General features: G+C 70.2%; 41 protein-coding genes and 2 pseudogenes. 23 read left to right on the top strand and 20 right to left on the bottom strand.

The features are described 5' to 3' along the window. The 4 genes from ON41_RS05100 to ON41_RS05085 all read left to right on the top strand — a co-directional run. A partial coding sequence (locus tag ON41_RS05100) for an enoyl-CoA hydratase-related protein (protein WP_040745606.1) occupies positions 1-997 on the top strand: 997 nt, incomplete at its 5' end. Between the two features lie 110 nt (positions 998-1107). Then, on the top strand, positions 1108-2028 hold the full coding sequence (locus ON41_RS05095) for an MHYT domain-containing protein (protein WP_306307772.1): 921 nt from the start codon (positions 1108-1110) through the stop codon (positions 2026-2028). 197 nt (positions 2029-2225) lie between these two features. Beyond that, on the top strand, positions 2226-2456 hold the full coding sequence (locus ON41_RS05090; protein ID WP_040745591.1) for a hypothetical protein: 231 nt from the start codon (positions 2226-2228) through the stop codon (positions 2454-2456). A 12-nt stretch (positions 2457-2468) separates the two neighbouring features. Then, on the top strand, positions 2469-3695 hold the full coding sequence (locus ON41_RS05085) for an epoxide hydrolase family protein (protein ID WP_040745590.1): 1227 nt from the start codon (positions 2469-2471) through the stop codon (positions 3693-3695). A gap of 6 nt (positions 3696-3701) precedes the next feature. Here the strand turns inward: ON41_RS05085 and ON41_RS05080 are convergent, their stop codons facing one another. The 3 genes from ON41_RS05080 to ON41_RS05070 all read right to left on the bottom strand — a co-directional run bounded on the left by ON41_RS05080 (position 3702) and on the right by ON41_RS05070 (position 6261). After that, positions 3702-4472: a C40 family peptidase gene (locus ON41_RS05080; RefSeq protein ID WP_306307771.1), complete on the bottom strand. Its 771-nt coding sequence runs from the start codon at positions 4470-4472 to the stop codon at positions 3702-3704. A gap of 215 nt (positions 4473-4687) precedes the next feature. Further along, positions 4688-5536, bottom strand: coding sequence for a hypothetical protein (locus ON41_RS38785; protein ID WP_051160984.1), 849 nt, complete (start codon positions 5534-5536; stop codon positions 4688-4690). Further along, a complete protein-coding gene (locus tag ON41_RS05070) occupies positions 5536-6261 on the bottom strand; it encodes a ParA family protein (RefSeq protein ID WP_157185361.1) in 726 nt (241 codons plus the stop codon). Before ON41_RS05070 ends, ON41_RS38785 begins: the two co-directional genes overlap by 1 nt. Positions 6262-6590: 329 nt before the next feature. On the opposite strand from ON41_RS05070, the gene ON41_RS05065 reads away from it, so the two are divergent. Continuing rightward, positions 6591-7484 carry a DMT family transporter gene (locus ON41_RS05065; protein ID WP_040745587.1) on the top strand — a complete coding sequence of 298 codons (894 nt, stop codon included), beginning with the start codon at positions 6591-6593 and terminating at the stop codon, positions 7482-7484. Here ON41_RS05065 and ON41_RS05060 read toward each other — a convergent pair. Then, positions 7468-8901 (bottom strand): amino acid permease, encoded by a 1434-nt coding sequence (locus ON41_RS05060; RefSeq protein WP_040745585.1) that lies wholly within the window; start codon positions 8899-8901, stop codon positions 7468-7470. The two genes, ON41_RS05065 and ON41_RS05060, sit on opposite strands and share 17 nt — an antisense overlap. A 164-nt stretch (positions 8902-9065) precedes the next feature. Here ON41_RS05060 and ON41_RS05055 point away from each other — a divergent pair, with 164 nt between their 5' ends. Next, on the top strand, positions 9066-9698 hold the full coding sequence (locus ON41_RS05055) for a DJ-1/PfpI family protein (protein WP_040745583.1): 633 nt from the start codon (positions 9066-9068) through the stop codon (positions 9696-9698). Between the two features lie 6 nt (positions 9699-9704). Here ON41_RS05055 and ON41_RS05050 read toward each other — a convergent pair whose 3' ends face one another. The 5 genes from ON41_RS05050 to ON41_RS05030 all read right to left on the bottom strand — a co-directional run bounded on the left by ON41_RS05050 (position 9705) and on the right by ON41_RS05030 (position 15055). After that, positions 9705-10103 carry an FHA domain-containing protein gene (locus ON41_RS05050; RefSeq protein WP_246829451.1) on the bottom strand — a complete coding sequence of 133 codons (399 nt, stop codon included), beginning with the start codon at positions 10101-10103 and terminating at the stop codon, positions 9705-9707. A gap of 143 nt (positions 10104-10246) precedes the next feature. Continuing rightward, on the bottom strand, positions 10247-11191 hold the full coding sequence (locus ON41_RS05045; RefSeq protein ID WP_051160983.1) for a PP2C family protein-serine/threonine phosphatase: 945 nt from the start codon (positions 11189-11191) through the stop codon (positions 10247-10249). 430 nt (positions 11192-11621) lie between these two features. Then, a complete protein-coding gene (locus ON41_RS05040) occupies positions 11622-12818 on the bottom strand; it encodes a hypothetical protein (protein WP_040745600.1) in 1197 nt (398 codons plus the stop codon). A gap of 6 nt (positions 12819-12824) precedes the next feature. After that, a complete protein-coding gene (locus ON41_RS05035; RefSeq protein ID WP_083905138.1) occupies positions 12825-13787 on the bottom strand; it encodes a glutamate ABC transporter substrate-binding protein in 963 nt (320 codons plus the stop codon). After that, positions 13784-15055 (bottom strand): GlnX family signal transduction membrane protein, encoded by a 1272-nt coding sequence (locus ON41_RS05030; protein ID WP_246829450.1) that lies wholly within the window; start codon positions 15053-15055, stop codon positions 13784-13786. The genes ON41_RS05035 and ON41_RS05030 overlap by 4 nt, the downstream gene beginning before the upstream one ends. A gap of 265 nt (positions 15056-15320) precedes the next feature. Here ON41_RS05030 and ON41_RS05025 point away from each other — a divergent pair, with 265 nt between their 5' ends. The 5 genes from ON41_RS05025 to ON41_RS05005 all read left to right on the top strand — a co-directional run bounded on the left by ON41_RS05025 (position 15321) and on the right by ON41_RS05005 (position 21199). Continuing rightward, the gene (locus ON41_RS05025; RefSeq protein WP_051160981.1) at positions 15321-15998 is read left to right on the top strand and encodes a phosphoribosyltransferase; all 678 of its coding nucleotides are present in this window, start codon (positions 15321-15323) and stop codon (positions 15996-15998) included. A gap of 44 nt (positions 15999-16042) precedes the next feature. After that, positions 16043-17263: a cytochrome P450 gene (locus tag ON41_RS05020; protein WP_040745580.1), complete on the top strand. Its 1221-nt coding sequence runs from the start codon at positions 16043-16045 to the stop codon at positions 17261-17263. Next, the gene (locus tag ON41_RS05015; RefSeq protein WP_040745578.1) at positions 17260-17823 is read left to right on the top strand and encodes a TetR/AcrR family transcriptional regulator; all 564 of its coding nucleotides are present in this window, start codon (positions 17260-17262) and stop codon (positions 17821-17823) included. The genes ON41_RS05020 and ON41_RS05015 overlap by 4 nt, the downstream gene beginning before the upstream one ends. Before the next feature lie 130 nt (positions 17824-17953). Then, positions 17954-19753 carry an acyl-CoA dehydrogenase gene (locus ON41_RS05010; RefSeq protein ID WP_040745577.1) on the top strand — a complete coding sequence of 600 codons (1800 nt, stop codon included), beginning with the start codon at positions 17954-17956 and terminating at the stop codon, positions 19751-19753. A 93-nt stretch (positions 19754-19846) separates the two neighbouring features. Further along, on the top strand, positions 19847-21199 hold the full coding sequence (locus tag ON41_RS05005) for a WS/DGAT/MGAT family O-acyltransferase (protein ID WP_040745575.1): 1353 nt from the start codon (positions 19847-19849) through the stop codon (positions 21197-21199). Here ON41_RS05005 and ON41_RS05000 read toward each other — a convergent pair whose 3' ends face one another. After that, the gene (locus tag ON41_RS05000) at positions 21200-22849 is read right to left on the bottom strand and encodes an amino acid permease (RefSeq protein WP_083905137.1); all 1650 of its coding nucleotides are present in this window, start codon (positions 22847-22849) and stop codon (positions 21200-21202) included. A 148-nt stretch (positions 22850-22997) separates the two neighbouring features. Here ON41_RS05000 and ON41_RS04995 point away from each other — a divergent pair, with 148 nt between their 5' ends. Together ON41_RS04995 and ON41_RS04990 are read left to right on the top strand one after the other, a co-directional pair. Continuing rightward, positions 22998-23747 carry an RluA family pseudouridine synthase gene (locus ON41_RS04995; protein WP_040745573.1) on the top strand — a complete coding sequence of 250 codons (750 nt, stop codon included), beginning with the start codon at positions 22998-23000 and terminating at the stop codon, positions 23745-23747. A 145-nt stretch (positions 23748-23892) separates the two neighbouring features. Continuing rightward, entirely contained in the window at positions 23893-24672 is a 780-nt protein-coding gene (locus ON41_RS04990; protein WP_040745572.1) for a metallophosphoesterase, read from the top strand. 7 nt (positions 24673-24679) lie between these two features. On the opposite strand, the gene ON41_RS04985 is transcribed toward ON41_RS04990, so the two are convergent. Beyond that, complete coding sequence (locus ON41_RS04985; RefSeq protein ID WP_040745596.1) at positions 24680-25765, bottom strand: AraC family transcriptional regulator; 1086 nt, start codon at positions 25763-25765, stop codon at positions 24680-24682. A gap of 85 nt (positions 25766-25850) precedes the next feature. On the opposite strand from ON41_RS04985, the gene ON41_RS04980 reads away from it, so the two are divergent. The 4 genes from ON41_RS04980 (at position 25851) to ON41_RS04965 (ending at position 31082) form a co-directional block, all read left to right on the top strand. Then, a complete protein-coding gene (locus ON41_RS04980) occupies positions 25851-27314 on the top strand; it encodes a flavin-containing monooxygenase (RefSeq protein ID WP_085995613.1) in 1464 nt (487 codons plus the stop codon). Between the two features lie 56 nt (positions 27315-27370). Further along, entirely contained in the window at positions 27371-29503 is a 2133-nt protein-coding gene (locus ON41_RS04975; RefSeq protein ID WP_040745567.1) for an ABC transporter ATP-binding protein, read from the top strand. Then, entirely contained in the window at positions 29500-30237 is a 738-nt protein-coding gene (locus tag ON41_RS04970) for a CbiQ family ECF transporter T component (protein WP_040745564.1), read from the top strand. Before ON41_RS04975 ends, ON41_RS04970 begins: the two co-directional genes overlap by 4 nt. Positions 30238-30437: 200 nt before the next feature. After that, positions 30438-31082, top strand: coding sequence for a DUF8020 domain-containing protein (locus ON41_RS04965; RefSeq protein ID WP_040745563.1), 645 nt, complete (start codon positions 30438-30440; stop codon positions 31080-31082). Positions 31083-31097: 15 nt separating this feature from the next. On the opposite strand, the gene ON41_RS04960 is transcribed toward ON41_RS04965, so the two are convergent. After that, positions 31098-32318: a lipase family protein gene (locus ON41_RS04960; RefSeq protein ID WP_063709834.1), complete on the bottom strand. Its 1221-nt coding sequence runs from the start codon at positions 32316-32318 to the stop codon at positions 31098-31100. A 252-nt stretch (positions 32319-32570) separates the two neighbouring features. On the opposite strand from ON41_RS04960, the gene ON41_RS04955 reads away from it, so the two are divergent. Continuing rightward, entirely contained in the window at positions 32571-34220 is a 1650-nt protein-coding gene (locus tag ON41_RS04955) for an acetyl-coenzyme A carboxylase carboxyl transferase subunits beta/alpha (RefSeq protein WP_040745561.1), read from the top strand. An 89-nt stretch (positions 34221-34309) separates the two neighbouring features. Continuing rightward, positions 34310-35167 (top strand): aldo/keto reductase, encoded by an 858-nt coding sequence (locus ON41_RS04950; RefSeq protein WP_040745559.1) that lies wholly within the window; start codon positions 34310-34312, stop codon positions 35165-35167. A gap of 6 nt (positions 35168-35173) precedes the next feature. Here the strand turns inward: ON41_RS04950 and ON41_RS04945 are convergent, their stop codons facing one another. Continuing rightward, the gene (locus ON41_RS04945; RefSeq protein WP_246829449.1) at positions 35174-36328 is read right to left on the bottom strand and encodes a flavin-containing monooxygenase; all 1155 of its coding nucleotides are present in this window, start codon (positions 36326-36328) and stop codon (positions 35174-35176) included. A gap of 85 nt (positions 36329-36413) precedes the next feature. On the opposite strand from ON41_RS04945, the gene ON41_RS04940 reads away from it, so the two are divergent. From ON41_RS04940 to ON41_RS04925, 4 genes are all read left to right on the top strand, one after another. Beyond that, positions 36414-37139 carry an enoyl-CoA hydratase gene (locus tag ON41_RS04940; protein ID WP_040745555.1) on the top strand — a complete coding sequence of 242 codons (726 nt, stop codon included), beginning with the start codon at positions 36414-36416 and terminating at the stop codon, positions 37137-37139. Continuing rightward, entirely contained in the window at positions 37139-38296 is a 1158-nt protein-coding gene (locus ON41_RS04935) for an MBL fold metallo-hydrolase (RefSeq protein ID WP_051160979.1), read from the top strand. Before ON41_RS04940 ends, ON41_RS04935 begins: the two co-directional genes overlap by 1 nt. A gap of 15 nt (positions 38297-38311) precedes the next feature. Further along, positions 38312-38575 (top strand): antitoxin, encoded by a 264-nt coding sequence (locus tag ON41_RS04930; protein WP_040745553.1) that lies wholly within the window; start codon positions 38312-38314, stop codon positions 38573-38575. 107 nt (positions 38576-38682) lie between these two features. Beyond that, positions 38683-40941, top strand: a complete 2259-nt coding sequence (locus ON41_RS04925; RefSeq protein WP_040745551.1) for an ATP-dependent DNA ligase — start codon at positions 38683-38685, stop codon at positions 40939-40941. A gap of 142 nt (positions 40942-41083) precedes the next feature. On the opposite strand, the gene ON41_RS04920 is transcribed toward ON41_RS04925, so the two are convergent. From ON41_RS04920 to ON41_RS42465, 7 genes and pseudogenes are all read right to left on the bottom strand, one after another. Next, a complete protein-coding gene (locus ON41_RS04920) occupies positions 41084-41728 on the bottom strand; it encodes a cysteine hydrolase family protein (protein WP_040745549.1) in 645 nt (214 codons plus the stop codon). Positions 41729-41773: 45 nt separating this feature from the next. Further along, positions 41774-41968 (bottom strand): annotated as a pseudogene (locus tag ON41_RS42880) (DoxX family protein); the annotation flags it as partial. Positions 41969-42206: 238 nt separating this feature from the next. Further along, positions 42207-42809 carry a GTP-binding protein gene (locus tag ON41_RS04910; RefSeq protein ID WP_174411295.1) on the bottom strand — a complete coding sequence of 201 codons (603 nt, stop codon included), beginning with the start codon at positions 42807-42809 and terminating at the stop codon, positions 42207-42209. Further along, entirely contained in the window at positions 42790-43164 is a 375-nt protein-coding gene (locus ON41_RS04905; RefSeq protein WP_024800684.1) for a DUF742 domain-containing protein, read from the bottom strand. Before ON41_RS04905 ends, ON41_RS04910 begins: the two co-directional genes overlap by 20 nt. 7 nt (positions 43165-43171) lie before the next feature. Further along, positions 43172-43585: a roadblock/LC7 domain-containing protein gene (locus ON41_RS04900; protein ID WP_040745542.1), complete on the bottom strand. Its 414-nt coding sequence runs from the start codon at positions 43583-43585 to the stop codon at positions 43172-43174. Further along, complete coding sequence (locus tag ON41_RS04895; protein WP_157185359.1) at positions 43582-44583, bottom strand: hypothetical protein; 1002 nt, start codon at positions 44581-44583, stop codon at positions 43582-43584. The genes ON41_RS04900 and ON41_RS04895 overlap by 4 nt, the downstream gene beginning before the upstream one ends. 13 nt (positions 44584-44596) lie before the next feature. After that, positions 44597-45050: pseudogene (locus ON41_RS42465) on the bottom strand (sensor histidine kinase); the annotation flags it as partial.

Raw genomic sequence — 45050 nt, 5'->3', positions numbered from 1 at the left:
CACCCGCGACGGCGCGGTCTGCCGGGCCACGGTGGACGGCGCGGTGTGGCTGCCGCAACTGCGGCCGCGCCGCAAACCCGGCGGCCCGGCGACGTTCAAGCGGCCCGCCGCGGACGTCCTCGGTCCCGATCTGCTCGCCGGCGTCCCGGAGGTTCCGGTCACGCCCTTCGAGGCCAGTGGCCGCGACACCTGGTCGGAACTGCGCTACTACGAGCAGGGCGAGGTCGGCTATCTGGAATTCGCCTTCTCGGGCGGCGCGATGAGCACCGACCAGTGCCAGCGCCTGCTCGCGGCCTACCGGCAGGCGTGCGAGCGGCCGGTGAACGTGCTCGTGCTGGGCGCGGCGCGGGACTTCTTCTCCAACGGCATCCACCTCAATGTCATCGAGGCGGCGGCCGATCCGGCCGAGGAGTCCTGGCGGAACATCAACGCGATGAACGACCTGGTCGAGGCGATCCTGACCACCACGGACAAGCTGGTGATCTCCGCGCTGGCCGGCAACGCGGCCGCCGGCGGGGTGATGCTGGCGCTGGCCGCCGACGAGGTCTGGTGCCGCGAGTCGGCCGTGCTGAACCCGCACTACCGGCTGATGGGCCTGCACGGCTCGGAGTACTGGACCTACACGCTGCCGCGCCGGGTCGGCGGCGATCTGGCCGATCGGCTGACCAGGGAGACGCTGCCGGTCGGCGCTCGTGCGGCCGGCGAGATCGGGCTCGTGGACCGGGTGGCCCCGGGCAGCGCGGCAGAGTTCCGGGACTGGGTATGCCAGGAGGCCGCTGAACTCGCGTCCGGGTCGGAACTGGCGGACCGGCTGGTGGCCAAGAAGCAGCGCCGTGCGGCCGACGAGGCGGCCAAGCCGCTGGCTGCCTACCGGGATTACGAACTGACGCAAATGCGCCAGAACTTCTACGGGGCGAACGAGCCGTACCACCAGCTACGACGAAACTTCGTGCACAAGGTGCGTCCGCAGGTGACACCGACGCACTTGCTCGTGTGAGCCGCCGCGCCCGCCTCCGCGAAGGTTTCACAATGCAATCCCCAACGACTACTCGGTTGAACTATCGTCCGGTAACGGATTGATTACTGCTATTGCATTTGGAGTGCGTAGTGCTGGAGCTCGACCATTTCAACCATGGGCTGCTGACGCCCATACTGGCCTACCTCATGTCGTTCATCGGCTCGGTGCTGGGCCTGCGCTGCGCCGTCCACGCCCGATCGTCGCGCTGGCCCGGCGGCTGGCTGATCGCCGCCGCCGTGGCCCTGGGCGGCTGCGGTATCTGGGTCATGCATTTCACCGCGATGCTCGGCTTCTCCATCCAGGGCACGACCATCCGCTACGACGTGCCGATGACGCTGCTCAGCGCGGCCATCGCGATCGTGGTGGTGTGGGCCGGGCTGTCCATCGTGGTGCGGGTGCGGCGGGAGATCCTGGCGCTGCCGCTCGGCGGGGCCGTCACGGGTATCGGTGTGGCGGCCATGCACTACCTGGGCATGTCCGCGATGCACGCGGGCGCGCACGTCGAATACGGCGTGGGGCTGGTGGCGCTGTCGCTGGTGATCGCGGTGGTCGCGGCGACCGCGGCGCTGTGGTTCATGCTGCACGTCCACGGCTTCGGCGCCACGCTCGGCGCGGCGGTGATCATGGGCCTGGCGGTGTGCGGCATGCACTACACCGGTATGGCGGCCATGAGCGCCCACCACGGCGACCACAGTGTGGTCACCCAGGGCGTCGAGCCGGTCGAACTGCTCACGCCGCTGATCATGACGGTCACGCTGGTCACCATGATGCTGATCGTGCTGGTCGGGCTCGCCGAGGTCGATACGCCGTCGCGCAGTGAGGCCGCCGAACTCGAGGAGCACGCGAAGGACAGCGGCCACAGCTGGCCGCGCATGGACCCGTTCGCCGACGCCCCCGCGCCGACCCAGTCGGCACGGGCCCCGATGCAGGCGCCGCAGCAGCCGGTGCCGACGTCGGTCAGCCTGCGCGCCTCGAGTAGCCGGGCGGCGGACCACCGGCCACACCACTAACCCACCCCACTCTTTCTCCGGCATGCTTGTGGCCGGAGTCCACCTTCGGCTGTGGATTCCGGCCACAAGCATGCCGGAAAATGTAATGGCGGCCAGGATGTCGCTCGCGGATCGCCTCCCGGTTGCGCGCGGGCCGGGCGGGCTGTGCTGGAATCAGGGGGACCAGGTGCGGGCAGCGACAACGAAAGTCACTCGAGATGGGCAAGGTGTGGCGGCGTAGGCAGCCGGACGACGATTTCGGCCTGCTGGTGACCGTGGCTACGGTCTTCGACGAGACCACGGCCGGTGATGTGCGCCGACTACTGGCCGAGCACGGCATCCGGTCCACCCGGGGCCCCGACGGCCGCGCCCGCAACCGGATGCGCATCCTGGTCTTTCCCGAGGATGCCCGCCGGGCGTACGACGTGCTGTTCCTGCACACCAGCTGAGCGGAAGCGACGATGACCGACACTCGATTCCCGTTGTCGCCCAGCCCCATTCACCTCTCCGACCAGGTCCTGAACGATCTGCGGCAGCGGCTGGAACTCACCCGGTGGCCGGTGGACGCGGGCAACGAGGACTGGTTCTACGGGGTGAACCGCGACTACCTCCAGGGCCTCGTCGAGTACTGGCGCACGGATTTCAACTGGCGCGCGGCCGAGGCGCGGATCAACCGCTACGAGCACTACCGCGTCGACATCGATGATGTGCCCGTCCATTTCATGCGCCGGCCGGGTGCCGGCCCGAACCCCACGCCCCTGATCCTGACGCACGGCTGGCCGTGGACGTTCTGGCACTGGTCCAGGGTGGTCGACCCGCTGGCGGATCCCGGCGCCTTCGGCGGCGATCCGGACGAGGCGTTCGACGTGATCGTCCCGTCGTTCCCCGGATTCGGATTCTCCGTCCCGCTGCCCGATCGTCCGGATATGAACTTCTGGAAGGTCGCCGATGTGTGGCACCGGCTGATGACCGAGACACTCGGCCATTCCCGCTATGCCGCCGCGGGCTGTGATGTCGGCGCATTGGTCACCGGTCAGCTGGGGCACAAGTACGCCGACGAGCTGTACGGCATCCACATCGGGTCGGGCCTGAAATTGGATCTCTTCACCGGCGATCGAGCCTGGGATTTCAGTGGCGGGCAACCGATTCCGCCCGGCCTACCCGCCGACGTGCACGCCCGCGTCCTCGAGTTCGACCGCCGCTTCGCCGTCCATCTCGCCGCGCACATGCTCGACTCCAGCACCCTGGCGATCGGGCTGTCGGACTCCCCCGCGGGCATGCTCGCGTGGATCCTGCGGCGGTGGAAGAGCTGGAGCGACAACGGCGGCGATCTGGAGAGCGTGTTCAGCGCGGACGACTTGCTCACGCACGCGACGATCTTCTGGGCCGAGAATTCGATCGGCACCTCGATGCGCACCTACGCCAACAACAATCGCTATCCCTGGACCCCGTCCCACGGTCGGCGGCCGCCGATCGAGGCGCCCACCGGCATCACCTTCGTCGCCCACGAGAATCCTCCGGGCGTCACCACCGAGGGCCGCGTCGAGCACTTCCGCGGCACCGATCGCGCCGGCTGGTACAACCTGGTGAACGTGACGGCCCATGATCGAGGTGGTCATTTCATCCCCTGGGAGATTCCGGACGAGTGGGTCGCGGATCTGCGGCGCACCTTCCGCGGACGGCGGTAGCGCGGGTCAGAATCGCCGGGCGCCGCTGGCGGGCATCATCGACAGATCCGACATCACCACGCCCGTGCTGTTGGTGCCCGCGTGGATGACCTTGCCGTCGCCGGCGTAGAGGGCGGAGTGGCCGCCGCCGTAGAACGAGACCATATCGCCGGGTTCGAGTTCGTCGAGGCCGACGGGCGTCCCGGCGGAGAGCTGGTCGTAGCTGGTGCGGGGCACGTCGACACCCGCCTGCCCGTAGGACCACTGCACCAGGCCCGAGCAGTCGAAGGCGTCGGGACCGGCCGACCCGTAACCGTAGGCCGCGCCGAGCTTCGATTCCGCCGCCTCGACGGCGCGCTCGCCCCGAGTCTTCTCGGGTGTCGCGGCCGGAGCGGACGGGGCGGGCATTCCGGGGAGGCTTTCCGCCTCGGGGACGCTCGGTACCGCGGGTGCGGAGAACAGGGACCGGATATCGACTCCGGGGAGGGCGGACTGAAGATTGTTCACAATTCCGTCGACAGGCGATTCCACCGGTGGCGCACTCTCGGGAGCCGACGCCTCGACGGCATCCTCGCCGGGGACGGTGACCATGGTGCCGGGTATTTCCGCGGGGGCCTGGAATTCGATCGGCACCTCTATCGTCCCGATTCCCGGAACGGACAGCGGCTGTGCCGATGCCTGCCCGGTCGTCAAGAGTAGAGCGCCGACGGCACCGAGAACGACCGCGCCGGCCGCCAGTGCCCACCAGAGCATCCGCCGCAGAAAGCGGGAATATCGGGGTTCGTCTGTTCCTGCCATGATTCGGTCCTCCGATCCTTTCGGACAGTCTTGAAAACCTCACGGTGTTCATATCCAGCGGATCCGAGGGGCAATGATTCGCCCGCGTCAATACGAATGCAAGGAAATAAGCGGACATTACCGATAACAAGACGATAAACAATAGAAAACCGTACGATCTCGAAAGAATGCCCCGCATCGGATTGTTTCCGATGCGGGGCATTATTCATTCGTACTCAGGCGGTGATTCGCTCCTCGATCTCCGCCGCCATGGTGCGCAATTTCGCCGCGAATTCCCGCGCCGCGGCGGGGTCGCCGGTGGAACTCTTGACCACCCGCCGGGTGAGCGCGGCCAGCCGGGTCTCCACGGAACCGAACAGATCCACCGGGCGCTCGGCCGGCTGTTCGCTCACCTCGCCGCGCAGCCAGGCCTGCAACCGCCGCACCGCCTGATCCTTCTCGAAGCGCTCCGGCAGCACCGCCACCGCCTCCCGCAGCTTGCCCGCGGTGATCTTCACGTCACCGGCCGCGAGCGTGGCGTAGAGGGTCACGGCCGCGTCCTCGCCGTGTTCGGCGGCCACCGGCAGCAGCTCCCGGATCTGGCCCTCGTTGATGCCGGGCGCCATCGGATGCAGTTTGGCGGCCAGCGGCCAGGCCCGGATCAGCTTGTGCGCGTAGGAGCGCTGCATATCCCATCGCTGCTCGACGTAGTCGTCGAACGTGGCGTGGTCGCTGCGGTAGAGCCGCCCGTCGCGCACGATCTGCAATGCGCGCCCGGCCGCCCAGAACGCCAGGCGCAGCGTGCCGATGGAGGATTCGCACGCCGACAGCTGCGCCTGTTCGCGCTCGCTGAGCGGGCCGTCGCCCGCCGCGGGCAGGGGCATGGTCAGCACGGTCGCCGCCGGATCCGGCGCGGCGGCCGAGTCGGCCGTCACCACGCTCAGGTTCCGCTCCGCGCGCCGCCATTCGGCATCGCGCAGCGGGGAGACGGGCGGGGTGTGCTCGGCCGCGTCGTCCAGCGGATTGACAGCGGCAGCGGCGGCGGATTTCCCGCCCAGGACGGATTTCCTGCGTTGTGGAGGCATCAGGCGGGCACCCCCAGCGCGATGCGGTAGGGCGCGACCAGCTCGTCGCCCACCTGCCGGTATTCGCCCAGATCGTGCAGTGGATTCTCGGCACCCTCGCCGACTTCCCCATCGGCGGCTTCCCGATACCACTTCCAGGCGCTCGAATAGGATTCGAACACCTCGTATCCGGCGCCCTCCAGCTGAGACCGCTGCATGCGGTATTCGGTGGAGATGTTGACGCCCTTCTTCATCGTCACCGGAACCTTCGTCATCAGGACCCGGACCCGGATTTCGCGCGCCGCGTCCACGGCCGCCTCCTCGGCGGCCCGATAGGTACTGGGCACTCGCTTCACCTCCGAGGGACTCACGCTCGTCAACAACACGAGCTCGTCGGTCGAGGGAACCGCGGCCTTGAAGATATCCGCCGATTCTCCTCCGGCATCCACGATGATCACGTCGTAGTCCGCGGCATTGTCGGTGATGCAGTCGTGGACGTGCCGCGAGGGAAACGCGATCAGCGTGAAGGGAACATCTATTCCTCCCTTCTGCAACCGCCGATACCAGGAATATCCGGTCTGACTCAGCGGATCGGCATCGATCACCAGTACTCGCAGATCGTGTTCCCGTGCGAAGTAACCGGCGAGAAAAAAGGCGGAGGTAGTTTTCCCCACGCCGCCCTTCAGATTCCCCAGTGTGACCACCAAGGGTTTCGGCAGATCCAGTGGTGCAGCAGAATTCGTCACAACGATCCTCCTTGAATGAGGAGAGCAACACTCTGTGCCGTCGACAGTCTTACACGGATGTAAGTTCGATTCCGAGATTTGCGGAGATCTCGCTCGGTGTGTCCAATTGTACCCAAAGTAGACAACCGAGTTGACTACTATGGCAATCCGCCCGCCACCGCTACAGTGGCCTCCGTGCACCGAATCTTCACCGTCACTCCGCCCCCCGCCTTCTGAGCGGGGTAGTTCGCGAGCCGAGCGGCGGTGCCGCCCGGCCGGTTCGTAGCACCTGAGCGTCAACTCCCCCGCGTCGTCGTCCCCTTCTTCTTCGACGCAGGAGCAACACACCCATGTCGGTCGACCTGGTCGCCACGCGCGACCGCTCCGCCGCGGCCCTCATCGCCGCCGGAATCCTCTGGGGCACAGGCGGTCTCGCCGGTTCCCTACTCGCATCCCACGCGCAGCTGCATCCCCTGTCCGTCGCGACCTACCGTCTGCTGCTGGGCGGCGGCCTCGCCGTGGCGCTGCTCGCCGTCTCGGGCGGGCTGCGGGCACTCCCGCGCACCCGTGCCGCGGGCGCGCGGATCCTGCTCACCGGCGGCCTGCTCGGCTGCTATCAGGCGAGCTATTTCATTGCCGTCCATTACATTTCGGTCAGCTTGGCCACGATGGTGACGATCGGGGCGCTGCCGGTGTTCGTCGCCGCCGGTGCGGCCGTGCGCGACCGGGCCCGGCCGGAGCGGACGACGCTGCTCGCCATCGGCATCGCGCTGCTCGGCCTGGCCCTGCTCACCTGGTCGCCCGGCGGGCGGATCGGCGGCTGGGAGCTGGCCGCGGGCGTGGCCTGCTCCCTGTTCGCGGCAGCGGGCTTCGCGGCCATGACCTTGGTGACGGCCACGCCCGTAGCGGGGCTGGATCCCTTGCGCACCACGGCCTTCGGCATGCTCACCGGCGGCCTGCTGCTCACCCCGGCGGCGCTGGCCTTCGGCATGGCCCTGCCCCTGCGGCCGGGCGTCCTGCTCACCGCGGCCTACCTGGGCAGCGCGCCGACCGCGGTGGCCTATACCGCCTACTTCCGCGGCCTGCGCACGGCCGCACCGGTTTTCGCGGCCCTCGCCGCGCTGCTGGAGCCGCTCACCGCGGCCCTGCTGGCGGCGGTGGTCCTCGGTGACCGGCTCGGCGCGCAAGGGTGGTGCGGCGCCGCCTTGCTGATCGCTGCCCTGGCGATCAGCTCTCGGCGGTAGATTTCGGCACGCCGCCGCCGGTCGCCAGCAGGGAGTGGCGGCGGCTGTAGCCGACGTAGACGATCAGCCCGATCACGAACCAGATGGCGAAGCGGGCCCAGGTCTCCGGCTTCAGATAGGTGATCAGCCAGATCGAGAAGCCGATGCCGACCAGCGGGACGAACGGCATGAGCGGGGTGCGGAAGCCGCGCGGCAGATCGGGCTGCCGGTAGCGCAGCACGATCACCGCCACGCACACCACCACGAAGGCCAGCAGAATGCCGATGTTGGTCAGCTCGGCCGCCTCCCCGATGGGCAGGAAGCCGGCGATCACCGCCGAGACGATGCCCGCGATCCAGGTGATCCGGGTCGGCACGTGCCGCGTCGGGTGGGTCTTGGCGAACCACCGGGGCAGCAGGCCGTCCCGGCTCATCGAGTACCAGATCCGGGTGACGCCGAGCATGAACGTGAACAGCACCGTCATGATGCCCACGATCGCGCCGGCCGCGATCAGGCTGCCCAGCCCGGACAGGCCGACCGATTCGAACGCCGACGACAGGCCGCTCTTCGGGTTGATGTCGGTGTAGCGCTGCATACCCGTCAGGACCAGGCAGACCAGCACGTACAGCACCATCGAGATGGCCAGCGACAGCAGGATCGCCTTGGGCAGATGGCGTTTGGCGTCGACCGACTCCTCCGCCGCCGTCGACATGGCGTCGTAGCCGAACACCGCGAAGAACACCGTCGACGCGCCCGTCACCGCGCCGCCGAAGCCGAACGGGAAGTACGGCGTGTAGTTCTCGTGCTTGATGTAGAACGCGCCGGCCACGATCACCACGATCACGACCACGACCTTGATGACCACCACGACGGTCTCGAACCGCGCCGCCGCCTTGATGCCACGGTTGAGCAGGAAGGCGATCAGCAGGCACAGCAGCGCCGCGAAGAGATCGACGTGATGCCCCTCGCCGGTGCCGGGCGCGCCGAGCATCCACGCCGGCAGCGACAGGTCCAGCTGCTCCAGCAGGAACGAGATGTAGCCGGATATGCCGATGGCGACCACCGCGACGATGGCCGTGTACTCCAGCAGCAGATCCCAGCCGATGAACCAGCCCACCGGTTCGCCGAGCACCGCGTAGCCGTAGGTGTAGGCCGATCCGGCCTTCGGGATCAGGCCCGCGAATTCGGCGTAGGACAGCGCGGCTGCGGCGCTGGCGACGCCGGCGATCAGGAAGGAAATCAGCACCGCGGGTCCCGCGGTGTCGTGCGCGACCGATCCGGCCAGGGCGAAGATGCCCGCGCCGATGATGCCGCCGACACCGATCGCGGTCAGTTGCCACAGGCCGAGGGCCCGCTGCAACCCGCCGGCGGGCTCGTCGTCGATCAGTTCGATGGGTTTGCGCCGGAAGATCTCGCGCATCGCTGGACTAGCTGGCATGTGGTCGCTCCTTGTACTACCTGGTCGGGGCAGTGTAAATGTGAGCGGTAACACCGCGCTTGTCCAGCTCCATGAATGACTTTCGCCGATTTCATCCGGTAGGACAAGCCGAACACCGCCCCGATGTGCATCCCAGCGACCCGAACCCTCGACGGAAGGCAGTCATGCAGATCGCGATCGTGCTCTACGACCAGTTCACGGCCCTCGACGCCGTGGGCCCCTACGACGTGCTGAGCCGGCTGCCCGGCGCCGAGACGGTCTTCGTCGCCGAGCAGCTCGGACCGGTGCGCAACGACAGCGGAAGTCTCGCGCTGGTCGCCGACCGCACCCTGGCCGAGATGCCGCACCCGGATATCGTCCTGGTGCCCGGCGGTCCCGGGCAGACGCCGCAGATGGACAACGCCCGGCTACTGGACTGGCTGCGCGCGGTCGATGCCACCAGCACGTGGACCACCTCGGTCTGCACCGGTTCGCTGCTGCTGGCGGCCGCGGGGCTGCTGCGCGGGCGGCGGGCCACCTCGCACTGGACCGCCCTGGACGAGCTGACGCGATTCGGCGCCGAGCCCACCCACGACCGGGTGGTGACGGACGGCAAATACGTGACGGCCGCGGGGGTTTCGGCCGGGATCGATATGGGGCTCACGCTGTCCGGACGGATCGCCGGGGATACGCACGCCGAGATCGTGCAGCTGCTGATCGAATACGACCCGCAGCCGCCCTACGATGCCGGGTCGCCGCGCAAGGCGCCCGCGGAGATCGTCGAGAAGTTCCGCGCAGCAAGCCGTTTCGGGGAATGACGCGCGTCAGGCCGATTCGCGGGTGACCGTGATGGTGGTCCAGCCGCCGACGTGGATGCGGTCGCCGCTGCGCAGCGGGATCGCGGTCTCGGGCTCGATGACGTCGTCGCTGCCGTTGAGGCTGGTGCCGTTGGTCGAGCCGAGATCGGTGACGGTGACGGTGTCGCCGTCGATGTGCAGGCGGGCGTGCGAGCGGGAGACGCCGATATCCACCGGGGCTGTCCCGAGATCGATCTCGGGCAGCAGGCCCTGGGACGCGCTGTGCTTGCCGATCAGGAAGTCGTTGCCGTCCAGGGGGATTCGACGCTCGGGATAGAATGACGGGAATTCCACCCGCTCCGCATCGGGCCCCTCGCGTGCCCGCATCCGATCGAACAACTCCCGGTCGGCCGTGATATTCGCCACCCAAACCCGCTTCGCAGCAACGGTTTCCATCTCCGGAGCAGCTGTTTCGGCGGCCGGCGTAGGTGTCCCCGCCATCGGCTCGGGCGTTCCCGCCGCTGGGACCGTGATGCGCTGTCCTGCTTCAGGGTTCCCGGCGCCCGGACTCACGGCACACCTCCTCCCGGCAGCGGCACGAGGGCGGCGGTGATGTTATCGCTACCGCCGGAGCGCAGCGCGTACTCGACCAGATCCCGCACGGCCTGCCCGGGATCGGGCGTGGTCGCCACCGCGGCCAGGCCGTCGGGGTCGGGCAGGTAGTTCCACAGCCCGTCGCTGCACAGCAGCAGCGCGCCCGGGCCCCACACCCGCACCGTGTGCACCGCGGTGTCGGCGGGCTGGTGATCGGAATCGGCCCCGAGCCAGCGCATCAGCGCGTGCGCGCGGGGATCCCGCATCGCCGTCTGCTCGTCCACCCCGCCCGCGACCAGCAGCTGGGCGAAGGAGTCGTCGACGGTCAGCCGATGCGACGGCGTGCCCTCACCGCTCCCCTCGAGCCGGAGCCAATACGCCCGGCTGTCACCGACATTCGTCACGGTTATCTCGAATTCGCCGGTCTCGCACGGCCGCACGACCGCCGACACGTACGTGCACGACGGCGAGTGCCCGTCGTGGGTGGACACGCCGCGCACGGCCTCGAAGGCCGCCTCCAGACCGGTCAGCACCGCGTCACCCACGGCGCGGCCCGCCGCCAGTGACGCCAGGCAGGCGTCCACTCCCCCGCGCACCGCCGCGCCCGAGGCGGCCTGGGGGTCGTCGGAGGTCGAGACCCCGTCGGAGACCGCGATGACAGTCGTGGGCCCGGCCGGATCACCCAGCACCGCGGCGGCGACGGCATCCTCGTTGTGCGCGTGCACGAGTCCGCGATCGGTGATCAGCTGCACGGTCCCGAGGTCGGCCGCGCCGCGGTCGCCCGCGGAGTCGACGGTGATGTCGGGCAGGACCGCCCGGAACACCGACAGGTCGCGCCCGCATTCCTCGCAGAAGCGGTCGGCTGCCGCTATCTTCGTACCGCATTGCGGGCAGTGCAGCCCGGCTGCCACTTCGTTCACAGCGTCGACCTCGGTCTGATGGTGTCGGCGCGCTCGACCAGTTCGAAACGCGCACACATGTCGTCGGTTTCATGGGCCAGGTCACGGTAGCGGCATTCCAGGCCGGCCGATACCCACCGCGGCGCCGGCTCGAGAACGCGCCTACACACCAGGGCCGCAGAACTTTTCGCTTCGATGACGATCCTTTCGGTCCGGCCGCCGCAGTCCCGCGGCAGCTTGTCGGTGAGGCGGCCGCATTCCGGCCGGCGAGCAGCGTCTTCGCCCCGGTCCAGCAGCGGGCGCGACCGCGGACGTGCGGGTATCCCAGGGCCGGAAGCATCTCCAGAATGTAGGCGACGGCCTGCATCGGCCGCAGGTACGAGCCGTCGTCGGCGCGGCGGTCGTACCGGATCGCTGAGGACGGCCGGTGGTCGAGCGGGTTCGGCGCAGTTCATTCCCGCCTCCCCGAGGTCTCGGCTACTACCTGCTGGAAGTCCGCGACGGCGCGGGTCACGGCCGCCAGATCGCAGGGGCGGCGCGAGAGGAGGCCGGTCGCGATGCGGCCGGACGACAGCACGTCCGGGTGCTCGCTCACGCCCAGGCGGGCCGCCTTCGCCTGATAGGCCGACAGCCGCCCGCGCAGTTCGGCGCGGCGCTCCAGCAGGCCGCGCGCCAGGCGCTCGTCGGCGGCCGCGTCCGCGGCGGCGGTGTCGAGGCGGCGGCGCAATTCGAGCAGGGCCAGCGCCGCGGGCGTGGGGGCCGAGGTGGACTCGGCGACAGGCGGATTCGCCGACAGCCCGGCCAGTTCCGCGCGCAGCGCGGCGAGGTCGTCGGGGCGGACCGGCAGCGGCGCGGTCACGATCTTGGCCTCGGCCTCGATCCGGGCATCGGCCGCGCGGTCCCGCGCCTCGCGCAGTTCCTCGATGCGCTCGCGCGTGCGCGCCACGGCCACCGGCCAGTCCGCGCTCAGCGCGAGCACCTCCGTCAGGGCCTCGGACTCGCGGCGCAGGCGCTCGGCCAGAGCGTCCAGGACGGACGCGATATCGCTCTCGAGGGCCAGCGGATCGGTGGCCGACCGGCTCAGCAGCGCACGCACCTCGGCGGCGAGCGACCGGAGTTCGGCAGTGACGCCGCCCAAGTGGTCGAGCCGCGCCTGTATCGGCGACAGCCCGGCCAGCACGCGGGTATTGACCGCGTCGACGGCGTCGAGGAATTCCAGGATCTCCGGGAAGGTGGTCCGCATCCGGTCCACGGTGTCGGCGATGCCGACGAACAGCACCCGCTCGCTGTGCCCGGTGAGCGAGCGCTCGGCCAGCGGGATCGGGGTGCGGGAGACCTCGTGCGGCCGGTCGCGGAGCAGGCGGGTGATCTCGGCGCGGTCGGCGTCACCGGGGCGCTGGCGGCGCCCGCGAATGGTGCGCGCCTGCTCCAGGATCGATTGCAGCCGCCCGTAGTCCTCCCACATCAGATCCAGCAGCCGCCGCACCGCCTCCCAGCGCTCCGCGGTCCGCCCGGCGGGCGGATAGCCGCGCAGCAGCGTGAGGCCCGGATGTTTGTCCAGCTCGAGAAGTGTGCTGGTGATCGCGTCGACTTCTCGCCCCCGCGTGGATAACTCGCTGTCGATCTCGGCGACGGACAACACCTTCATCGCCACCTACCCGCTGTAGCGCGCGGCCGGGGGACCCGGGGAGGGCCCGAGAGCGGCGAGATGGGCGGCGTAGAGACGCTGCCAGGTGCCGTCGGCCCGGAGGCGATCCAGGACCCCGTTGACGAAGCGGACCATATCGTCCTGGCCCTTGGGCACGCCGACCGCATAGTTCTCGAAACCCAGTGTGTCGCCGACGATCTGGAGATTTCCGTCCTGCTCGGCCAGCCCGGACAGGATCGACTCGTCGGTGCTGATCGCGTCGACCTGCCCCTGTTGCAGGCCGACCAGGCAATCGGTCCAGTTGTCCACGCCCAGCACCGTCGGCCGGTTGCCCAGGGTGAACAGCGGGCCGGAGGAGGTGGCGCCGAAGGTGACGCACACCCGCTTCCCGGCGAGGTCACCGAGCGTGCGGATGCCGGCGCTGCGCGGCGCCAGAATGCGTTGCGCCGCCTTGTAGTAGACGCTGGAGAAGTCGACGTCGCGGCGGCGCTGGCAGGTCACCGAGAAGGTGCGGACCACGAGGTCGACCTGCTTGTTCTGCAGGGCCGGAACCCGTTCCGCGGTGGAGACCGAGCGCAGTTCGATCCGGTTCGGATCGCCGAACAGGTCGCGGGCGATCTCGCGGGCCAGATCGATGTCGAAACCCTCGAGCTGACCGCTGACCGGATCGCGGAAGCCGAACAGGTAGGTGTTCTGATCGACGCCTACGGTCACCCGGCCCTTGGCCGCGATCCTGGCCATCGTCGAACCCGCCGGCAGCGCACCGGGCCCCGGTTGTGCGCCGGGACGCAGGCTCGCCTCGGCGTCGCAGCCGCTGTCGACGGCGGGCGGGGCGGTGATCTCGTGGGCCTTCGGCGGCAACGGATTCACCGCGGCCAGTGGCGCGGTGCGCGGCACCGCCGGATCCGCGCCGCATCCGGCCGCCGCCACGACCGCCGCGATCGCCAACAGCACCCGGGCGCGCTTCACAGGAACTCCTTCAGCCGCGGCCACAGCCCGGCGACGACGCCGGCCGCCGCGACAACCATCAGCACCAGTGTGCCCAACGCGCTGCCGATCCAGGCATCGCCCGCGGAGTCGATCTGCTCGCGCAGCTGCGCGCGGGTGTGGTCGAGGCCCTGGCTCAGGGAGGTGTCCAGCTCGGCGAAGCGCTGGGCCGACGACCCTGATCCGGATCCGATCGCCTGGTCCACCGCGGCCGGATAGTTGGCCGCGTTGTAGTGGTCGAGCTGGCGCTGGTGTCCGGCGGTCCACTGCGAGAACTGCTGCCGCATCGGCGAATCCGTGGCCGACACGCTGTTCAGCTCGTCGCGCAGGCGGCCCGCCTTGGACTTGAACGCCTCCTCGGTCTCCTTCGCGTCGCCGCGGGTGATCAGTTCGAGGGTCTCGTCGGTGCGGGCCTGCTGCGCGAGAATGCGCGCCTGCGCCAGATTCTCGCTGCGCGCGGTGGGTCCGCCGCCGCCGGTGTCGACCGCGCTGTGCGAGGCGATCGTGGCCGCGACGATCCACAGCAGGGCCAGCGCCGCGGCACCGGCGCCGGCCGCCACGCCCACGTTGAACAGGCGGTTGGTGCGCCGCACCAGGATTCGCGAGGCGAGCGCCGCGCCGGCGAGGGTGAGCACCAGCAGCGCCGAGGCCGCCCACGGCGGTCCGGTCACGGCCCGCTGATCGGCGCGCAGCGCGGCGTGCCGCTGGTCGGTGAGCGTGCTGGCGCTGGGCAGCAGGGAGGTCTGCATGAGGTTGGACGCCTCCCGCAGATACGCCGAGCCGACCGGGAAGCCCTGCCGGTTGTTGGCCCGCGCGGACTCCACCAGGCCGGTGTAGACGGGCAGGTCCGCCGCGATGCGCGCGACGGTCTCCCGCGTGCGGGCGTCCCCGGCCCCGGCGGTCGCGGTGGCCAGCGCGTCGGCGGCGTCGGCCAGCGCCTGCTGGTATTGCCCACGGATCCGCGGTGATTCGATGCCGCCGGTCAGGAATGCCGTGGCAGCCGAGGCGTCGGCGGCGGAGAGCGCGACGTACAGCCGCTGCGCGGCATCGGCCAGCGGTTCGGAGCGCTGTAGCGCGGAATCGCGTCGAGCGGTCTTGTCGCTCAACTCGTTTGCGCAGACGAGGCCGGACAGCAGGCACAGCGCCACGGCCGCGAGGGCGATCGCGACGATCACGCCGGGGGTCGTCGCGGAGAAGCGCCGCAACCAATCCGCACCGCCGCGGACAGTCGCCGGTAGGCGAAGTCCCACGCTCCCTCCCCCTGGTCTCACCGGAGTTCCGAACGCGATCGTACGGGAGCGGCTCCCGATTCGCCGCGCGATCGCGGCCGTTCCGGGACCGCGCGCGGCCGCTGCCTGCGGGAAGGATCCGGCCGCACCGAAACCGAGACCGAAAGGCAAGACGTTCGCGACCGTTTCGGCCCTCATCGTGCCCGCGCGGGCGTAGAGTACGCAGTCGCCTTCCGAGTCCACGACGCGACTCGACCTCCCTATCACGACTGTCAGGGTGAGACGGATGCCCTTTCTCGATCGCCGCGAAGCCGGCCGCCGCTTGGTCGAACGCCTGCGCGCCTTCCGCGGCCCGGAGACCCTCGTGCTCGGATTGCCGTGCGGCGGTGTGCCGGTCGCGTTCGAGGTTGCCGGGGCGCTGCGGGCGCCACTCGATGTCGCGGTGGTGTGCAAACTCGAGGTGCCGGGGCGGCCGCGGCTGGTGTTCGGCGCGGTCGCCGAATCGGGGGTCCGCGTGGTCGACGACGATCTGGTGGTGCGCGCCTTCGTGAGCCCCGCGGAGCACTCCCGGGTGGAGCGGCAGGCGCGAGAGACGGTGCTGCGCAACAGCGCTCGGCTGCGGCGCGGACGACGCCAGCTGCCGCTGTCTGGCCGCACGGTGGTCCTCGTGGACGACGGCGTGACGACCGGCAACACCGCGCGGGCGGCGTGCGCGCTGGCCCGGGCGGGCGGCGCGGCGCGGGTGGTGCTCGCGGTGCCGGTCGGCGCCTGCCGTCCGATCCGGGCACTGACGGGCTGCGCCGACAACGTGATCTGCCTGGAGACGCCGGCGATGTTCCACAGCATCGGCCAGTGGTACCGCCACTTCGACAAGGTCGGCGAGGACACCGTGCGCGATCTGCTCGACCGCGCGACCGGCGAACTGGGCGACCGGCCGCCCACCCAGCCCCTCCCCACTTTCTGACACAAGTTCTAGACACTTCGCCGGTTATGTCTTACGGTCGAGACATGTCCGACGATGTGTCTCATCCCGTCCGGTTCCGGCTCCGCTCCGGCGACGACTGGCGCGATCCCTGGCCGATGTACGCGGCGCTGCGCGAGCACGACCCGGTGCACCACGTCGTCCCCGAGGGCCGCGAGCACGAGGACTACTACGTGCTCGCGCGCTACGCCGACGTGTACGACGCCGTCCGCGATCCCGAAACCTTCTCCTCCGCACAGGGTTTGACGGTCGACTACAACAACCTGTCGGAGATCGGGCTCGGCGAGAACCGGCCGTTCGTCTTCACCGACCCGCCGGACCACACGGTGTTCCGGCGCCGGGTGGCCAAGGGGTTCACGCCGCGGCAGGTGCAGGAGATCACCCCCGCCGTGCGGGAATTCGTGGCCGAGCGGCTCGAGCGGATGCGGGCGGCGGGTGGCGGCGACATCTCCGCCGAGCTGTTCAAACCGCTGCCGACGATGATCGTGGCGCACTATCTCGGCGTGCCGGAGGAGGATCGCTCGAAATTCGACGAGTGGAGCGAGGCCATCGTGGCCGCCTCGGCCACCGGCGGGGTGCTCCAGGCGCAGGCCGCGGTGCAGGAGCTGAGCCAGTACTTCGCGTCGCTGATCGAGCGGCGCCGCGCCGCGCCCGGCGACGACACCGTCTCGCACCTGGTGGCGTCCGGGCTGGGCGAGGACGGCGATGTCGGCGGCCTGCTGCAGATCCTGGGCTTCGCCTTCACCATGATCACCGGCGGTAACGACACCACCACCGGAAATCTCGGCGGCGCGGTGCAATTGCTGACCCGCTACCCCGAGCAGCGCCGGTTGCTGATCGAGGATCCGGACCTCATCCCCGCCGCGGTCGACGAATTCCTGCGGCTCACCTCGCCGGTCCAGGGCCTGGCCCGCACCACCACCCGCGACGTCGAGATCGAGGGCGTGGAGATCCCCGCGGGCCGCCGCGTGCTGCTGCTGTACGCGTCGGCCAATCACGACGAGCGCGAATACGGCTCGGACGCGGGCGAACTCGACGTCCTGCGGCGGCCGAAGAACATCCTCACCTTCGGCAACGGCAATCACCACTGCCTCGGCGCGGCCGCCGCCCGCATGCAGGCGACCGTCGCCCTGCGGGAACTGCTCACCCGCTGCCCCGACTTCACCGTCGATCTGGACGGGGTGCGCTACACCGAGGGCAGCTACGTGCGCTGGCCGGTCAGCATCCCGTTCCGGGCCGCCGCGTGACGGGCCGGGGCTGGCTCGGCGCGCCGCGGGCAGCGGACGCCGCCGAGCGGATCCTCGCCGCGGCGGCCGAACTGTTCGCCGAGCGCGGCGTGGCCGCCACCGGGATGGCCGATATCGCCAAGGCGGCGGGCTGCTCGCGGGCCACGCTGTACCGGTACTTCGACAGCCGTCAGGCCGTGCGGCTGGCCTTCGTGAACCGCGAGGCCCGCCGCATCGGCGCCGGGGTCCTGCGCGAGATCGACGGCGTCACCGCGCCCGCGGACCGGGTCGTGGCGGGCATCCTGGCGTCGCTACGGGCCGTGCGCGCGGATCCGCTGCTCATCGCCTGGTTCCGTCCCGGCGACGCCGGATTCGCGGGCGAGATCGCGGAGACCTCGGAGGTCATCGAGGCCATCGCGGGCTCGCTGTTCGACGCGGACCACCACGACATGTCGCTGCGCGCCCGCTGGCTCACGCGGATCATCGTCTCGCTGCTGACGGTCCCGGGCCGCGACGAGGACGACGAGCGGGAGATGCTGGAGCGGTTCGTCGCGCCCCTCGTCACCGAGACTCGGATCTGAGCACCCCCGCTCCCTGTGCCGCGGCGGACCGCGGATCCGAGCACCTCGCTCCCTGTGCCGCGGCGGACCGCGGATCCGAGCACCCGTAACGGGGGTTGCGCGCGGCCGTCCGGGCCACAAGGCTGGACGCATGGAATCGCTGATCATGTCCGCCCGCGATATCGAGTTCCTCCTCTACGAGTGGCTGGACGTGACCGGGCTGACCGCCCGCGAGCGCTACCGGGAGCATTCGCGGGAGACCTTCGACCAGGTCCTCGAGCTCAGCCGGGAGCTGGCGGCGAAACACTTCGCGCCCCACAACCGCGAGGGCGATCTGCACGAGCCCACCTTCGACGGCGACAAGGTGCATCTCCTCCCGGCCGTGAAGCAGGCGCTCGACGCGTTCGGCGAGGCCGGGCTGGTGGGTGCGGCGATGGACGAGCGCGTGGGCGGAATGCAGTTGCCGCACACCGTCTTCACCGCCTGTATGGCGTGGTTCTACGCCGCCAACGTCGCCACCACCAGCTACGCGATGCTCACCATGGGCAACGCCAACCTGCTCGCCGCGCACGCCTCCGACGAGCAGATCGACCGGTTCGTGCGGCCGATGCTCACCGGCCGCTACTTCGGGACCATGGCGCTGTCCGAGCCGCAGGCGGGTTCCAGCCTGGCCGACATCACCACCCGGGCGGTACCGCAGGAGGACGGCACCTACCGCCTGTTCGGGCGCAAGATGTGGATCTCCGGCGCGGAGCACGAGCTGTCGGAGAACATCGTCCACCTGGTGCTGGCGCGCATTCCGGACGCCCCGGCGGGCACCCGCGGCATCTCGCTGTTCATCGTCCCGAAGTATCTGGTCGCCGCCGACGGCGCGGTGGGCGAGCACAACGACATCGTGCTGGCGGGCATCAATCACAAGATGGGCTGGCGCGGAACCGTCAACACCGCACCGGTTTTCGGTGACGGCGCCTACACCCCGGGCGGGCAGCCGGGCGCGGTCGGGTATCTGGTCGGCGAACAGCATCGCGGCTTGTCCTACATGTTCCACATGATGAACGAGGCCCGGCTGGGGGTCGGGCTGGCCGCCACCGCGCTCGGGTACACCGGGTACCTGAAATCGCTGGACTACGCGCGCAATCGGCCTCAGGGCCGCCCGGCCACCGCGAAAGGGCAAGCGACGCCGCAGATTCCGATCGTGCGGCACCCCGATGTGCGGCGCATGCTGCTGGCGCAGAAGTCCTACACCGAGGGCGCGCTGGCGCTGCAACTCTACTGCGGCACGCTGATCGACGAACAGCGCAGCGCCACAGCGGAATCCGACCGGCAGCGGGCCTCGACCCTGCTGCGCGTGCTGACCCCGGTGGCCAAGAGCTGGCCCAGCCAGTGGTGCCTGGCCGCCAACGATCTCGCCATCCAGGTGCACGGCGGCGCGGGATACACCCGCGACTACGACGTCGAGCAGCACTATCGCGACAACCGGCTCAACCCCATTCACGAAGGCACACACGGCATTCAGGGCCTGGATCTGCTGGGCCGGGCCGTCACCGCCGACAGCGGGGCCGCGCTGACGCTGCTGCTGGAGACGATCGGCGCGACCGTCGCGTCGGCGCGGGCCACGGCCGACGGCGAGCTGGGCGACTACGCCGACGCGCTGCAACAGGCCGCCGGCCGCGTCGTCGCGACCACCGGACAGCTCTGGCGGGATATGGATCCCGATGTGGCGCTGGCGAATTCGTCGGCGTACCTGGAGGCGTTCGGGCACGTGGTGCTGGCGTGGATCTGGCTGGAGCAGGCCGTCGCGGCGCACGGCCGCACCGGCGCGTTCTACGACGGCAAGCGGGCGGCCGCCCGCTACTTCTACCGCTGGGAGCTGCCGCGCACCACGCCCCTGTTCGAGGTGCTCGATTCGCTCGACCGGACCACCCTGGACCTCGACGACGCCTGGCTGTAGCGCGTTACGCTGGAACACATACCTCCCACGGTGGCAATGACGCCTTCCCGTACTCAGTAACGGGCCCGGAGCCCCCCGGTATAGGCGGAACCGATGGACCTTCTCAACCCTGTCGACGCGATATTCCTGGCGCTCGAATCACGCGAGCACCCGATGCACGTGGGCGGCCTGCAACTGTTCGAGCCGCCCGCGGAGGCGGGTGACGATTTCGTGCGCTCGCTGTACGACGAGGCGCGGGCGGCGACGGATGTACAGCAGCGCTTCCGGCGCCACCAGGGCCGCATCCTCGGCGGTTTCTCCAGCATGCTGTGGTCGCACGCCGACGAGGTCGATCTGGGCTATCACCTGCGGCGCTGCGCGCTGCCCGCCCCGGGCCGCGACGCCGAACTGCTCGACCTGACCGGCAGACTGCACTCGGCCCTGCTCGACCGGCACCGGCCGCTGTGGGAGGGGCGGATCATCGAGGGCCTGGCGGGCGGGCGGTTCGCCGTCTACGTCAAGGTGCACCACGCGCTCATGGACGGGGTGTCGGCGCTGCGGCTGTTGCAGCGCACCCTGACCGAGGATCCCTACGACACCCGGCTGCGCACGCCGTGGACGATGGGACGGCCCGATCGCGATCCCGACGCCGTCGAGAGCCTCTGGGAGCAGGCGCGAAAGTCGTTGCCGCGCCTCATGACCGGGGTCGGCGGCGCGGCCGCCGCGGGGCGCGCACTGACCGCGGGCCGGCTGGAGCTGCCGCTGTCCGCGCCGCCCACGATGTTCAACGGGCCGATCGGCGGGGCGCGCAGCATCGCGGTCGGCTCCTGGCCGCTGGCGCGGATCCACGCCGTGCGGCGCGCGACCGGCGTCACGGTGAACGATGTGGTCCTCGCGCTCTCGGCGGGCGCGCTGCGCGCCTACCTGGCGGAGCGGAACGCGTTGCCGGACAAGCCCTTGACCGCGATGGTCCCGGTGAATTTGCGCTCCGCGGCCGAACCCGACTCCGACGGGAACATGGTCGCGGCCGTGCTGTGCAGCCTCGGCACCGATATCGCCGATCCCGCGCGGCGGCTGGCGGCGATCAACGCCTCGATGCGGCGCTCGAAGCAGGTCTTCGAGCAGCTGCCGCGGCTGGAGGCGATGGCGCTCTCGGCGCTGCTACTGTCGCCGCTGGGCATGACGCTGGTACCGGGTTTCCAAGCCCTGCCGCGGGTTCCGTTCAACCTGGTGATCTCCAATGTGCCGGGACCGCGCAAACCGGTGTATCTACAGGGCGCGCGGCTGGAGAGCAACTACCCGCTGTCGATCCCGTTCGACGGGCAGGCGATGAACATCACGGTCACCAGCACCGCCGACACCCTGGACTTCGGCCTGGTCGGCTGCCGCCGCTCGGTGCCGCAGCTGACGCGCATGATCGGCCACCTGGACGCGGCACTGCGCGAGCTGGAGCACGCCACGATCTGATCACCCGGGCGGTGTCAGTTTGCTCCACGGCGTCGTCCCGCTCGGGCGCACGTCGTCGGGGATCGGTCGCGCGGGTTCCTCGATCACGACGATCGGGTCCTTCGGATGCCCGGGGGTCCCCTTCCCCGGATCCTCGACGACCACGAGCGAGTCGTCGGGGCGGCCCGGCCACGGCCGCTCGGCCAGCACCGGGAACTGACCCGCGTGCCCGTGGCGAATCTCCGCGATACGCAACACCTTCCGGCGCGCCAGGAACCAGCCCACGATCAGCGCCGGCCCCATGATCCCGATCAGGGCGACAACCGCGGCGCGCTGCACGGGGTTGCCGCTACAGGCCATCAGCACCACGACGACCGCGAGGAAGATCAGGGCCGCCACGCTCGTATACGGCGTCCCCGGTAGCCGGAACTTCGGGCGGAACGCCACGCCCTGCCGCCAGCGGTACCACAGCCGCAGCTGGCAGAGCAGGACCACCGTCCACGACACGATGGTGCCGAGCGCCGAGACGTTCAGCACGATCTCGAACGCCTTGTCCGGCACCACCGCGTCCAGGCCGACGCCGACCAGGGCGATCGCGCCGGTGGCGAGGATGCCGACGTAGGGCACGCCGTTGCGCGACATCCGCCCGGCTATACCGGGCGCGCTGCCGTTCATCGACATCGAGCGCAGGATCCGGCCGGTCGAGTACAGGCCCGCGTTGAGGCTGGAGAAGGCCGCGGTCAGCACGACCAGATTCATGATCGTGCCGGCCGCGGGGACGCCGATACCCGCGAAGAACGTCACGAACGGGCTCTCCCCGGAGCGGAAAGCCGTGTAGGGCAACAGCAGTCCGAGCAGGATCAGCGAGCCGACGTAGAACACCGCGATCCGGGTGATCACCTGGTTGATCGAGCGCGGCATGATCTCGGCGGGCTGCCGGGTCTCACCGGCGGCGATGCCGACCAATTCCACTGCGGCATAGGAGAATACGACACCTGTTGTGACGGTGACCAGCGGTATGGCGCCGGTCGGGAACAGGCCGCCGTGATGGGACAGCACATCGATGCCGGTCGGCTGGCCGTGAATCTTGAAGCGCCCGGCCAGGAAGACGGTGCCGATCACCAGAAAGCCCACCAGGGCAACGACTTTGATCAGCGCGACCCAGAACTCCAGCTCGCCGAACCAGCGCACCGAGATGAGGTTCGTGCACACCACGGCGATCAGCGCGATCAACGCCAGCAGCCAGTGCGGGACCCCGTCGAACGCGCCCCAGTAGTGGAAATACGTTGCGATGGCGGTGATGTCGACTACCCCGGTCATGCACCAGTGGAAGAAGTACGTCCAACCGACGGCGAAAGCCAGCTTCTCGCCGTAGAACTCGCGCGCGTAGGAGACGAACGACCCGGCGGAGGGACGGTGCAGCACCAGCTCGCCGAGGGCGCGCAGGATGAAGAAGACGAAGACGCCGCAGACGGCGTAGACGAGGAACAGCCCGGGTCCGGCCCCGGCCAGCCGCCCGCCGGCCCCGAGGAACAGGCCCGTGCCGATGACGCCGCCGATCGCGATCATCTGTAGCTGGCGCGCGTGTAGCGATCTGCGGTACCCGACATCTTCGGCGTGCAGTGCATCCGCCAATGCCGAGAGTTCGACCGGCCGTCGGACTCCGCTCATAAGCTGGCCTAACGTGTGAGGGAAATCATAGCGCGAATTAATGTACCGTCATGTAGTGGCTCATTCAATTCTGAACTATACCCACCACAGCGAACATCCGCGCGGCATGCGGATCGGCGCGCATCGCGTTCACCCCTAGGGTGGGTTCGTGGATATCCGCTGGCCCGAGCTGCGCGCGCAGTGCCTGATCGACGAGGACGACGCGATCCTCGCCCTGAACAAACCCGCCGGAATCTCGGTGACCGGCGAGCGGCACGACACCGACATCGTGGAGCTGGCGGCCGAGCAGGGGCAGACGCTCTATCCGGTGCACCGCATCGACAAGGTGACCTCGGGCCTGGTGCTGCTGGCCAAGGAACTCGGCGCGCACGGCGAGCTCACCCGGCAGTTCACCAAGCGCACGGCCGGTAAGACCTATCTGGCGATCACGGCGTCCACGGGCCTGCCGGACGAGGGCGTCATCGAGCTGCCGCTGAGCGTGGGCCGCAAGAACCGGGTGCGCATCGCCGCACCGCGCGAGAGCATCGCCCGCGACGACGACAACTGGCGCGTCGACGAGCGAGATCTGCTGGCGGGCAAGAACTATCCGTCGCGCACCGAATTCACGACCGTGCTGCGCGACGGCGATCACACCGTGCTCGCGGTGCGCCCGATCACCGGCCGCCGCCACCAGATCCGGGTGCACCTGGCCTGGATCGGCCACCCGATCGCGGGCGATCCCCTGTTCGACAAGTCCGGCCGCTACCGGCGCACCCACCTGCACTCCTGGCGGCTGCGGCTCACGGCGTCCTGGCGTACGCCGGACGAGCTGGCGCTGGAGGCGCCGCCCGGACCGGATTTCTGGGCGGCCGGTGCGAGTTCGCTCACCGCCGCGGCCGGATTGCTCGACCGCGTCTAGCCACGGACTCGGTCATACCGTTCGGCTATATGCGGTGGCGAGCCTCATGCAGACGCGTGGGCGAGCGGCCATCTAACCTGGTATGTGGTGCCGAACAGGCACGCTCGGGCGCAACGGCGCGATTCCCACGAGAAAGCGGACGCCGATGATTGTGTTGGCACAGCTCAGCGATACCCATTTCGACTTGCGGGCCCGCAATACCGCGCGGACCGAGCGGGTCATGGCCTATCTGGCCGGCCTGCCCCGCCGCCCCGACGCGATCCTGGTCACCGGCGATATCACCGATTCCGGCAAGGCCGAGGAGTACGAACAGGCCCACGCCGTGCTGCGGGCGGACGTCCCGGTCGCGGTGCTGCCGGGCAACCACGACGACCGCGCCAACCTCCGCGAGGCGCTGCTGGACCAGCCCGCCTCCCAGCAGCCGATCAATCAGACGCTGCGGCTGGACGGGCTGACCGTGGCGCTGCTGGACTCCACCGTTCCCGGCGAGGGCGGCGGCGAACTGTCCGGCGACACCTACGACTGGCTGCTGGATCTGCTGGCCGAGACGCCCGCCGACACCACCGTGCTGGTCGCCCTGCACCATCCCCCGGTTCCCATGCACAGCACGGTGGTCGACCCGATCCGGCTCGCCAATCCCCAACGGCTGGAACGGATCGTGGCCGCGGACGAGCGCGTCGTCGGGGTGATCACCGGGCATATGCACTCGATGGGGACGACCCTGTTCGGCGGGCGGCAGCTGGTGGTCGCGCCGAGCGTGGCCTCGCAGATCGGCGGCGAATGGGAGGTCGGCGCGCCCGGCGAGGTGCCGATCGACTACGCCCCCGACCCGTCGCTGGTGCTGCACGCGATCGACGGACGCCGGATGACCTCGATCGTCCGCGCGGTCCCGATGGGCGGCCGGATCGCGGTGCAGCCCGACTGAGCGAGCCTCAACGTCCCTGGATCACTTGGCCGTTGGCCGAGGCCCGCTCGCGGCGGTAGGACGACGGGGTGGTCCCGGTCCAGCGCTTGAACGCGTAGATGAAGGTCGAGGCCTCGGCATAGCCCAGGCGGATCGCCACATCGCTCACCGAGAGCGGTGTGGCGGTGAGCATCTCCTCCGCCAGCGCGCGGCGCACCTCGTCCAGCAGCGCGCGATAGCTGGTGCCGGCCGCGTCCAGATGGCGGCGCAGGGTCCGGGTGCTCACATTGAGATCCCGTGCGACGGCGTCGATTCCGGGCGGCGCCGCGAATCCGTCCACGCCACCGCGCGGCATCAGCCGCTCGCGCACCTCGGCGGCGATACCGGTGCGGGCGCGCCGCCGGTGCACCAGATCCCGGCACTGCGCCAGGCACATGGTCCAGGTGTGCTCGTTAGCCTGCGGCAGCGGCTGTTCCAGTGCCGCGGGATCCATCGAGAATAGGTTGTGCGGCCGCCCGAACCGCGGTCGCACGCCGATGATCTCGGCGAGCTGATCGACGTATTCCGGTTCCGGATAGTCGAATTCGGCGCGCGACAGCCGCAGCGGCCCGCCCAGCAGATCGATCATCACCTGGTGCATCGCCAGCACGTCCCGCTCGACCAGGAAGGTCCGCACGTCGGCGGGCACCAGCTCGTCGTGCACGTCCGCGACGAATTCGCCCGGCTCCCATCGGGTCACCGGAATGCAGAACGTGAAGCTGAGTTCGAGGAAGCGCAGCGCGAACGAGATCGCCTCGCCCAGCGTCGGGCTGGAGACGCAGGCGAAACCGAAGATGCCGAACGTGGTGATGCGGTAGCGGCGGCCCACCTCCACGCCGAGGGCCGGGCGGTCGGCGCCCAGGGCCCGTACGAGATTGCGGACCACCGCGAGTTCGGTGTGCGCGTCGATCTGGACGTCCGGATCGGTCAGCACGCGCTCGGACAGGCCCGTACCGCGCAGCATGCGCGCGGCCGGGACCCCGTGTTCGCGGGCATAGCCGACCATCAGCGCCACACTCGCCACCCCGCGGGGGAAGTCCCAGTTGCGTACGCCGGGGTGCTGCACCGTTGCCATACCGCGATTATGGCCGAATATGTCGATCATGAGCGCACCACCTCCTTAAAGTGGAGGGAGCTGTAACGATGTGAGGAGAACCACAATGCCCGCGACAACGCCGTCGGTCATCGTTATCGGAGCCGGATTCGGCGGCCTCGGCATGGCGATGGAATTGCAGCGCAACGGCTTCGGCGCCTTCACCATCCTGGAGCGCGCCGACGATCTGGGCGGGGTGTGGCGCGAGAACACCTATCCCGGCGCCGCCTGCGACGTCCCGTCCCCGCTGTACTCGTTCTCCTACGAGCCGAAGCCCGACTGGCCGCACCGCTACTCCGGCCGCCGCGACATCCAGGACTATCTGCACGCGATCGCGGTCAAGCACCGGTTGCTGGAGCGCATCCGGTTCGGGGTCGAGGTCACCGAGGCCGGCTACGACGAATCCGCCGGGCGCTGGACGGTGCGCACCGCGGGCGGCCGGACCTACACCGCCGACGTCGTGGTGTCCGCGGTCGGCCAGCTCTCGCGGCCGCGAATGCCCGATATCCCCGGACGCGAGAGTTTCGCCGGGCCGTCGTTCCACTCGGCGCAGTGGGATCACTCGGTGGACCTGGCGGGTAAGCGCGTCGCGGTGATCGGCACCGGCGCGAGCGCCATCCAGTTCGTGCCCGCGATCCAGCCGGAGGTAGCCCGGCTGACGCTGTTCCAGCGCACCGCCGCCTGGGTGGTGCGGCGCACCGACCGGGAGTACCGGCCCGTCCACCACATCCTGTTCCGGTATGTGCCGGGCCTGCGGCTGGCGCAGCGGTTGTGGGTGTGGTGCTTCCTGGAGTTCTTCGCGCTCGGGCTGGCGACGGTGCCGCCGATCCGGCGGATCGCCACCTGGCTCGGCCTGCGGGCTCTGCGCCACGACGTGCCCGACGCGGGGCTGCGGGCCAAGCTGACCCCGGACTATCCGGTGCTGTGCAAGCGGGTGCTGTTCTCCAACGAGTACTACCCCGCGCTCACCCGGCCGAATGTGGACGTGGTCACCACCGGGATCGCCGAGATCGTGCCCGAGGGCGTGCGCACCACCGACGGCGAGGTCCACCCCGCCGACGTGCTCGTCTACGGCACCGGCTTCAAGGGCACCGAATTCCTCTGGCCGATCAGGATTTTCGGCCGCGACGGGGCCGAACTGGAGCGGGTGTGGTCCGGCGGGGCCCGCGCCTACCTGGGCATGGCGGTGCCGGGCTTCCCCAATCTGTTCCTGATGTACGGCCCCAATACCAATCTCGGTATCGGATCGATCGTCTACATGATCGAATGCCAGGCCCGCTACATCCGCCACGCTCTCGACTACCTCGCCGCCCATCCCGGCCGCCGCCTCGAGGTGCGGCCCGATACCGCGCGGAAGTTCGACGAGCGCACCCAGCGCCGCCTGCGGCGCACGCCCTGGGTCGACTGCACCAGCTGGTATCGCACTCAGGCGGGCCGCATCACCAACAACTGGCCCGGCACCGTCACCGCCTACCGCCTGCGCACCCGCCGGCTGCATCCGGAGGACTACGAGCTGACCGGCGCGGCGTGACGGGCTCTCCGATCCGGTCCGGACGCGCCCGCGGGCCGAACTGGCAGACTTGATCCGTGACCGCTCCACCCTCGCCCGGCGCCGGGCCGGCCCCCGCGCTCGGGTCGCTGCGCCCGATCGAACTGGCTACCGGCGCGGTCCTCGGCGGTGTCACCGTCGGCCTGGTGACCCTCGGCTCGGTGGTCCCGTTCGCCGCGGCGCTCAATCTGGTCGCGGCCGTCCCGCTGGGGATGCTCGCGCATCGCTACCGGGTGCGGGCCGTGGCCACGGCGACCGTCGCGGCCACGCTGGTGGCCTTCGTGGCGGGCGGGCTCATCCCCGCGATCGCCGTGGTGTCCTCGGCGACCATCGGCGGCATCGTGGGCGGCGTCAAGCGAGGACGCGGCGGGGTCGTGGCGGTCTTCGGCCTGTCGGCCATCGCCGGGCTGGCGTGGGCCGCGATGATCCTGGGCTGGCTGCTGATCTTCGGCACCGCCCGGGACCTGCTGTTCGACAACGTCCGCAATACCGCGCGCGGGCTGGCGAACCTGGCCGAGCGGGGCCGGATGGAATCGCTCGGGCAGGGCATCACCGACCTCGCCGATCTGGTGCTGCGCTGGTGGTGGCTGTTCATCGGCGCGGGTGTGCTGGCCGGAATCGTCGCGACCGCAGTGTTCTCGTGGTTCGCGCTCGGATCGGTGCTGGACCGGCTCAGCTGGCTGCCCGGTGGCGACCGGCTGGACGCCCCCGCCGACGACCGGCCCGTCGCGCCGCTACCGGTGACGTTGCACCAGGTCGCGTTCCGCTATCCGGAGGCGCGGACGGACGCGCTGTCCGGGATCGACCTGACCGTGCGGGTCGGCGAATTCGTCGCGGTGGTGGGGCACAACGGCTCCGGGAAATCGACCTTGACCCGGGTGCTCGCCGGCCGGCCGCCGACCGGCGGGACCGTGGAGCGGCCCGGATCCGCGGGCCTCGGCCTGCTCGGCGGCACCGCGCTCGTCCTGCAACGCCCGGAGAGCCAGACGCTCGGCGTGCTGGCCGCCGACGACGTGGTGTGGGGCCTGCCGCCGGCGCTGGCGGAGGAGGTCGATATCGAGGCGCTGCTGCGCGAGGTCGGACTCGACGGGCTGGGCGGGGCCGAGACCGCCACGCTGTCCGGCGGGCAGCAGCAGCGCCTGGCCGTCGCCGCCGCGCTCGCCCGCAAGCCGGCGCTGCTCATCGCCGACGAGGCCACCTCGATGATCGATCCCGACGGCCGCCGCGAACTCGTCGCCCTGCTGAGCGAGCTACCCCGCCGCCATCCGATGGCGGTCGTCCTGGTCACCCACCACGAGGCCGACGCGGCCGCCGCCGACCGCGTGGTGCATCTGGCGAACGGGCGGCAGGTGGACAGCCTCCCGGCCTGGCCGCGCCCGGTGCGCGACCCGCGGCGCAGCCCGATGGGCGAGCCGGTGCTGGAACTGCGCGACGTGCGGCACACCTACAACCGCGGCACCCCCTGGTCGGCCCCGGCGCTGCACGGCGTCGATCTCACGGTCCGCCGCGGCGAGGCGCTGCTCGTGGTCGGCGGCAACGGGTCCGGCAAATCGACGCTGGCCTGGATCATGGCCGGGCTGGTCGTGCCCACCTCGGGCAGCTGCGTCCTGCACGAACCCGGCGGAACCCGGCCCGTGCACCGCCGGATCGGCGCGGTGGAGCTGGCCTTCCAGCATTCCCGGCTGCAGCTACAGCGGCAGACCGTCGGCGCCGAGATCGAGGACTGGGGCGGCAGCGGCACCGGGTCCGGCGCGGTCGGACGGGCCCTCGACGCGGTCGGCCTGGATCGCATGCTCGCCTCCCGATCCATCGAATCACTCTCCGGCGGCCAGGCCAAGCGGGTCGTGCTGGCCGCGATCGTGGCCGCCCGCCCGCAGGTGGTCGTGCTCGACGAGCCGCTGGCCGGACTCGATCCGCAGGGTCGCGCCGAGGTGGTGGAACTGCTGGCCCGGCTGCGGGATTCGGGCCTCACGCTGATCGTCATCTCGCACGACGTGGCCGATATGGCGGCCGTGTGCGACCGCACCGTGCACCTGAATTCCGGGCGGATCCCCGAGACCGCGCCGAGCCCCGCCTCCGACGAACAGCGCGCGGAGACGGCCGAGCCGACCGCCTCGACCCTCGCGCGCCTGCGTCTCCATCGTCCCGACGCACCCGGGGAGTCGTCATGAGCACCGTTCTGCTGCGCCAGGTTCCGGTCGACAGCCCCGTGCACCGGCTGTGGGCGGGGACCAAGATGATCGGCGCCTTCCTCATCAGCATATTGCTGATGCTGCTGCCGTCGTGGCCGGTCCTCGGGGTCACGGTGCTGTTCCTCGTGGTCATCGGCGTCGTGGCGCGGCTGCCGCTCGGGACGCTACCCCGGCTGCCGTGGTGGTTCTGGGCAGGCGTGGCGGTCGGCGCGCTGATCACCCTGCCCGTCGGCGGCGCGGCCGTGGTGCGCTACGCGCAGGTCACGCTGTTCGGGCTGGTGCTGGTGGCCTCCTCGTTCCTGATCGCCTGGACCACGCCGATGGGCGAGATCGCCCCGGCGCTGGCGAAGCTGGGCGCGCCGCTGCGGAAACTGCGTGTGCCCGTGGACGAATGGGCCGTGGTGGTGGCGCTCATGCTGCGCGGGCTGCCGCTGCTGCTCGACGAGATGCGCGTGCTGCGGGCCGCGCGCCGGCTCCGGCCCAAGGACTCCGCACTGCAACGGGCGGCGGCGAATCCGCTGCTCGACATCCTCACCGCCGCCATGGCGGTCTCCACCCGCCGCGCCTCCGAACTCGGCGAGGCCATCACCGCCCGCGGCGGAACCGGCCAGCTCACGGCGTATCCCAGCGCCCCGGGCCGGCGCGACGCGATCGCGATCGCGACGGTGGTCGCGGTGTGCGCGGGTGCGGTGCTGCTGCATCTGCTGCTGTAGAGCAAACCCGCCGGTCGTTCGAAATATCTTCTCCGGAAAGCGGTTTCGGGGACTGCACGCCGCTGGTGAAGGTATGGTTACACCTGTCGGCAAGCCGGGTCGACGGATGCGCGCACACCAGGGGTGACTCAGGCAGGGGTCGAACGCGCGCGACCGGGGGCTTTCGACGAAAACAATCCTGCCGAAGGGAACAACTACACATGAATACGCGCAAGCTCACCGCGGGAGTGCTACCTGTGCTCGCGGCCGTTGCCGTCGGGGCCGGCACCGTCCACGCGGAACCCGTCACCGGCGACGTGGGCTACGAGACCGTCCTGTCCGGCGACACCGTCCGGACCACGCTGTCCGACGGGTATTTCGCCGTATCGGGCGACGAGCGCACCGTCGACATCCGCTCGGCCGACGGCGCCACACTGGTGACGCTGCCGCTCGCGGTGCGCCAGGACGGCCTGGAATACCCGCTGCCGCACCGGATCGGCGAAGCGGGCCGGGTGCTCGAACTGACCGCCGTCCGGGACGTGGCCGCGGTCCGGCCGGTGGAGGTGACACCGGTGGCCTCGCTGGAGGAGAACCAGCTCGCGATGCAGGCGTTCGCCTCGCAGTTCGGGATCGCCACCGCGATCGGCGGATTCATCGGCACCGCGATCGGGGTGGCGATCGGTCTCACCGCATTCGTCGGTGGCGTCATAGGGATCCCCGCGGTCGTCACCGGAGCCGCACTCGGCGGCATCATCGGAACCCTGGTCGCGGGCGGTCCGACGCTGATCATCGCGGGCATGGACCTGATCGCCACGCTCGCCGCCCCGCCCGGCACCACGAAGTGGATGGAACTCACCGGACGCTGACCGGGGCAGCCGCCGTCAGCGAATCACACAGCCCGCGGGCGGCGGCACTCCCGCGAAACGGTCGGCGAGCGCGTTGAACCCACCGGCCGCCTCGGCGATGGCCGCGCCGTTGTGCATCGGGTACGTCGAATGCACGGCCGTCAGGGTCGCGCCCTGCGCGCAGTACGTCTCGACCAGCGCGGTGAAGCCCGGCACGGGAACCACGTCGTCGGTGGTGGAGTGGTACAGGTACATCGGGGCGTCGGGCGCGGGCGATCCGAGGTGGTTGGCCGACGCCGCGGCCAGGAAGACCGGATTCGACAGCAGGTTCGGGACGGTCGAGAAGTCGTCGACGTGCGCGCCGGCGTACTTGGGGACCAGGTCCGACCCGCAGGCGGACACGTTCTCGGCCAGCAGGGCCCGGCCTCGGTCGTTGAGCAGATCGATCAGGCCGGAACCGGGATCGTTGCGCGCCAGCGCGATCAGGATCAGCAGGGCCAGCCCGGCCTGCACGCCACCGTCGACATGCTGTGCGATCGACGGGATATCGGCCGGGACGCCGCCCGCGGTGATACCCGCCAGCGGCACGTCCGGCGCGTACTGCGCCCGCAGCTGCCCGGCCCACAGCGCGGCGAACGCGCCGCCCGAATATCCCCAGGCGCCCACCGGGCTGTGCGCGACATCGGCCGGCGGGAAGGACCGCGCGGCCCGGATTCCGTCCAGCACGGCGCGTCCGGCCGCCGGGCCGTCGAAAAACCGCGACTGCGGACCCTCGTAGTCGGGGACCACCACCGCCCAGCCGCGCCGCAGCGACTCCACCAGGAACGGGATGTCCAGCACCGTGTTGACCACGCCGGCGTCACGGGCGCCGCCGAGCGCGAAGGAGGGTGCGCACCGGGTGCCCAGGCTGTCCTCGGGAACCTGGTAGGCCAGCAGCGGCCGCGGACCCGGCCAGGGGACGGGCGGCACGAGCATCGTCGCCACGTCCAGAAGCGGAGCGCCGTCGGAATCCGTTGTGCGATAGCGCAATTGCCAGGCCGACACGGGAATCGGCAAGCCGAGCAGCGCAATCGGACGCGACCCGAGCACGGCGCCGTTCGGCTGGTCCGCGAGGTCGGCGGGCGCGGCGTAGAACGGATCATCGTCCGGGAGTGGAAGTTCGGCCCGCGCGACCGTTCCCGGCAGCATGGCGATGACCGTGGCCATCACCGCCAGGAGGAGCACGGGCCCTGCGCGCCAACCGTTTTCGCGAGCCATCGACGTAATCTCGTGTCCCATCGCGCCTCCCGCGTATGTCACTCCCGATACGCGGGCGCCTCGGCCACGGGGGTCGCACCGACCGCTCCACACCATCGGGGGTCCATCACCGTAACCCTCGACAAATAGCTGGGCAACGACCATTACCGAGCCGCGACCCAAGCGAGACCCGCGCCCGGTGACCCGTGACCAGCCCGATCTCGATTCCGTCCAGCCACCGTGACGGGTATAGGGCTGGTTACGCTCGGGCGCGTGAGGATATCGGCGCGAGAGTTACTCGGCGAACTGCTCGATCCGGGCTCGTTCACGAGTTGGGACCGCCCGCCGGTCGAGGTCGCGGCCGATCCGGCGTACCGCGCCGACCTGCGCGCGGCGGCGGACCGGGCGGGCACCGACGAATCCGTGCTGACCGGCGCGGGGCTGCTGCGCGGGCGGCGCGTGGCCGTGATCGCCTGCGAATTCGGATTCCTCGCCGGATCGGTCGGGGTCGCGGCCGCCGAGCGCATCGCGACCGCGGTCGAGCGCGCCACCGAACTCGGCCTGCCGCTGGTGGCCTCGCCCACCTCGGGCGGCACCCGGATGCAGGAGGGCACCGTCGCCTTCGTGCAGATGGTGAAGATCGCAGGTGCGGTGGCGGCGCACAAGGCGGCCGGCCACCCGTACCTGGTCTACCTGCGCGATCCGACCATGGGCGGAGTCTTCGCGTCCTGGGGTTCCCTGGGCCACATGACCTTCGCCCAGCCCGGCGCGCTGATCGGCTTCCTCGGCCCCCGCGTCTACGAGGCCCTCTACGGCCGGCCGTTCCCGGAGGGCGTGCAGACGGCGGAGAATCTCTATCGCAACGGCGTGATCGACGGAGTGGTGCCGGTGCGGGTATTCCGGCGCATCGCCCATCGCGTGCTCAATGTGGCGATAGGTGATGAGGACACCCCTACCTCCCCTCCCTTTTTCCGGCACGCTTTTGGCCGGAATCCACAGGCGGAGGTAGTTTCCGGCCAAAAGCGTGCCGGAAACTTCGAGAGCGCGCATTCCGGAAACTTCGAGAGTGCGCATTCCAGAAACGCTGAGAGTGCGCATTCCGAAGGCGCTGAGAGGGCGCATTCCGAAGGCGCTGAGAGGGCCGCTGACCCCGACCAGACCTGGCAATCGGTGGTCATTTCCCGTCGTCCCGAGCGCCCCGGCATCCGGGAACTGTTGCGGCGTGCCACCGATCGGGTGCCGCTCAGCGGGACGGGGCAGGGGGAGGCGGATCGGACCGTCGTGCACGCGCTGGCTCGGCTGCGGGGGCGGCCGTGTGTGGTGTTCGGGCACGATCGGGCCGGGCAGACCGGCGAGAACACCATGGGACCGGCAGCTTTACGTGAGGCGCGGCGCAGCATGCATCTGGCCGCGGAGCTGCGGTTGCCGCTGGTCCTGGTGATCGATACCGCCGGGGCCGCCCTGTCCCGCGAGGCCGAGGAGCGCGGCCTGGCGCCCGAAATCGCCCGCTGCATAGCCGATCTCGTCACGCTCGAGACCCCGACGATCTCGGTGCTGCTGGGCCAGGGCAGCGGCGGCGGCGCCCTCGCACTACTGCCCGCCGACCGCGTCCTCGCGGCCCGCCACTCCTGGCTGGCGCCGCTGCCGCCGGAGGGGGCCAGCGCGATCGTCCACCGGGATACCGCCCACGCCCCGGAGCTGGCCGCCGCCCAGCGCATCGGCGCCCCGGATCTGCTGGCCGACGGGATCGTCGACCGCCTCGTCCCGGAACTCCCCGACGCCGCCGACGAACCCGTCGACTTCTCCCGCCGCCTGCTCGCCGCCCTCGCCGAGGAATTGTCGCTGCTCGGCACCCGGTCACCGCACGACCTGGCCGCGCTGCGCAAGCGTCGCTACCGACGGCTGGGGCTCCCGGCGACCTGACCTCGGGCCCCGATCGAAAGCCGGGCACTCTACGAACACGCTCCGGGGGTTCGTTGACGGGCCCGCAAACCGCTTCTACGGTCGGAAAGGTGACCTTTCGCAGCGAGACCAGCGCAGTCCCGTCGATCATCCTGAACGACGGCAACGTGATCCCGAAGCTCGGTTTCGGTGTGTTCCAGGTGTCCGAAACCGAGACGTCCGCGACAGTGACCGCCGCCCTGGAGGCCGGGTACCGCAGCATCGACACCGCCGCCCTCTACGGCAACGAAGCCGAGGTGGGCCACGCCATCAGGGAGTTCGGACTACCTCGTGACGAGGTCTTCGTCACCACCAAGCTGCGGAATTCCGACCAGGGCTACGACTCGACGCTCCAGGCGTTCGAGACCAGCATGCAGAAGCTGGGCCTGGACTACCTGGACCTGTACCTGATCCACTGGCCGGTCCCGTCGGCCGACCGGTTCGTCGACACCTACCGCGCCTTCCAGGCATTGAAGGCCCAGGGCCGGATCGGATCGATCGGCGTCTCCAACTTCAACCGCGACCACCTGGAGCGGCTGATCGCCGAGACCGGCGAGACCCCGGCGGTCAACCAGATCGAACTGCATCCCAGCCTGGCCCAGCCGGAGCTGCGGGCCTTCCACGCCGAACACGGCATCGCGACGGAGGCGTGGGCCCCGCTCGGCCAGGGCGCGGAGCTGAAGGATCCGACCATCACGGGCATCGCGCAGGAGATCGGCCGCTCCCCCGCCCAGGTGATCATCCGCTGGCACCTCCAGCTCGGCAACGTGGTCATCCCGAAGTCCGTCACCCCGTCCCGCATCCAGGAGAATTTCGACGTCTTCTCCTTCGAACTCACGACAGAGCAGATGCAGATCATCTCCGCCCTCGACACCGCCACCCGAGTAGGCCCCGACCCCGCCGTCTTCGCCGTAGGCCTCGAGAACTGACGCCGGTCAGCTCTGGCGGAGACCCAGGTGGGTGGTGAGTTCGACGGCGGCGGCCTGGCCGGCGCGGTTGGCGCCGATGGTGCTGGCCGAGGGGCCGTAGCCGAGGAGGTGGATGCGGGGGTCCGAGGCGACCTGGGTGGCCAGGCGGCCGGTCATGGTGATGCCGCCTCCCGGACCGCGCAGGCGTAGTGGGGCCAGGTGGTCGAGTGCGCTGCGAAAACCGGTGGCCCACAGGATGACCCGGGCGGGCTGGAACTTTCCGTCGGCCCAGCGCACACCCTCGGGTTCGATACTCCGGAACATCGGATGCCAGTCCAGGGCCCCGCGGGCACGGGCCGCGCGCACCCGGTCGTCGACCGGCAGCCCGGTCACCGACACCACCGATCGCGGCGGCAGCCCGCGCCGCACCCGATCCTCGACCATCGCCACCGCACGGCGTCCCGCGTCGGGCGTGAACGGCCCCTCCCGCCAGCGAGGCTCGGTGCGCGACACCCACGTCGTGGTCGTGACCTGCGAGATCTCGTCCAGCAACTGCACCGCCGTGACCCCGGCCCCGACCACCACCACGTGCTCGCCCGCGAAGGCGTCGGCCGTCCGGTAGTCGTGGGCGTGCACCTGCCGGCCCGCGAACGTCTCCGCGCCCGGGTAGTACGGGACGAACGGCTTCTCCCACGTCCCGGTCGCGTTGATCAACCCCCGCACCCGCAACTGTCCGTCCGCCCCCGACCCGGACGCGTCGGCGCGAGAGGCGGTTTCGGCGTGCAGCAGGCCGTCGACCTCTCCGGTGGGGCAGGTGTCGGGAGTCGCGCGATCGCATACCACGCGAACCGACACCGGCCGGTGCACGCGCAGATCGAAGCGCTTCTCGTAGAGTTCGAAGTAGTGCGGTACCGCGGTGGCCGCCCGCGCGTTCTCCGACCCCTCCGGCAATGTCTCGGCGAACTCCATACCGGGCAGGTCGTGGACCCGGTTCACGGTGCTCAGCGTCAGCGACGGCCAGCGGAACTGCCAGGCCCCGCCCGCCGCCGGCGCGTGATCCACGACCAGAAAGTCCCGCTCCGGCGCCAATCCCAGCCGCTTCAGGTGATAGGCCGCGGACAATCCGGCCTGCCCGGCGCCGATGACCAGGATCTCGAAATCGCGTGCGGTCACCGGCGTCACGGTACGCGGGGTGCGTCGAGTGCGGTCAGGCAACCTCGCGCCGCATAAGGTGAAGGTATTCGAACCGCATGAATGGGGAGGCCAGATGCTCGGAGTCAGTCGCGATGGCGACGTGGTCACCATCGAACTGCAGCGCCCGGAGCGGCGCAACGCCCTCAACGACGAGTTGGTCGGGCAGGTGCGGGAGGCTGTGACGACCGCCGCGGCCGAGGCCCGCGTCATCGTCCTCACCGGTCAGGGGCCGCTGTTCAGCGCGGGAGCCGACCTGTCCGGGGTGTACTCGCCGGTCTTCCTGGACGCGCTGATGGAGATGCTGCACACCATCGAGACCGTCCCGGTCCCGGTGATCGCCGCGATCAACGGCGGCGCGCTCGGCGCGGGGGTACAGCTGTCGCTCGCCTCGGATCTGCGGGTGATGAGCCCCGAGTCCTATATCGCGATTCCGGCCGCGAAACTCGGCATCTCCGTCGACCGCTGGACCGTCCGCCGCCTCGTCTCGCTGATCGGCGGCGGCCCGGCGCGCACGATCCTGATGGGCGCCGAATCCGTAACCGCTTCCGACGCTTACGCTTTCGGCTTCGCGAATCGGATCGGCACGCTGGCCGACGCACAGGCGTGGGCGAAGTCGATCGCCGAACTGGCGCCGCTGTCGTTACGACATCTCAAACTCGTCTTCAACGACGACGGGACCCGCGGCGAGGACACCCCGGAGCAGCGGGCCGCCCTCGAGACCGCCTGGCGCAGCGACGATGCCACCGAGGCCCGCCTGGCCCGGGAACAGAAGCGCGCGGCGAAGTTCGCGGGGCGCTGATGGCACCGCAATCGCTGTTCTCCGTCGCGCGCCGCGCCGCCCTCGGCATCGCCGGTGCGGCCGGCCTGACCTGGGCCGCACGCGCCGCGCGCGGCATTCCCACATCGATGGGCGCCTCGGCCGGAGATATCGCGCCGACCGCGACCGGCTCGGCGAGCTACCGCAACCGGCAATTCCACAACACCGAGCCGAGCACCCAGTTCGCCTCGGGTTCGGGCCTGTCGCTGCTGCTGTCGGCGATGACCCGCACCAACGTCGGACGACCGGAGGGCGCGATCCCGCTGGCCACGCCGGAGGTTCCGGACGAGCCGGGCGACCTGGCGGTCACCTGGTACGGGCACGCCTCCGCCCTGCTGGAGGTCGACGGCTACCGCGTCCTCACCGATCCGGTGTGGAGCGAGCGGGTCTCCCCGTCGCCGACCGTCGGACCGGCCCGGCTGCACCCGGTGCCGGTGGCGCTGACCGAGCTGCCGCCGGTGGACGCGATCGTGATCTCCCACGACCACTACGACCACCTGGACCGCGAGACGGTGCTCGCCCTGACCGAGACGCAGGACGCGCCGTTCGTCGTGCCGATCGGCATCGGCGCGCACCTGCGCAAATGGCGGGTGCCCGAGGACCGGATCATCGAATTGGACTGGGGCGCTTCGACTTCCCTCGGTGACCTGGTGATCACCTGCACCGAGGCGCGGCACTTCTCGGGCCGCGGGCTGGTCCGCAACACCACGCTGTGGGCCTCGTGGGTGGTCGCGGGTCCGGCGCGTCGCGTGTACTTCGGTGGCGACACCGGCTATACCAAGGCGTTCGCGGAGATCGGCGCGACGCTGGGCCCGTTCGATCTGACCCTGCTGCCGATCGGCGCGTACGACGTGCACTGGCCGGATGTCCACATGAATCCGGAGGAGGCGGTGCGTGCCCACGCCGACGTCTGCGTCGGCGAGCCGGGCCACGGGCTGCTGATCCCGATTCACTGGGCGACGTTCAATCTGGCCTTCCACGGCTGGTCGGAGCCGGTGCAGCGAGCGGTGGCGGCGGCCCGCGCCGCCGGGACCGCGATCGCGGTGCCGCTGCCCGGCCAGCGGATAGCTGCGAATGCGGTATCACCGCAGGTCTCGTGGTGGGAAGATGTGCGCAAACAACCAGCTGAGGACCGATGAGTTAGGAGTGCGACCGTGAGTCTGATTGACACCCTCAAGGGATTGGTCGGTAAGGGCAGGGACGCGGCCTCCGAGAACGCCGAGAAGATACACGACGCGGTGGACAAGGCCGGCGGCTTCATCGACGAGAAGACCGGCGGCAAATACAGCGACAAGATCGGGAAGGGCACCGACGCGCTGAAGAACGCCATCCCCGACAAGGACCAGCCGGGAGCCGCCCCGGAGCAGACGCCTCCGGCTCCCGAGCCGCCGGCCGATCCGGACACGCCCAAGCCCTGACCGCACGACTGCCGACGGGCCGCTCGTCGTCTCGATTCCGGGACGTCAGCGGCCCGTCGTCGTTCGCGTGGCCACGGGTTGTCGGTGCCGCCCTCTAAACTTCGGATATGGTGTCCCGCCGCCGGTTCGGGAATGTCGAGGTTGAGCTCAGCAACCTCGACAAGGTGCTGTATCCCGCCACCGGCACCACCAAGGGCGAGGTCATCGACTATTTCACCGCCATCGCCCCGGCGCTGCTGCCGCACATCGCCGACCGCCCGGTCACCCGCAAGCGCTGGCCCAACGGGGTCGACGAGCCCTCCTTCTTCGAGAAGAACCTGGCCACGCACGCGCCGAAGTGGATCCGCCGCCAGACCGTCGACCATTCCGACCGCCGGGTCACCTACCCCGTCATCGACTCGGTGGCCGGGTTGGCGTGGATCGGGCAGCAGGCCTCGCTGGAAATCCATGTGCCGCAATGGCGTTTCGTCTCCGGCGAGCGCGGCCCCGTCACCCGGCTGGTATTCGACCTCGACCCGGGGCCGGGCGTAGAGCTCTCGCAGTGCGCCCAGGTCGCGCTGTGGATCCGCGATACGGTCCGCGATGCCGGGCTCGACGCCTACCCGGTGACCAGCGGCAGCAAGGGCCTGCACGTCTACGTCCCGCTGGACCGCGAACTCACCGCGGGCGGCGCGTCGACGGTGGCCAAACAGGTGGCCACGGGCCTGGAGAAACTCCATCCGGAGCTGGTCACCGCCACCATGTCCAAGGCCGCGCGGCCGGGCAAGATCTTCCTCGACTGGAGCCAGAACAACCCGTCCAAGACCACCATCGCGCCCTATTCGCTGCGCGGCCGCACCCACCCCACCGTCGCGGCGCCACGCACCTGGGCCGAGATCGAGGACCGGAAACGCCTGCGGCACTTGACCTTCGACGAGGTCCTGGCCCGCTGGCGCGACCATGGCGACGTGCTGTCCGGTCTCGATCCCCCGCTCGCCGACCAATCCCCCGACGCCCTGGCCACCTACCGCTCGATGCGCGATCCGGCCCGCACCCCTGAGCCGGTGCCGGACGAGATCCCGGCCGAGGGCCCGGGCGACCGCTTCGTCATCCAGGAGCACCACGCCCGCCGCCTGCACTGGGACCTGCGGCTGGAGCGGGGCGGGGTGCTGGTGTCGTGGGCGGTGCCGAAGGGCCCGCCCACCTCGACGCGGGAGAATCGCCTGGCCGTCCACACCGAGGACCACCCGCTGGAATACCTCCAGTTTCACGGCAGCATCCCCAAGGGTGAGTACGGCGGCGGCGAGATGACCATCTGGGATTCGGGCACCTACGAGACCGAGAAGTGGCGCGAGGACGAGGTCATCGTGCGCCTGCACGGCTCCCGGATCGACGGGCGCTATGCCTTGATCCAGACCAACGGCAACCAGTGGCTGATGCACCTGATGAAGCCGGAACCCGAGGCGGAACAACCGATCCCGAACGGCGCCCCGAAGCAGCCCGCGCAGTTCCCGCACGGCCTGACCCCCATGCTCGCCACCGCGGGCGACGTCTCCACGCTCACCACCGAGGAGTGGGCCTTCGAGACGAAGTGGGACGGCTTCCGCCTCATCGCCGAGATCGAGGACGGCACGGTCACCCTGCGCAGCCGCGCCGGTAACACCGTCACCGGGCGCTATCCGCGCCTGGCGGCGCTGGGCCGTGAACTCGCGGGGCACCGCGTGGTCCTGGACGGCGAGGCGGTGGTGTTCGACGATCATGGCGTCGCCAATCTCGGCCTGCTCCAAGCCGATGCGGCCCGCGCGGTCTTCGTGGCCTTCGACGTGCTGTACCTGGACGGGACGTCGCTGCTGCGCAAGCGCTACTCGGATCGGCGGCGGGTGCTGGAGGCGCTGGCCGGGCGGGCACCGTCGCTGGTGGTGCCGCCGCAGCTGGACGGTCCGGGCGCGCAGGCCCTGCGCTACAGCCAGGACCACGGCCTCGAGGGCGTCCTCGCCAAGCGCAAGGATTCCGTGTACCTCCCGGGCCGACGCGGCCAGTCCTGGGTCAAGACCCGCAACTGGCGCACCCAGCAGGTGGTGATCGGCGGCTGGCGGCGCAGCGACGCACGGCAGTTCGCCTCACTGCTCGTCGGTGTCCACCACGAGGGCCGGCTGTTCTACGTCGGCCGGGTCGGCACGGGCTTCAGCGAACAGGAGATGGCCGAACTCACCACCCGATTACACCGCCTCGAACGCAAGACCAGCCCGTTCGACAACGAACTCACGCCCGAGGAACGCAAGGACGCCGTCTGGGCCACCCCCAAGGTCACCGGCACCGTCCGCTACATGAACTGGACCGAAGCCGGCCGCATGTGGCACCCGGCCTGGATCCCCGCCACCGACTGAACCAGCGCCCACCCACCCCCGCCACACCTACCGCATCCCACGCACCCACCGCACCTACCGCATCCCACGCACCCACCGCACCTACCGCATCCGACGCACCCACCGCACCCCACGCATTTCCCGGCACGCTTTTGGCCGGGAACTACTCGCCCTTCTCCAGCAGCGGCACAATCGCATCACTATCCGTGACGACCGCATTCCCCTGGAATGCGAAGTCCTCCAAGGCCCGATCCATCGCCTCCTTGTCCTTGCCGCCGCAGGCGTCCCGGATCACCACGGGGACGAAGCCGAGGTCGGTGGAGTGGGTGACGGTCGGCGCGATGCCGATCTCCAGGGCGACGCCCGCGATCGCGTAGGACACGATGCCGAGGTCGCGCAGGACCGCGGCGAGCGGCGTGCCCTCGAAGGCCGACATCGAGGTCTTGTCGAAGACGATCTCGTCGGGCCCCGGTTGGAGTTGCGGCACCAGTTCGAATCCGGGCGTCCCGCGCTGGAGGATCGGCGTCACCTCGTCGAACGAGTCGACTCCCTGCCACGACATCGCCATCCGCATGGCGTACCGCCCGCTCAGGCGCTTGGGCAGGAACAGGTGCCGCAGGAAGATGATCGGGTACCCGCCCCGGCGCGCGGCCCCCACCACGCGTTCGACCCGCGCGACGATCTCGTCGCGGTCGTCGAGTTGCGACAGCACGCCCACCTGCATGTCGTAGACGATCACCGCCATCCGGCGCGGCGAGCAGAACTCACCGAGGTCCTCCGGAATGTCCAGGCCGTTGCCGTGGCGCACCGTACTTCTCCCTCTGCCGCAACCTTTTTCGCTCACCCTACCGGGTCACGCCGTGGCGAGGCCGAGGACGAGAGCACCGGCCGCGAGCGCGAAATACGCTCCGGGAAAGGCGATGTTGTAGAAGACCCGCGCCCGCACGTGCGCCGCCAAGGCTCCGGCGAAGAACAGCACCAGACCGATCGCGGCGGCGATCCCGATCGGGCGCATCCCGAGCAGGCCGAGCAGCAGTCCCACGACGCCCCGCTCGTTGTGCGCGCAGCGAAAACTGAACGATGGGCGGAAGCCGCCTCGACATCCCGGCGTCTCCACCCGGCATGCACCGCCTCGGCATCCCGGCGCGCTGCGCCTCGGACCCCGGCATGCGCCGACTTCGGATCCCGGCATACGCCGACTTCACCCGGCACGCGCCGACTTCGGATCCCGGCACGCTTTCGGCCGGGACCACCGCAGCGCCGGAACCCGCTGCGGTGGCGCCTCCTCAGTACCCTTGAACGACCTTGCGTAGCGCGTACTCGGTCACCGAGACCAGCGCCTGCTTGACCGGCTCGCGTCTGCGGGCGTCGATCGACATGATCGGCACGTCCGCGGGCACCGCCAGCGCCTGGCGGATGTCCTCGAGCGGGTACTTCGGCGCATCGTCGAACTCGTTGATGGCCACGAGGAACGGCAGGCTACGCGCCTCGAAGTAGTCCACCGCGGCGAAGCTGTCCTCCAGCCTGCGGGTGTCGACCAGCACCACGGCGCCGATGGCGCCGCGGATCAGGTCGTCCCACATGAACCAGAAGCGGTACTGGCCGGGTGTACCGAACAGGTACAGCACCAGGTCGTCGGCGAGGCTGATCCTGCCGAAGTCCATGGCCACCGTGGTGGTGGCCTTCGTCGGCACGGCGGCCAGGCTGTCGACACCGACGCTGGCATTGGTCACCAATGCCTCGGTGCGCAACGGAACGATCTCCGAAACCGCACCGACCAAGGTTGTCTTGCCCACGCCGAATCCACCGGCTACCACGATCTTTGCCGAGGTGGGCTTACTTGTACGCGTATCGACCTGGGCCGTCGAATCAAATACGCCGGAGTCCACTGAGAACCCTTTCGATCAGCTCGCGACGTTCGTCGTCGCTCGAATCGTCTTTCAAAGTCGCCGAAACTCGCACATGGCCGGCCTCGATCAGGTCGGCGACAAGCACTCGAGCCACCCCGATCGGAATACCCAGCCGGGCGGCCAGTTCTGCGACAGACGGCGATTCTCTGCACAACTCCACGATTGACGTCTCGATGTTGGTGAGCTCGAACTGCCGCTCTAGGGCGACCGGATGCGATGCGACGAGTGCCTCCAACGCCAACTCGACCGTCGGCCGCGTACGGCCGGCGGTCAACGAGTATGGGCGAACGAGGCTCGGCTCGGCGCTCCCCATGCGCTGGTTGTCTATGTCCATCCCACCATCAGGAACCCATCGTGACGCGAGGTGTGGCCTGAACTGTCTGGCCCACGCGCTCGACCAGCAAAGGCATCTCGTATCCCACTTGTCCGATATCGCAGGACGTATTTGTCAGTACCGCCAGGTAGGAGCCGTCGCCGACCGCCATGAGTAGCAGATAGCCGTGCTCCATCTCGACCACGGACTGCAGGACGGTGCCGCCTTCGAACAGGTTCGACACACCGACCGAGAGGCTGGCGAGCCCCGCGGTCACAGCGGACAGCTGTTCGGCACGGTCGACGGGCAGCTGTGCGCTCGCGGCCATCAACAGACCATCGGCCGAAACCAGCACGGCATGAGCGACGCCCGGAACCTCGTTGGCGAAGTTCGAAACCAGCCAATCCAGCTGACGGTTCGTACCACCTAGATCGGGGTTCATCGGTCTCCTTTATCTCCGGTTAGGTTCATTGCTCTCATTGCGCGGCCATCCCGAACGCCCTGCTGGTGGCGACTCAGGCTTGACCTGATGGACTCTGCGTCACGCGGGGGTGTGGGGTCGGCCTTTCCGATGACACCACCGGGAACAAGCCGATTACCCGGATCGCGCTGTGGCAATCCTGCCGAGGTCCGTTTTTCGGGTTGCGCCTCCACGGCCCGGCGAGCGGCCTGCCAGCCTTCGTCACCGGGTGATTCGAAGGAGGCGGCCGCCTGGGACCGGTCGGCATTCGGATCCGACAGCCAGGCCGACATCATCTCGGCGAAGATCGGCGTACCGCCCATCACCGAACTGGTCTCGTCTTCCGTCGGCTGCAACCGGGTCTGGAAGAACGACGCGGTCTTCTGCGGGTTGGACTTGAAGCTGTGCCGTCCCTGCTCGCGACCGTCGGCCGAGTCGTCCCCGGCCGAATCCTCCGGCCTCGGCAGGCTCAGCCCCGGCGTCGGTGACGGCCGCGGCGGCAGATCGGCTCCCGGCTTGCGCTGCGGCAGGCCGATGGATCCCGAGGACCGCTGCGGCAGGTCCTTATCCGCCTCCGGCTGGGTCAGCCCGCTCGCGGACTCCCGTTGCGGCAGACCGCTTCCCGCCCCGCGCTGCGGCAGGCCGGAGCCGGGCTCGCGCCGCGGCAGGCCGCCGCCCGATTCCCGCTGCGGCAGTCCGAGACCGGAATCCCGCTGCGGCAGACCACCACTCGAATCACGGGCGGGCAGGCCGCCGGTCGACTCGCGCTGCGGCAGGCCGAGTCCCGAATCCCGGGTCGGCAGGCCGCCACTCGACTCACGCGTCAGGTTGTCCGGCTCCGGCTGGGTCAGCCCACCGGCGGGCTCGCGCTTCGGCAGCCCGTTCCCCGGCTCACGCTGCGGCAGTCCCCCGCGCTGCGGCAACCCGCTCGCGCCGGACTCCCGCGACGGCAGCCCGTTCCCGGGCTCACGCGACGGCAAGCCGGAACCCGGCTCACGCGACGGCAGGCCGGAAGCCCGAGTCACGGGACGGCAGACCGGAGCCAGGCTCACGCGACGGCAGGCCGGAGCCCGAGTCGCGGGACGGCAGGCCGGAGCCGGGCTCACGCTGGGGCAGGCCACCGCCCGCGCCGCGCTGCGGCAGGCCGCCGCCCGGCTCGCGGGGCGGCAGGTCGGTTCCCGAATCACGCTGCGGCAGACCGCCGCCGCGGGACAGACCGGCGCCGGGCTCCCGCTGTGGGATGCCGGTGCTGCCGGGGCGCCGGGTCGGGAGGCCGCGACCCGAATCGAGCAGGCCGTTGGCCCCGGACTCCCGCTGCGGCAGGCCGTTTCCGGCCGGATCCCGCTGGGGCAGACCGGAACCGGGCTCGCGCTGGGGCAGGCCGGTCGCACCGGATTCGCGCTGCGGCAGGTTCGCCGCGGGACGCTCCGGCGTCTCCTCGCCGGGA

Source organism: Nocardia transvalensis NBRC 15921 (genome assembly GCF_000308875.1).
GTDB classification, from domain to species: Bacteria; Actinomycetota; Actinomycetes; order Mycobacteriales; family Mycobacteriaceae; genus Nocardia; species Nocardia transvalensis.
Note: the sequence above shows the minus strand (reverse complement) of the source record. Positions and strands in the feature narration are given on the sequence as shown.

Bases quoted from the DNA above. Each gene is read 5' to 3' on its own strand.
- ON41_RS05090 (WP_040745591.1), top strand. From the start codon at position 2,226: ATGGGCAAGGTGTGGCGGCGTAGGCAGCCGGACGACGATTTCGGCCTG.
- ON41_RS05085 (WP_040745590.1), top strand. From the start codon at position 2,469: ATGACCGACACTCGATTCCCGTTGTCGCCCAGCCCCATTCACCTCTCC.
- ON41_RS05080 (WP_306307771.1), bottom strand. From the start codon at position 4,472: ATGGCAGGAACAGACGAACCCCGATATTCCCGCTTTCTGCGGCGGATG.
- ON41_RS38785 (WP_051160984.1), bottom strand. From the start codon at position 5,536: ATGCCTCCACAACGCAGGAAATCCGTCCTGGGCGGGAAATCCGCCGCC.
- ON41_RS05065 (WP_040745587.1), top strand. From the start codon at position 6,591: ATGTCGGTCGACCTGGTCGCCACGCGCGACCGCTCCGCCGCGGCCCTC.
- ON41_RS05060 (WP_040745585.1), bottom strand. From the start codon at position 8,901: ATGCCAGCTAGTCCAGCGATGCGCGAGATCTTCCGGCGCAAACCCATC.
- ON41_RS05055 (WP_040745583.1), top strand. From the start codon at position 9,066: ATGCAGATCGCGATCGTGCTCTACGACCAGTTCACGGCCCTCGACGCC.
- ON41_RS05040 (WP_040745600.1), bottom strand. From the start codon at position 12,818: ATGAAGGTGTTGTCCGTCGCCGAGATCGACAGCGAGTTATCCACGCGG.
- ON41_RS05025 (WP_051160981.1), top strand. From the start codon at position 15,321: ATGCCCTTTCTCGATCGCCGCGAAGCCGGCCGCCGCTTGGTCGAACGC.
- ON41_RS05020 (WP_040745580.1), top strand. From the start codon at position 16,043: ATGTCCGACGATGTGTCTCATCCCGTCCGGTTCCGGCTCCGCTCCGGC.
- ON41_RS05010 (WP_040745577.1), top strand. From the start codon at position 17,954: ATGGAATCGCTGATCATGTCCGCCCGCGATATCGAGTTCCTCCTCTAC.
- ON41_RS05005 (WP_040745575.1), top strand. From the start codon at position 19,847: ATGGACCTTCTCAACCCTGTCGACGCGATATTCCTGGCGCTCGAATCA.
- ON41_RS05000 (WP_083905137.1), bottom strand. From the start codon at position 22,849: ATGAGCGGAGTCCGACGGCCGGTCGAACTCTCGGCATTGGCGGATGCA.
- ON41_RS04990 (WP_040745572.1), top strand. From the start codon at position 23,893: ATGATTGTGTTGGCACAGCTCAGCGATACCCATTTCGACTTGCGGGCC.
- ON41_RS04985 (WP_040745596.1), bottom strand. From the start codon at position 25,765: ATGGCAACGGTGCAGCACCCCGGCGTACGCAACTGGGACTTCCCCCGC.
- ON41_RS04980 (WP_085995613.1), top strand. From the start codon at position 25,851: ATGCCCGCGACAACGCCGTCGGTCATCGTTATCGGAGCCGGATTCGGC.
- ON41_RS04970 (WP_040745564.1), top strand. From the start codon at position 29,500: ATGAGCACCGTTCTGCTGCGCCAGGTTCCGGTCGACAGCCCCGTGCAC.
- ON41_RS04965 (WP_040745563.1), top strand. From the start codon at position 30,438: ATGAATACGCGCAAGCTCACCGCGGGAGTGCTACCTGTGCTCGCGGCC.
- ON41_RS04960 (WP_063709834.1), bottom strand. From the start codon at position 32,318: ATGGCTCGCGAAAACGGTTGGCGCGCAGGGCCCGTGCTCCTCCTGGCG.
- ON41_RS04940 (WP_040745555.1), top strand. From the start codon at position 36,414: ATGCTCGGAGTCAGTCGCGATGGCGACGTGGTCACCATCGAACTGCAG.
- ON41_RS04935 (WP_051160979.1), top strand. From the start codon at position 37,139: ATGGCACCGCAATCGCTGTTCTCCGTCGCGCGCCGCGCCGCCCTCGGC.
- ON41_RS04925 (WP_040745551.1), top strand. From the start codon at position 38,683: ATGGTGTCCCGCCGCCGGTTCGGGAATGTCGAGGTTGAGCTCAGCAAC.
- ON41_RS04905 (WP_024800684.1), bottom strand. From the start codon at position 43,164: ATGGACATAGACAACCAGCGCATGGGGAGCGCCGAGCCGAGCCTCGTT.
- ON41_RS04900 (WP_040745542.1), bottom strand. From the start codon at position 43,585: ATGAACCCCGATCTAGGTGGTACGAACCGTCAGCTGGATTGGCTGGTT.